This window comes from Serratia sp. TSA_130.1, from assembly GCF_052691795.1.
The window spans coordinates 1-47210 of record NZ_JBQZFS010000012.1; the positions used below are offsets into that span (position 1 = coordinate 1).

The window sequence follows — 47210 nt, forward strand, 5'->3', positions numbered from 1 at the left end:
TTCTGAGATACGGACTCTCCATCGAACTGCGTTCGATTATTCGGCCTAAAGGCCTCACCCTGCGGGCCAGCGCTGAAGCGCTGTTCAACCCGGCGCCAGCGACATAGGGCGAATGTTCCCTTGCCTACTTGGCTCCCTCCCCCCACACAAACGTTGGCTTCAAGGATAACCGGGTTACCGTATTCTCGGCATTAAGCGTGAAAGTGGCGGCACCAGGCGAGTCGTGCCCAATTTCGTTGAGGCGGAACTCACTCTCTGGTAAAAATGCTACGCCATACATTTCCGAAGCGACGTCAATGATGACGTCGTAATGCCAACCACCTGGAAGCATGGCCGTAGCCTTGAATAGACAACTGCCTTTTCTTCATATGCTGCGCATGTTTGTAGAATGAATACATGCTTAAGCAGAATAAAAATATCGCGAAATAAAACAAATTCACTTCACCTTTCCCTTGGTGTAGATAATGCCCAGCGAAAATGACGCAAGCCACCATCACTGCCAACGAAAAAATTCACCGAGCTTATGGTCTTAGTCGAAACAACAGGCCATTTAGTCAATGAGCACAAAAAAAGCAGGGGATACCCCTGCTTGTCATTTAAAATCAATATTACTGGCATATCGGTGAGTATTTTTTCATAAACGGCGATTCGCAGATCGCATTCACGATATCACCTTTATCTTTCTCTTTTGGCTTGGCGCTTGAGTTGGTATTGCCACCACATTGCCCGCCATTTTTCCCCTGGCCATTGATGCATTGGCCAAAGTCGCTATTGCCGGCACCGCTGGCGTTGCCATTATTGCCCTGCACATTCTGATTACCGTTAAAACCGGCGTGCGCGTAAGACGCCATCATGATGCAGGCGCCGAGAAGCAAAGTTGCTGTCTTTTTCATACTTTTCCCTTTGTGTTATTTAGCAATTGAATAAAACAAGATTTAATATTCCCTTGGGGAATATTAATCATAATCCATTATCTTTTAGCATTATAAAGATAGCAGATGAGAACAACTAAAATTATTCCCCATCACGGTTAGGAATACTCTGCCTCTGGGGATAGCAGCCAATAAATAAAATCATGGCTGCGGTTTAGCATCAGCTTACCCATTACCGAACGTTTATGGCTGTGCACCGTTTTAACGCTCACCCCCATTACCCTGGCGGTTTGCGATTGGTCAAACCCTCTTCTAAGATAGTTCACTACCTGACGCTCGCGACGGGTTAGAGGCTGATATACAAATCGCGTTGTGGCTCGGCTATCACTCAGTATTTTTGCCAACAGTACGAACAATTTATCAATGCTATCCGTTCGATACAGCACGCGGGAAACTTCATCAGAAATAATCGGCCTTTCCTTTATCATGACGACAGGCGTGCACCCATTTTCATGCGCCGCGCTTCGCCAACGATGAGCAATTCGTCTTGATGAAACGAATATCACATCAGGTCGGGTTACTGCATCCTGATTTAAAAAACAAAGCACCTTATTATTGGCTTGAGCATACTGATTTAAACTGCTTTTCAGACCAGCAGAAAAATAACGATTGTCATCATCGATGATAATATTGATAACCTTCATCTTTGCCTCAAAAAATCATATGCCGATATGCCCTACAAAAATTGCAGGGCACTTTCGCTTGTCGTTATTAATGCCTAATCAATTAATTAAAGGATAATCGGCCGTCTTACTTTAGCCAATTACGCAAAAACCATATAATTAATATGAATTAATGATAAGTATGGCATTACCACTGAATGGCCCTTCCTCAACATTTCCGGTGGTGTGCAAGGTCGATTCCAGATCAATAGCGACCCCACCAGTAGGAATGTTGATTTTCTTGCCAGTGATGCCGGGAACACCATCGATAGTGACGGTCGAGAAAAGACTCCCGTCAGCTTTTAGCTCTATTTTCTCACTGGCATTATTGCTCACCACAGAAATATCCGCGTTAGCCGGATAAGTACAAGAAAGCCTCACGCTCTCTTTTTTCTTATGGCCATTAACTTCGTCAGTACTTAACTGACCGTGATCCAGTGTTACCGCCCCTGCATCGATGTTGCATTCATTATTTGGCGGCGTGGGACCAATGCAGCTTTGCCCAGGGAAAGCATTATAATATACAGATGACGAAAACTGATAAACAAGCGCATAGCACAGTTTTGAGTAGGCCTCCCATTTTTTTTTAATAATACAAAATGAGGGGCTATAATCAGGATCGCAATAATAACTAAAATTAGGGTACCCACGTGCATTAAACCCAACATCTATGGGTTTTTTAACTTTTTTAGTTATAATTTTATATAGCTCCCCCATTGTCCAGGCGGTGTTCATCTCAGGGTAAAGAGTTGCTTGCCATGTAGGAGATAAGGATGTCCCTACATAAGGGGCTAGGAATTGATTGAAATTGGTAAAGACCCCAATAGTGACTATACAAGAGCGCTGAAAACAAGGGTTCTGCGTCTGATCATTAACATCAATGCTCACAAGCCGGCCTGAGGCGCCTGCACCAGCATAATTCCCGGAGTTAATAAGCCCATTCACAATAGGCGCATTGGTGGTTTCCCACACCATACCTGCATTTGCTTTGCAGATATAAATAAAAACCAAAAGGGAAGACAAAATAGCACGTCTCGCCCATGGGAATTTATTTTTAAAAAAAACCGCTTTATAATTAACCATAAATTCTCTTTGCACTCATGGACGTATTAAAAATAATAAAAAAATGACATTAGTTCACACGAAAAAAGCGCTTGCTATCTTCGGTTAAGCACAGAAATAAAAAACATTACCCATCAACGGCATACCGATTTTACAATGAAGTAACGTATTGGCTTCTTGTTAGTTTAACGCTGCTGCCTTTGTTTCCTGCAACCGGGCTTTGCCCACCCAGTTGCAGAAACCCTTATTATTCATACTCCGCCGTTAACGTCGCGGTTCCAGTAAAATCTGCCCCCACCAGCATGGTTCCTGGCCGCGCAATAGGCACCGCGTAAAGCTTAGTAGGGTTGGCAGCGTCAATAATTAATTTGGTATCGCTGACGTAAGTGGTGTCGCCTGTACCTTGTGTAATACGCAAGCCAAGGTTACCCACGCTTGACTGCAGCGGTTTGCTGTCCCCCCAGGACACCGGTGCAAACCCCAGTTTGACTTTCAGATCGCCGTATCCCGCAGAACCGCCGTTACAAGATACGCTATACGGAATTTCCATTTTTTTGTACGCGACGCCGTCTATTTTATTGATGGCTACGTTGGCAAAATCCACGCTAATATCTTTACCCTCATTCAGCGTACACGTGGGTTGCTCAACCAACTTTCCGGTAAACTTTACATTTACCGCTTGCGCAGCCCCCATGGTTAGTAACCCCACGCAGATCATGGCGGCCAAGCCTGAGCCACGCACCATATTCATTTTTTCCATATTCATTATCTTCATTTGCATCTCCTTTATTGAACCTCTACGAGCAATGTGGCGGAACTGGAAAAGTCCCCTCCTCTCAGCGTGGCGCCGCTGCGCTTCACCGGTACTGCGTATAACTTTGGCGTAAGCGGATAAGTAAAATTCATCCAGGCATTCAACCTCAGCTGTTGACCATTCTCTTGCAGTAGCTTAATCGCCAAATCGTTATTGTTGGTGTGCAGCAAACCATCCCCAAAGTCCGGCGATAATCCTTGCAGGCTCACTTTCAACAACCCGGCGTTGCCGGACATATTGCCGCTACAGCTAACCTCGTAGGGGATAAGCCTTTTACCGTATTTTTCGCCATCAATTTTTGTGGTGATCAGTTCATTGAAGGACACAAAAATATCCTGGCCGCCGTTAATTTCACACTTGGGCTTGGCAACCACGGCACCTTTGACTGTAACCGTCGCCGTCGCTGCCCAACCAACCTGGCTCACCAACAACACTCCCGATAAGGTTAAGGCCGAGGTTACCGTCATAGTGGCCGCTAAGGAGAGAGAGAGCAGTAGGCTTGTCCCCACCTTTCGCCACATACAGCGCCATAACTTGCCCATTGCTTTCGCCTCAGTCATAGTTCATCCGAAAATCAATTGCGGCCTGATAGGCTCCTGCCACCATAGGCGCACGCGTGCGTTCCGCCATCACGTAAAAATTCAACGCGTCGCTTCCTATCGCCAACAACTGAGGCCGGCTACGGTGCCCCAGACGTACATCTTTTTTGTCACTGTCCAATAATCGCAACGCTATCCCGCCAGCGCCTCGTACCTTCACCAAGCGCGGATTGTCCGCATCCGCAGGGGCGTTGAAACTCACGCTCACTGCTGGCTGATAAGCATCCCAAACTTTATTGCCCCTGCGTTCGTCCTGCATGGCTGCCCCAGTACGCAAGCAATCTCGTAGGCGAAGCTGGAAGGCGACCGGTTCTGTACGCTCCCCCACTTTGGCCAGGTTGCCGGTCGCCGTTTCCCCCAACCAAACGTCCTGGCGCGCCGACACCATATCCAGCCGGCAAGCCCCCTCGGTCAATGCACCATGAACAAACAACACACCGTGATTTCCGTCTTCTGCTTTCGCAGAATTGGCCGCCAGCAAGACCAACAACAGCATGGAGACCATGCCTGCTTGACACGCCAAAGATCTGCCCTTCAGATTGCTGTAACCGTTGTCCATTTTTTGCATGACTTCTTCCCCGCTCGCTTCAACCGGTAAAACGTACCGCCGGTTTCTGTTATCCTTTTGCGTCAGGCACGACCTGGCAATCACTGGCGCCGCATTTGAATGTCAGCTCTGGGCGGCCACCGTAATCATTGATGTAGGTCAGCACCGGTGCATTGCCTAACCCAGAGGCACCCAGCGCAATGCTTCCCTTAGGCGGCACCATTAACGGTTCAAAACCCTGTGCCGTTTTTCCCTTCTTGCTGTTGCTGGCATCAACCAGCGTGATGTAATAAGGCGTTGGATTATTCACCTGGAAGCCCATCCCCTGACGAGTCAGCGTTAACTGCTCCTGCCACGGAGTAAAAGCACTGCCTTTGCCTGGCGTAATCGCCGCCGGGCGATAGAACAGCTTGATGCGCGTCTGCAACGCTATTTGTAATGTGTTGGCTTTCTCGCTTTTAGGCGGTATTTCTCGCAGGTTGAAATAGAACAGCGTCTCCCTATCCTGCGCCAACAAATTCACTGCCGGCGTCGACTGCACTTTTATTTGGCTCTGTGTTCCAGGTTCCAGCCGCTGTACCGGCGGCAATACCACTAGCGGGCTGTTAATCTTCTTGCCTTCGGCATCTTCCAGCCATCCCTGCGCCAGATACGGCAGTTGAGTATTTTTATTGCTGATATTCAGACTTACCGATTTCTCGGCGCCGTTAAAAATTACACGAGTACGATCCAGCGCAATAGCGGCTTGGGCCTGGCTGCTCAATACCATTGCCGACAACATACCGGCGACTGAGAATATTTTTACCATGTTCTTTTGCATAAAATTGTTCCGTCTTATAAAGCTTGTTCTTACTAAAATAGTCACGGGCTCGGCGGCTTATTCCGCTCTCGCCTCAGTATTCACTCGGCATGGCAACAGTAAGTTGCTCAACATAATATCCGTACGAATTGTCGGCAATGTGATCCGGCATTGGGCCTTACCGTCCCAATTCACCGTCATCTCTGTATTGGGCTTAATTCCGCTCAGATACACACTCCCGCCATCATTCACCAAGCCGGTCTGTTGCTGCCGACTGTTGTATACCACCGCACCAAACGGCGGGGCGCTGCCATCGGCCAGGCTAATCACCGCCATCGCCTTTTGCCCGGAAATCACATTAAAGCGCCGATAGCCAATCGCTCCCTCGGTTAATGTCGCCTGTACCACCGACTGCGTAGCGTCAACGTTATCCGGCAATGTGTTGAGATCGATACTCGCCTTGCTGCGGTAATAACTGTTGATATCCGCCACCACCGCTTTACCGAACATATTGGTGCGCGCCGTCGCACCAAATCCACGCACCGGCACATCGCCCACGCCTTCGGTATCTAAAAGCAACCGCGTCCCGCCCAAAGTGCTGTTGCGGTGTAGCGCCGCGCCCTTGGCGGTGGCCGTCATCCCACCTTGCAATGAGAACCCCATGGATGAGTAACTTCCCCCTTGGTAACTGGCATTGGCGCCGATGCGCGCGTTATCACCCTCATGGGTATAAAAGCCACTTGCTGAACCGCCCCGGCGTGAAAGCCCGGTGCTCAACTGATAGTTATTGTGTTCGTCCAGCCTTTCGTAATAACCAAGCCGCTGCGTATTTTCATTACGGTTCCACGAACTGCTGTAACTGAAGTTAGAATTAACCCCCCACGGTAAGGTAAAGGATAAATACATGCCATCATCCTTGGCCCCCTGAAATTTATTCCGAAAAGCCGTGAGCGACGCACTGATATTTTTCATGGCTCCCAAATCGAAATACCGCGAAAGAGCCAAACTATAACGTTCGCTAACAGGCTGGTCCCAATAAGTCTGATGACTGTAGTTGAGATAGGTACTTAATCCTAAATCGCGAAACTGCTTATTCAGCGTGACGGTATACATTTCTCGGCTTTTCCCGAGGCGACTTTCATCATAACGAGCGTCGAGGTATTCACTCATCGTCATAAAGTTCTGTTCAGAGAAACGATAACCAGCGAAGGTGATTTGGCTATCATATTCATCAAAACTCTTCGAATAACTTACCCGATAGGAGCCACCGGTTTTGGTGCCGCCCTGTTGGGGTAATTCCGCTCGTGATTGCGTGGAGTCAAAAGACAGCGCGCCAAATGCCAATAGATCGCGGCCTAGCCCCATAGATAACGCTTTATAATCGCCCCCACCCAAAGTGCCGCCATATAATGACCACCCGTTGCTCACCCCCCAGGAAAACTCTCCAGTAGCGAACAGAGGACCACGCACATGATGATTCCAATCAGAAGGTTTACCACCCGCGAATTTGAAACGCACCGTACCAGGGCGTGTCAGATAAGGAATATTTGCGGTATCTACTTTAAACTCCTGCACGCTGCCATCTTGCTCTTCTACCCGAACATCCAGCTGCCCGTTGATGGAATCATTAATATCCTGAATGCGGAATGGACCCGCCGCAACCCGGGTTTCATACAACACACGGCCCATCTGACTAATAACGACCTTGGCATTGCTTTTGGCTATCCCCGTCACTTCTGGCGCATAACCGCGAAGATTGGGCGGCAACATATTGTCATCCGAAGTCACGCTAAAACCGGTATAGCGGAAACTGTCGAAAATATCCGTCGCCAGATAATCCTCACCCATAGTCAAGCGAGCACCCCACTTAGGCAGCGCGCGGAAAGCGTAATATCGACTCCAGTCAAAATCTTGCTGCGTTGGTAAGCCTGTGCCGGTTTGATGATTGATATTCATCTGCCAGTCAGCACGTAAACGCCAAGCCCCCAGATTGGCCCCCGCTGTTCCGTTCCCGCTTAGATTATAGGATTGTTGGCTATTCTGCTGGGTGCGCTGCACCTGTGAATTTAGATTATAATCCAGCAACAACCCTGGAATACCTTCATCCCATCGAGATGGAGGATCCCAATCCGGCGATGAATATTCCAGGTAGGCCTGCGGAATATTCAAATACAAGGTAGATGACGCCAGATCGCCTTTGGCTTCCAGACCATTAAGGCTGCCGAGATCCAAACACTGCCCGTCATGCCACCAACGTAATTTCGCTAAGGCATCTGACTTAAGCCCGAGTTTTTCAACCAGTGTTGGCGAAATACAGGCCACGCTTCCCTTGCCCTCATCTTCCGGCGCATAGAATGCGACAGGTTCTTCAGGCAACACCAGTGTGTTCAGATTAACCGACATGATATATTTCCCAGGCATAATAAAACCGCCGTGCGAAAATTGGCTCAGATCGATATTTTTCCTGTCATTTAAATCTAACACGTCGATGTTAAACTGTACCCCGTCACTTGCCTGCAACTGAGCAGGCAAACTATATATCGCCAAAGAAATGCACATTCCCAGCAGGCTTAACAGAGGCGTTTTCGATTTGTTCGCGTTCGATTTCATGGCTCCGCCAACCTTTAACTTATTTATAATCAGTAGTAATTCAATTTAAATCGAATAGCGGTTCTATAATCCCCGGCACGTAACACTTGGCGATTAGCTACCAGTTGCATGGAATAATTTAAGTAGCTCTCATTGATGATGGTACCGCCTATTGGCATAGCTAAACCTGGGTAAATCACATTACCGAGGCTATCTGAAATACGTAATGCAATTCCTTTTGCCTCCCCCGTCACCCCAAAGAATTCACTATCGACTCGACCATCAAACGTCATTTGAAAATGCTGGCGGCCTGGTTGCACTTTGTCCATGTCTGCCAAACTGCAATTTAAAAGCCGCAGACTGAATGGCTTAGTCAAGCCATGGCCGTCCCGGGCAATTTGTTCTATCGGTAATGTTTGCATATCAATCGTTTGATCACGGCTTGCCGATTCAATGGCACAGGCGGCATTAACAATAGCGCCTTCCATATTGACTCTTCCCCAGCCAATAACCGCCGCCGCTGCCGGCATCGTCTGAGCTATAAAAAGCATGGCCAATAGGGAAGGCGCCACTCTATTTTTTTCAACGGGAGCCATATGCGTTGTCCATTATAATTAAGATTCCATACTGGGAAAAAGCATGCGGGATATCCCGCATGCCGGCATTAATGGAGTAAAACGATTACTGGTAGCTCAGCGCGAAGTTAACCACGCTGGTGAATGCACCAGGAATGATGGTATCCAGAGTGCCGCCGTTCCCTTTCAGGAAGGCTTTGAATGCCAGTTCGGCACCAGTATCACCAATTTCGATCTTCTGCCCGGTGGTCGCTGTGCCCAGCTCTACAACGGCGTTAGAATTAAGGGTATCGGTAATAACAATGCTCGCACCTTTGGCGGTGCTGCCGCTGCCCAGGGCAATCATCTTCTTATCGGTACCGGCGGAACCACCGGCCTCACCGGTAAAGGTCGTCTTGACGGTTTGTGCCGTAGCATTAGTGCAGTCTTCCAACTTAATGCTGAACGGTTCTTTGACTTCAGACTCGCGGCCGTCTTTCAGGCTCAGGTTGGAAATCTGACCCAGTGGAACGGTTTGATCGATGTTGCCCGGTGCAATAGAGCATGGCGCATCAATGATTTCACCCGTGAAAGTGACAGTACCGCTACCCTGATTTGCCGCCTGCGCCATCATGGAAGAAGCACCAAAGGCCAATACCGCTGCAATCATAATTTTATTCAGTTTCATAGAAGTCCCTTACATTCCTTAGTAAGAAGTGGAGTAAATTAAATTCTTAAGTCACGCATGCAATGCAGCAGCTTTATTCCTGAGCGTTGTATCCGTGGCTAATACGCTGCGTTTCCGCGTTCCGTATCAGTGGGAACAAATTTACACTCCCCGAGCTTTGTTTGAAACGTTATGTCGAAAAAAGACAAAAACACAGGATTATTATCGATAAAATAATAATTAAATAGATTTTAAAACCAAAAAATAGAAGTTAATTATCACTATTTATATAAAAAAACTTGTAAGCAGATAAACATTTCATGTCAATTATACGGATAGAGAGAAAAATCCTATTTACACACAGAGTGAAGGATTGAAAAAAGCCGCATCAGGTCTCAGAATAATCCCTCGACAGGAAAGTTGATGGGTAAATGAAATGATTTTTATCATAAATGAAGACATCCTCTTTAATGAGGATGAGGGCACGCTGTCGCATGTCGATAATGCCAGTAATAAAATAGCGTTACTTAAACCGACCAGCAGATTGCTTTCGTTGTTTATTCGCAATAATGATAAGCTGCTGCTGCGAGAGAGGTTGCTTAATGACGTCTGGGTTGAACATGGGCTCAAAGCCTCCAATAACAACCTGAATAATTACGTTTCCGGCCTGCGTAAGTCATTGGCGCAGTTCGGCGTGGAAGATATTATTGTTACCTATCCCCGTCAGGGGTTTAAATTTAATGCTTTAAGCATTCAACGGATGGATATAAATACCGATGAGATTAATAATAGTAATTATAGCAAAACCGAAATAGCGTCAACGCCGCCACCGGTTGCACGAACGCCGAACTTTCGTCGCTCTGTTCAGCGCTTAATTATGATTATGGCCGCTTGTTTAGTGCCGTTTGCCGCGATTGTGCTTTACCAAAACAGCACGCGCATCAGCGTTTATCCGTTGGGCAATGAGCAAAATTGCCAAATTTACACCATGCGGTTAGGCAGCGGTGAGTTGGCAAACATTAAGCGAGAGATACGGCAAGCCGGCTTCAACTGCCAATACCGGGCGGATATCTATTACTATGACAACATTCGCAATGAGGGCGCAGAAAAGGACGAACAGTGGTTGACCTATTGCCCGCGGGCGAGCAATAGCCCCTGCATTAACAATTACATCAATAATAAACAACCATAACATTGCGCCATTTATCCCCAGGGCCAACGAAAAACAATCCCCCGGCGTTGCCGGGGACATTCTCCGCTCAGGAAGCCGTGGTGCACACGAACAGCGGCGCATGGTTACCACTGAACAGATAGTGACGCTCATCAACTTTTTCAATTCGCCAATGGATCAATGGCGCCGACATAGGCAAACGGCGGTTAAGCGCTTCATTATCCAAATTGTCTTGCGACTTTCTGACCGCTTCCTTACGGCGCAGCGTGTAATTACTCCCCTGCCGCTGATAGTCCATGATCATTGCCCGCTCGATGGTATAACGCGTATCGCCGTCAAAAAAGCTGCCGCTCAGCAACAGGGTCACGCTCCGCGCGCCCTCAGGCACGACGCTGACCAGCAACACGCGCTGCATCAATTGGTCAGGCAACTGATCGGTTGAACGCAGTACCGCACGGCACTCCGGGATTTGCGGTTTGAAAAACAAGAAATAGGCGGAAACGCCGCAGCCTGCGATCGCCATCGCGCCTAACAGCGCGTAACGGTAGCGCCAGAGGCGCTTACTTAACCCGGCTTTCATAATAGTTCTCGCATTGCACTTTGCCCGCGGCCATTTCCGCCTGTGGGCAATAGAAGTAATAAGAAGCCCGGGCTCGCCCAACGGCCCCCGACAACACCGATCCGCTATCGTAGTACAGCAGCGTCGCCGGTTCCGTACACCGAACCGACTTATCTTGCGCCAACATATTTTTCAAATGCGCCAGATCGGCCTCACCGGGTCCCACCTTATGGTAAGAAGCCACAAACTTCACCTCACAGCTGCCGATGTTGCCTACGCTTACCGTGCTGATCGGCGCATAGCCGGCGTCCTGCCAGGCCCACAGGCCGCTCCCCGCCGCCAGCAACAACAACGCGGCTAGTCCGAGGCGCTTAAATCGCAACGTTAGCAGCGGCCTGGTCGGCAAGGCGTTGTCTGCAGCCACCGGGAGCGGCATCTCCGGCAAACTCTCCGCCAGGCTGTCCGTCGTTTTCAATGAAGCGGCGGTGAACATGAATCCCTGGCGCGGCAACGTAACGATAATGTCGTCCTCGCCCAGGGCGGCAAACATCTTGCGCAGAATGGAAATGGTGTTATTGAGATTATTGCCGGAGGCCACCTGACCGTGCGCTTCCCACACCTGCGTCAGCAGGGTATCGCGGGAGAGCACCAGGTTATTGTTTCTGACCAAGGCGGACAGCAGGCGGTTCAGGGTAGCGGTGAGCGGTTGAGGCGGCAGCTCAGCGTTGAGATCCACCAACTCTGATCTATCCTCATGATATTTAATCTTATTATTAATTACGTATCTCATTGTTCCCCGCTCAAAAAACTAATTAATAATAATTAGCCCTTGTTAAACATGAGAATAGTAGCACACGGCATGATTTAAGAAAATTCCTAGAAAAACGCATAAAAAGCTAAATAAACATAAATATAGGAAATAACATTGTGCTGTATCACAGCGTGCCAAACATTTAACTGATGATTGCCGCTTTTTATCATGTCGACATTAACCTGCCGCCCGGCAAATACCGGGCGGCACGAGAAAGATCCATTTTCACCAGGCTGAACCACAGCAAGGCTTACTCTTTTAAACGCCGCAGTTGCCGATCCTGCCAGCCACCGAACAGCCACTGGCCGGCTATCGCGCCGAGCAAGGCGCAGAACATGTCGGACTGGGTGTCCCACGGGTCGCCCTGGGTGCCGAGAAACTCATCGGCGCCCTGGCCCAGCGCCAGCGCCGCCCACCACTCGATCAGTTCGTACACCGCGCTGATCGCCAGCGCGATACAGCACACCACGAAGCCCAGCATCTTGCGGCCCTGCACATAGCCGCCGCGCAGCAGGATCTCGCGCGCCACCAGCGCCGGCACCAATCCCTGGAAGAAATGCCCCAGTTTGTCGTACGGGTTGCGGCCAAGATCCAGCCACTGCTGCACCTCAAACCCCAGCGGCACGCGGGCATAGCTGTACATGCCGCCGAAAATCAGGATCAGCGCGTGGAAGAAAATCAGCGTATAGAGCAGCGGCGTCAGCGGATAACGGCGATGGGTCAGCCACAGCAGCGGCAAAACAATCAATACCGGCGCCACTTCCATCAGCCAGGTGGCGCGATCGTAAGGGCTGATGCCGCTGTGGATCAGCGCGGCCAGCAGCAGCAGGGTGATAACGGACAACAACAGCGGTGTGCGTGAGGCAGGCATAACCAACGTTCCTTCGGATCAATAAGGCAATCCACACTTTATACCGCAGATCGCACGGCGAAAAAAAACAGGCGGAGCGTCGCCGCTTCGCCTGTTCGAGGGGGGTTATTCTGCGCGGGATTACTTCAGCGCTACGCGGATCACGTCGTCCGGCGCGGTCGCCTCTTTTTCGCGGCTGGAAGCCTGCTTGACGCTGACGTACAGCGTCTGGCCATCCGGCGACAGCGCCAGGCTGTTCGGATGGGTCGGCGTCTTGATGGTGTTCAGCACCTTGTAGCTCTTGGCGTCAATCACGCTCACTTCGCCCGCCTGGCGGTGGGTGACGTAGACTTCATTGCGCGCCGGGTTGAACAGCACCGCCAGCGATTCCGGCACGTCGATCTTGCTCAGGATGTTGCCGCTGCGGGTATCCACTACCAGCACCTGCGGCTGCTTGGAATCGGTGATGAAGGCGCGATGGGTGGCGGTATCCAGGCTGATGTTCAGGAAGAAGTGCTCTTTAGTCTCATCCAGCTTCTTGCGTGACAGCACCTTGTTGCTCTGGGTATCGATAGTCACCAGCTCGCCGTCGGCGTTGGTGACGTACAGGCGCTTGGCGGCGGCGTCCAGCGCCAGGCCGGTGGCGTACTTGCCGGTGTCGGTTACGGTGGCGCGCAGGGTCAGATCCTTGCCGTCCACCACCCACACCACGCTGGATTCACCCAGCCCGGTGATGTACAGGGTATCGCTGTCGGCATCCGCCACCAGTTCGCGCGGCGCCAGCGGTTTGACGGTCTCGGAGCGCTTGCGCGCGTCCAGCACCAAGCGGCCTTTCACGTCGCCGGTCTTGGCGTCGATGGCGGTCACCGAGTTATTGACCGTGTTGCCGAAGAACAGCGTGCCGGTTTTAGCATTAACGGCGGCGCCGAACGGCTTGATGTCGTTATGGATAATTTGGGTCACGTCCAGCGTGGTCGGATCCAGGCGGTAGACGATGCCGCCCTTATCCAGCTTGCGGCTCTGCGACGTAGCCAGGTAAAGCGCGTTCTCGCTCGGGCTGTAGGCCATTTCATAAGCGCCCTTGCCGACCGGTTTGCGCAGCACGTCCGGCGCGGTCTGTGCCTGCAAGGTGTTGGAGAACAGCAGCGTGGACAGCAGCATCAGCGGAAATGCCGCCCGTTTTCCCTTGGTGATCAAAGCATTCATCGAAATTTCCTTATAGAGCTAACGGGGCGACCGCGCGGCCGCCCTCTTTTCATTATTAAAATCAGGCTTTCTCTTCGGAAAGCAGCGCCCACCAGCTGTCGATGGTCGGGTTGCGCGCCAGCGCGATAAAGTCGATATCGCCGCGGATCTTGCGCCAGCGGGTCGCCAGCTCCATGATGCGCACCGAATCCAGACCGTAATCGATCAGGTTTTCATCGTTGCCCATGTCTTCGCTGTCTTCGTCCAGCAGCGGCAGGATTTGCTGACGCAACGCGTCGATGCTGGCGATGCCGGCCGCCGGCAGCAGAGACGCGGTGGTCACCACCCGGCCGCAGCGGCCGGCGGTGTAGCGCAGCGCCATCAGGTGTTCGTCACGCGAGAAGTCCGCCAGGCCGTCGGCCACCATGAAAGGCTGGATGTTGCGCATGAAGGCGTCGATGGCGGTGGTCAGGCAGCCAATGTGCGCATACACGCCGCAGATGATCAGCTGATCGCGGCCGGACTCCTGCAGGATCTCCTGCAGCGGCGAGCGGTGGAAAGCGCTGTAGCGCCATTTCACCAGCACCGTGTCGTCTTCGTCCGGCGCCAGCGCGGCGGTCACCGCCTGCTGCTCGGGGTGTTTGTTCAGGCCCGGCCCCCACATGTCGTTCAACAGCGCGCGATCTTCATCGCTCTGCTGATTCGGCTGAGCGGTATAGAACACCGGAATGCCCTGCTGTTTGCAGTAGCGACGCAGGTTGGCGATGTTCTCCACCACCTGTTTAATCAGCGCGCTGTCTTCGCCCCAGAAATTGAGGAAATACTGCTGCATGTCGTGGATCAGCAGCGCGGCGCGCTGCGGTTCTACCTGCCAGGTGACTTTATTTTGCGGCAGTTCGTCCGCCGTCGGCAGCGCGTAATCATTAAGTTTTGGAATGGCCATCAATTAATCTCCCTGAGCCTGAGTCTGTAGTTGCGCGTCGAGCTGCTCGCGCAGCCGTTTTTTGTCCACTTTGCCGACCGGGGTCAGCGGCAGGCTGTCCACCTGAATAAAGCGATCCGGCAGTTTGAAGTCCGCCACGCCCTGTTCGCGCAGGTGGCGACGCAGCACCACCGGCTTCAGCGGCGCGTTGGCGATGATATAGGCGCAGCTCTTCTCCCCCATCAGCGCGTCCGGCATCGACACCAGCGCGGCGTTGATCACGTCCGAATGACGCAGCAGCAGGTTCTCGATCTCCTCGGCGGCGATCTTCTCTCCGCCTCGGTTGATCTGGTCTTTCTGCCGCCCCTGCACGGTGATGTAACCGTCTTCGCTAATGCTGATCAGATCGCCGGAGCAGTAGAAACCGTCGGCGTCGAAGGCGTCGGCGTTGTGCGCCGGGCTCTGGTAGTAACCGCGAAAGGTGTAAGGCCCGCGCGTCATCAACCGCCCGATCTCACCCGCCGGCAACGGATTGCCGTCGTCATCCGCCACCCACACTTCGTCGTCCGGCGACATCGGCCGCCCTTGCGTCGTCAGGATGTGGCGTTCGTCGTCGTCCAGCCGGGTGTAGTTCACCAGCCCTTCCGCCATGCCGAACACCTGCTGCAGTTGGCAGCCGATTTCGTTCTGAATGCGCGCCGCCAGCGTTTCGCCCAGCTTGGCGCCACCCACCTGCAGCAGTTTCAGGCTGGCGAGCTGGGCATTACCGCCCCACTCTTCGATCGCCTGCAGCCACAGCGTGACCGCCGGCGGCACCAGCGCCGTCACGTTGATTTGATGCTGTTCGATCAGGCGGAAGCACTGCCCGGCATCAGGATCGGCGGCGAACACTACCCGCCCGGCGCCATAAAATACGCCCAGCACGCCCGGCGAGCTCATCGGGTAGTTGTGCGCCACCGGCAGCGCGCACAGATAACGGGTCTGCGCGTCGAAACGGCAGATCTCCACGCTGCGGCGAATGCTGTAGTAGTAGTCGTTGTGGGTACGCGGGATCAGCTTCGGCGTACCGGTGCTGCCGCCGGAAAGCTGGAAGAACGCCACCTGATCGGCCGCGGAAGGCTGCGCGACGAAACCGTCGCTGGCTTCGTCCAGCCAGGCGGCCAGTGCCAGCTCGCCCTCGGGCTGGCTGCGCAGCGCCACAACCCGCAGCGAAGGATGCGCATCGCGAAAGGCGTTCAGGAATTGATCGTCGGCAAACAGCGCGTGCCGGCGATCGGCGATCAGCAGCGCCGGTTTGATCTGCTCGGCATAGGCGTTCAGCTCGCTGCGCTGATGGCTGAACAGCGCGTTGACCGGCGCCACGCCAATTTTCAGCAGCGCGAAGAACACGATATAAAATTCCGCCACGTTGCCCAACTGCACCAGCGCGGTGTCGCCGGATTTCACGCCGCGGCGCAGCAAAGCGGCCGCCAGGCGATCGGAGCGCTGCTGCAACTCGCGGTAGGTCAGGCTGCCCTGGGCGTCGATAATCGCCGGAGCGTCATTGTTGGCCTGGCGGTCGAGGATCTCGGTCAGCGGCTTGTCAATCCAGTAGCCGCGCTCGCGATAGCGGCTGGCGAACTCCGCCGGCCAGGGGGTAAAGGCAATGCTCATCTTGTCGTTATCCTTGATTCATACCAAAGGCACGCAGAATGGTGCTGAGTTTGGTACCTGTTTCATGCCATTCAGATTCGGGTGAAGAGTCTTCCACAATGCCGGCGCCGGCGAACAGCCGCACCCGGTTGCCGTCAACGGTGCCGCAGCGGATAGTCACAACCCACTCGCCGTTGCCTTCGTCGTCGCACCAGCCGACGATGCCGCCGAACAGGCCGCGATCGAACGGCTCCAGCTTGCCGATCAGGGCGTGCGCCTCGGCCGTCGGCATGCCGCACAGCGCCGGCGTCGGGTGCAACAGGCAGGCCAGCGACAGGGCGTTTTCGTCCGGAGACGCCGCCTCGCCGTCGATCGGCGTGGAGAGATGCCACAGCGTGGTGGTGGTCAGCAGTTCAGGGGTGTGCGGCACGTTCAGGTAGCGGCAGCGGCCAGCCAGCACGTCGCGCATGCTTTCGGTGACGATGCGGTGCTCGTGGCGATCTTTCGCCGAGGCCATCAGCCGCTCCCCCACTTCGCGATCGCGCTGCGGATCGGCCTCGCGCCGGGCGGAACCGGCCAGCGGGTTGGAATAGAAACGGCCACCGTCCTGACGCAGCAGCAGCTCTGGGCTGGCACCCAACAGCGCGCCCTGCTCCAGCGGTACATGGAAGTGGAAACCGTGTGGGTTCTGGGCGATCACGCGCGCCATCAGCGCATGGCGATCCACCGGCTGACGCGTTTCGATCTCCAGCAGGCGCGACAAAACCACTTTATCCAGCTCACCGGCCTTCATCGCGGCAACGGCGTCGCTGACCATGTTCATGAACGTCTGCTGCGGCGGCAGCTCCGTCACCCCGGCCAGTTCAGGGCCGTTCGCCGAAGGCCGAACGCCGGCCATAAAGGCGGCGCGGTCGAACCAGCGGCTCTGCTGGGGAACAAACAGCGCCGAAGGCTGCCGGGTATCGAACGGAATGGCGCCACACAGCAGCGGCTTTTTGATGCCGGCCTGACGGGCCTCGGCAAACGCCTGCCGCACGCGGCGCTGGAACTCGCCGTTCAGATCTGCGCCGTCCGCGGCCGGCAGGCGAATGCGGCTGAAACAACCGGTGGTGGTCAAGCTGCGGTAAGGGGAGGTAAAGAAGAAGCCCGACGCCGGAGAAAAATCAGCGGCGAACCGGTGTTCTTCGCGCTCCTGCATTTCCTTTCGATTGATGTCGTTCACGGCAGTAACCATCGCTTCGCCCTCAAGAATTTGAAGTGATAACCAATATAATAATGATTATCATTTGAGTTGATTCCGCGCTAAATTACTCGCCGATATTTGCTATGTCAATAAACGTAAGCACTTCTTTCATTTCGAAATCATGACATAAACGCTGTGGGTTTTACGCATGCCGATGATAAGCATTGCTATTTGATCCCACAGCGTTGTTTTAACGCGTTCGACTACTTTTCTGTGGCGGGCTGCGGCTCCGGTTTGTGCAGCGTAACCTGGCGCAAACCGGTCATGGCGAACAGCAACAGGATGCCGAGCAGCGCCGCGCCAAAGCCGAAACCGCTGGCGCTCATCGCTGGCAGCATAAAGGCGCCCATCGCCCCCAGCAGCAACGCGCCCAGCGCATCGCCCACCACGTTCTGCGCCGTCCACAGACCGTTAATGCGGCCAAGGAAATTGTCCGGCGTCAGGCCCTGGATCAGGCCGTATTGCAGCAGCGAGTTCAGCGCGCTCAGGTAGCCAAACGCCACCAGGCACAGCAACGCCAGGCTGTACCACGGCATCAGGCCGAACAGGCCAATAGAGGCGAAAGCCGCGATCGCCGTCAGCAGCATCACCCAACCGGGGCGCGCCACGTGTGCCACGCGCCCGCTGGTGAACGCACCAATAGTCGCGCCAAGCGGCACGGCGGCGTACATATAACCGAGGTGGGCTGCGTCGATGCGCCAGCTTTCCGCCATCGCCGGGTACAGCACGCGCACCGCGCTGGCCATGGTCAGCAACGCGCCGATCAGCGCCACCATGCCGATCACCTTGTTCTGGAACAGGAAGGCGAAACCGCCCGCCAGCGCGCGCAGCGGATGTTCACGCGGCTGCGGCGGCGGCATCAGCTGCGGCAGGCTCAGCAGCGGCAGCAACGTCAACAGGGTGCCGAACGCCGCCAGGCCGTAGTTCCAGGCGATGCCCATATGGGCGATCACCAGGCCGCCGATGGCCGGGGAAAGAATCGAGCCGAAGCGCACCGTCAGCATGCTGATGGCGCCCGCCTGCACGATGTTTTCGCGGCCCACCAGCGCCGGCGTGGCCGCCAGCAGCGCCGTCACCCCCACTGCGCCGAAGAAACCGTCCCACACCGCCAGCAGATAAATGGCCGCCAGCGAAGGTGACGGCAACAGGGCGTTGAGGCACAGGCCGACGAACCCGATGCCGCAAGTGGAGCGCGCGAACAGGATCAGCCGGCGCCGCTCATAGCGATCGGCCAATACGCCGCCCATCAGCAGCCCGGCGAACATGCCGCCGCCGGCCAGCGTCACCGCCAACCCGACCTGCAGGGTGGAACCGGTCAGCGCCTGGATCTGCACCGGGATGGCGATCGCCATCAACCCCAGCGCCACAATGGAGATGAAACGCGCGCAGAATACCGCGCGAAAGGCCCGGTGGGTTTTCAGCAGGCTAAAATCAAGCAGGATGGAGGGTTTGCTACTCATCGGTTGTTCACCACATCTTTAAACGGGGATTCTGCAGTTGCGGAGCGCTATGCTAGCACAGATAACGAAATCAATAATGATAATAGAAATCATTGATATTCAATTGTGAGCGGACGCAAGAAATGCCGCCAAACGCGGGGCAATCCCCGTGCCTGGCGGCGAGATGACGGGCGTTATTACAGCGTGCGCAAAATCCGGTTCAGCAGCGGCCCCAGCACTTTGAACGACGCCGGCGAAACGATATCGACATGCGCGCAGTCGAGTTCGTGCGCCTGCAGCGCATCGACGTACTGCGACCAGGTCTGCTGCACGTCCATCCCTGCCTGCAACGTGCGTTTGGCGACGAACAGCGTCGCCTGGCCGTGGAAGCGGGCGGTCCGCGTGTGCGACAGCAACCGCACCGAATCGGCGTAGTTGGCTTCGATGTTGTCGAACATCATGGTGCGCGTCTCGCCCAGCGCCGGATCGAGCGTATCCTGCGACACCGCCAGGAACTGTTCGCGCTCGCGCTGCACTTCCTTCAACACGTTGTCGTCCAGCATCACGTCCCAGTTTTGGGTCTCCGGCGGATAGGTATCCAGCAGGCCGAGGAACGCCACCTGCTCGCCGCTCGCCTGCAGCCGGGCGGCGATGCCCTGGGCCAGCGTGCCGCCCAGCGAGTAGCCGATGAAGTGGTACGGCCCGTGCGGCTGCACCTGCAGCACCGTCTGCAGGTGCGCCTCCACCACCTGGTCCATGTCTTCGCTCAGCGCCAGCGGGCCGTCCGGCCGCGGCGACTGAATGCCGACCAGCGACCAGTGCTGATCGAGATAGCGCGGCAATACGCTGAACTGCCAGGAGAAACCGGACGCCGGATGCAGACAGAACAGCGTCGGCCCCTCGGTGACGCGCAGCGGCAATACGCTGTCGAAGCCACTGCGATCGGCCTCTTCCTGCGTGCGATCTTCCGCCAGCAAGGCGGCCAGTTGCTCGACGCGCGACGCCACCATCACCTGGCCGACGGACACCGCCTTGCCCAGATCGCGGCGCAGCTCGGCCGCCAGACGCATCGCCAGCAGCGAATGGCCGCCCAGCGCGAAGAAATCGTCGTCGGCGAACACCTGCTCGCGCTGCAGCAGGCGGGCGAATACCGCGGCGATCTCGCTTTCCAACCCGGCCTGCGGCGGACGCCCTGCCTTGCGCTCACCGCCCTGCGGCTGCGGCAGAGCCTTGCGATCCAGCTTGCCGTTGGCGCTCAGCGGCAAATCGCGCATTTCCACCAACGCCACCGGCACCATGTGCGGCGGCAGACGGTCGGCCAGCGCCGCGCGCAGGGCTTCCGCATCCCAGCTCGCGCCAGGCTGCATCACCAGATAGCCCACCAGCTGGCGCGCATCGCCGCCGGCGTCCACCGGCGTGCCCTGCAGCACCCGCGCGTGCGTCACCGCCTGGCGCACGCCCGGCAGCGACAGCAGGGCGTGGTCGATTTCACTCAGCTCGATACGCTGCCCGCGGATCTTCAGCTGATCGTCGCTGCGGCCCAAATATTCCACCGCGCCGTCCGGCAGCCAGCGCGCCACGTCGCCAGTGCGGTACATGCGCCCGCCCTCACCGAACGGATCGGCGACAAAGCGGCTGGCGGTCAGATCCGGCCGGCCAAGGTAGCCGTGCGCCAGCTGGACGCCGGTCAGATACAGATCGCCCGCTACGCCCGGCGGCACCGGCCGCAGACGCGCGTCCAGAATGCGCAGCCCGGTGTTCCACACCGGCAGGCCAATCGGCACGTTGGCGCCGGTCACCTTCGCCAATGCCTCGCCGTAGGCCGGATGCCAGGTCACGTCCACCGCCGCTTCGGTCGGGCCGTAGAGGTTGTGCAGCGGCACCGCCGTGCGGCTTTGCCACAGGCGGCACAGCTCCGCCGGCAGCGCTTCGCCGCTGCAGAACACCTGGCGCAGCGCGGCGCAGCTCGCCACCGCCGCGTCGTCGTCCAGGGCGGCAACGAAAGCCGCCAGCATCGACGGTACGAAGTGCATCGTGGTAATGCGGTGTTGAGCGATCAGCTGTTGCAGCTGCTGCGGATCGCGGTGCGCCTCCGGCGGCGCCATCACCAGCCGGGCGCCGACCATCAATGGCCAGAAGAATTCCCACACCGAGACATCGAAACTGCACGGCGTTTTCTGCAGCACCGCGTCGTCCGCCCCCAGCGGATACTGATGTTGCATCCACAGCAGGCGGTTGACGATCGCCTGATGGCCGACCAGCACGCCTTTCGGGCGCCCGGTGGAGCCGGAGGTAAAGATGATATAGGCCGCATGGTCCGACGTCGGGCCCGCGATCGCCACCCCGGCGGCGTGATCGGCCGCCAGCGGCGCGTCATACAGCAACATGTCGCCCTTGTCGGCGAAACGCGCCTGCTGCGCCGGGTGAGTGATGATCAAGCGGGGCGCGGCGTCTTCCAGCATCATCGCCAGCCGCTCGTCCGGATAACCGGTGTCCAGCGGCAGGTAGGCGGCGCCCGCTTCGACGATCGCCATCAACGCCAGCGACAGGAACACCGACCGCGGCAGCGCCACCGCCACGATGTCGCCCGGCCGCACGCCCTGCGCCACCAGTTGGCGCGCCAGCGCCGTGACCTGCTCGCGCGTTTCGCGGTAGGTGAAGCTGAAATGCGCATCCGCCAACGCCGGCGCGTCCGGCGTGGCTTGCGCCTGCTGCGCCAGCAATTGGCTCAGCGTGGTCGCCGGCACCGGATGCGCCGTGTCGTTGATCCGCGCCAGCAGCGCGCGATCGTCGGCGGTCAGCATATCGGCCTCGCCGATCGGCAACGTTGCCTGCGCGGCGAACTGCGCCAGCAGCAGCGGCAACCGTTGCAGGTGCGCCTGCAGCTCCTGGCGGCTGTAACGTTCGGCATTGGCCAGCAGCTCCACCTTCAATTGGTGGTGTTCATCGATAAACAGCGCAATCTCCAGATCGCGCACCGGCCCGGAGGCCAGATCGTGGGTAATGCCCTCGATGCCGGCGAAATCCAGCTGGTAATCGAACATTTTGAAGTTGAAGACCGTGCCGTACAGCGGTTCGCCGTCGCCGATGCGCCCCAGATCGCGCTGCACCTGTTCGGCGTCGTAGCGCTGATGGCGGCGCACCGTTTTCAGCTCGCGGCTGATGCGTGCGGCGGCCTCATACAGCGTGGCCTGCGGCTCGAGATGCATCTCCATCGGCAGCACATTGATCACCGGGCCGGCGGCGCACAGGGCGGCCGAGCCGGTACGGCGCATGAAGATAAAACCGGCGCTGAAGCTCGGTTGGCCGCTCAGGCGCGATACCCACAGCGCCACCAACGCCACCGCCATATCGGCGGCGTTCAGCTTCTGCTGCGCGCCACGCTGCACCAGTTCGGCGAAGGCCTGCGGATCGCAGCGCTGTTCCAGCCGGTGGATGCGCGGCGTGGGCGTTTGCCCGGCCAGCGGCTGCGGGCAGATCGTGGCCGGCGGCGGCAGCTGCCGCGCTTTTTCGCGCCAGAAATCGGCGTCGCGTTGCCAGGCCGGCGCCTGCCGGTAAGCCTGGTATTCCGCCACCACGTCGCTGAACGCCGTGAAAGGCGTCGGCTCCAGCGCGTCGCCGCGGCAAAGATGGGTATAAATCGCCGCCACGCGGCGAGCGATGGCGGTGAAGCTGAAACCGTCCACCAGCAGATGGTGATAACGCTGATACCAGAACCAGCGATCGTCCGCCAGGCGCATCACCACATGGCGATACAGCGGTGCGCCGTTGCCGGCGCGCAGATCGCTCGCCAGATCGATATCCATCAGCGCGCGAGCGGCGGCTTCGGGATCCGACGACGTCGTCAGATCGACAAGTTCCGGCGCATGCACCGCCAGCGAGTCATCCAGCCATTGCACCGGCACGCCGTCGCGTTCCGCAAAACGCAGCCGCAGCATGTCCACCTCGCCGAGACCCCGGGTGATGGCCTGCAGCAGGGGCTCCACGGCGACGGGGCCGTTGAGTTCGATGGCATGCGCCACCGCGTAAGCATTGCGATGCGGAGAGATTTGATCGGCGACCCAAATGCCGGGTTGCGCCGCGACCAGCGGCCATTCGCCCGCAAGCGCCGGGCCGCTGAGAGAGTTAGGGGTGTGTGACACTGCTTATTGCTCCCGTGATTACCAGGCGCCGGTCACGCCTTGCGTGCTGCGACCGGCAGAATATCTTGCCAATGCTGTTCCAGCCACTCGGCGCACTCGGTGCGCGCCGCCGGGCCAAATACGATCGTCCAATCGGGTGGAATGGCGCGGAAATCCGGCCACAAACTGTATTGTTGTTGTACGTTGCGCAGCACCAGGCTGCGCTGCTGTTGATCATCGAACGGATTCAGGCTTTCCATCCTGCGTTCCTTGTGCCGCCGTCGTTACCGATGCCGGATAAGCGGTGGCGAAAGCGGAAGCCCACACCGCCTGCAGCCCGTCGGTCAGGCCGCTGCGCCAGCACAGCGCGTCGTGCCCGCCTTCCACCACCCGGTAGTACACCCGATGGCCGGCTTCGCTCAGGCGCGCCGCCATTTGCCCGCTGACCTGATGCACCAGCTTTTCCTGCGTACCGGCTTCCATAAATACCTTCAGCGCGCCGTGGTTGCCCAGGCCGTGGCGTTCGACCTGTTGCATCAGCCAGCAGGCGTCGTCGGGAATGCTCGGCAGCTGCAGCATGTCGCGCCGCGGCCACCAATAGGAGCCGGACTGGGTGATCACCGCGCCGAAGCGCTGTGGCCAGCGCAGCCCGGCGTACAGAGAGGCCAGGCCGCCAAAGCTTTGCCCCGCCACCACCGTCTCGGCCGGATTGTCGCTGTGCGGCGCCCATTCGGCCAGTTGCGGCATCAGTTCTTCCTGCACCGCCAGCCAGAAATCGTCCTTGCAGGTCAGCTCACGCGCCCGGTGCGGCAGATCGATAATATCGATCAGCACATACACCGCTTCCGGCAACGCCCCCTCGCGGGTCAGTTGCATCAACGGCGCCCAGACCGGCATTTGCTTCGCCCAGAACTGGCCGTCGAGCAGGATCGCGAGCGGGCGTTCGGCCGGCTTGCTGTCGCCGGTGGTGTAGATCCAGACATCGCGGCTGTTGCCCAGACGCTCGCTCTGCCAGGTATGGCGCTGCAAACGCGCCGGCAGCGGCGGCGTGCAGCGCCCGCTGGCGATCTCATACTCATCGAACGAGCGCCACACCGGCTGCGGCGGCGCATCCGGCATGTGCAGACCGGAAACGCTGTGGCCGCTGGCGCTTTGCCAGGAGCGATAGGGGTTGAGCAGATCGGGAGTGGCGCAGGCGAACACCTGGTGCCACCAGTGACGCAGGTTGTGCATGTTGGCGTGCGCGTCGTCGTCGCTGAACGCCGGCGGCCGCTCGTCAAAACAAGGAATAAAGCAGTAGCTGCCGCGCCAGGCGCCGTTCAGCTCGGTCTGCCAGTACCATACGTCGGTACCGGCCAAACGCAGCAGGCTTTGCGGCGGATTCGGCTGATGGTGGTCGGTCAGGCAGTTGATGTTGATCCACACCCGGCGGTAGGCGGAAGTCAATTCGCATCCCTGCGGATCGCGCCAGAAAAAGGTGGTTCGCCACCGGCCGTTACCCGCCGGTTCTACCCATGGCGTACCGCGTCGTGCCACCGTCAACCACCACCCTGGACTGCCCGCATTGCTGCTGGCCAATAATCTGCTGCTTTCTGACTCTAGTTCTGTATTCACAACGCCTACCCATTTTGTAGTTGGCGGCACCGGGAACGTCGACTTTTCCCTATCGCCGGCCACCGCCCGAACACACTGTAGGCCAAATACTATTGATAATAATTTGCATTTGCAATAGTGTGTAAGGCTTGGAGATCGTGCTGGTATTGCGCGCAACGGACAGGGATCGGGGATACATCAATGGCATCCCTTGCCGCAGCCGATTTTCTATTCCGACTACACAAAAACTACAACCGCCTTTCCCCCATTCGGCGAGGGAGGGCAGCAAGGTAGGACACTCAAATGAAAAGCAAGCTATCACGTTATTCTTTGGCCACTCTTATCGGCTTGGGATTGGGCGCGTCCGCGTTCGCCAACGCCGCGCAGCAGACCGACACCCCCACCACGGAAGAAAACAGCGGCACAGCGGATAAAAAGCCGCGCGGCGAAGACACCATCGTCGTGACCGCCGCCCGGCAGAACCTGCAGGCGCCGGGGGTATCCACCATCACCGCCGACGAGATCAAGAAACGCCCGCCGGCGCGCGACATCAGCGAACTGATCCGCACCATGCCCGGGGTTAACCTGACCGGCAACTCCACCAGCGGCCAGCGCGGCAACAACCGCCAGATCGATATCCGCGGCATGGGCCCGGAAAATACCCTGATTCTGATCGACGGCAAACCGGCCTCCAGCCGCAACTCGGTGCGTCAGGGCTGGCGCGGCGAACGTGACTCACGCGGCGATACCGCCTGGGTGCCGCCGGAAATGATCGAACGCATCGAAGTGCTGCGCGGCCCGGCTGCGGCGCGCTATGGCAACGGCGCCGCGGGCGGCGTGGTCAACATCATCACCAAGAAGGCCGGCGATGCGCTGCACGGCTCGCTGAACGGCTACTTCAACGTGCCGCAGCACAAGCAGGAAGGCGCCACCAAGCGTACCGATTTCAGCCTGTCCGGCCCGCTGAGCGATTCCCTGAGCTTCCGCCTGTTCGGCGGCTACAGCAAAACGCAGGCCGACGCCTGGGACATTAACGAATCGCACAAATCCGAACGCGTCGGCGCCTACGCCAACAGCGTGCCCGCCGGGCGCGAAGGGGTGGTCGATAAAAACATCGACGCCTTGCTGCACTGGGATTTCGCCCATCTGCAGTCGCTGGAGTTCGAATACGCCTATGGCCGCCAGGGCAACCTGTACGCCGGCGATACTCAGAACACCAACACCAACGCCCTGGTGCAGAGCAACTACGGCAAAGAGACCAACCGCATCTACCGTGAAACCTTCGGCCTGACCCACCGCGGCGCCTGGGACAACGGCGTGAGCACCAACAACTACGTGCAGTTCGAACGCACCCGCAACACCCGTATAAACGAAGGGTTGGCCGGCGGCACCGAAGGCATCTTCGATACCAAGAACACCGGTTTCGGCACCACCAAGCTGGACGACTTCCTGGCACACAGCGAAGTCAGCGTGCCGTTCGAGCTGGGCGTTTCACAGACCGCTACGCTGGGTACCGAATGGAGCCAGCAACGCATGAAGGACGGCACCTCCACCAGCCAAACGCTGATGGGCGGCACCATTCCCGGCATGACGACCGGTACGCGCAGCCCTTACGCTTCCGCGCATATTTTCTCGCTGTTCGCCGAAGACAACATTGAACTGACCGACACCACCATGCTGACGCCGGGTCTGCGCTACGATCTGCATTCGGAATCCGGCAACAACTGGAGCCCGGCGCTGAACCTGTCGCAGGAACTGGGCGACTACTTCACGCTGAAGATGGGCATCGCGCGTTCCTATAAAGCCCCGACCCTGTTCCAGACCAACGGCAACTATCTGCTGTACAGCAAAGGCCAGGGATGCGCCGGTAGCGATACCAGAAACGGCTGCTACCTGCTCGGCAACGACGATCTGAAGGCGGAAACCAGCGTCAACAAAGAGATCGGGCTGGAGTTCCATAACGACGGCTGGCTGGCCGGCGTGACCTACTTCCGCAACGATTACCACAACAAGATTGAAGCGGGTAACTCCCGCATCGCCACCAGCAGCACCGGCACGGCGGTCTATCAGTGGGAAAACGTGCCGAAGGCGGTGGTGCAAGGGCTGGAAGGCTCGCTGAACGTGCCGGTCAGCGAGACCGTCACCTGGAGCAACAACGCCACCTACATGATCGAGAACAAGAACAAGACCACCGGCGATTACCTGTCGGTGATCCCGAAGTTCACCGTCAACTCGACCCTCAGCTGGCAGGCCACGCAGGATCTGTCGATGCAGTCCACCCTGACCTGGTACGGCCGTCAGAAGCCGAAGAAGTACAACTACCAGGGTAAACCGGCCACCGGCGGCGAAACCCGCGAGGTTAGCCCTTACGCCGTCGTCGGCGCCAGCGCGACCTATGATCTGACCAAAAACGTCAGCCTCACCGCCGGCATCGACAACCTGTTCGATAAACGCCAGTTCCGCGCCGGCAACGCGCAGAACGTCGGCGATCCGAACACCGGTGCGATCAACATCGCCGGTGCGGGCGCGGCCACCTACAACGAACCGGGCCGCACCTACTACATGAGCATCAACACCCACTTCTGATGACATGAACCAACGACAAAGGGGTGCTCAGCACCCCTTGAGGTAAATGACAAAGCGGATGACGTTGCCGGGCTTTCATTAGGCGACAGATAGAAAACAAGGAAAATCAATTCATTGATTTTCGGCTGATAACCACAAAGGAGGAAAAACCACGCTTTTTCCTCCTTTATCAGCCACGAGAAAGGGCGCCGCGGCGCCCTTTTTTTATCTTTCCATTCAGTTATTTGGTGTGTAGCTGAATGCGCACCACGCTTTCGGCTGTGCCGGCCTTGGTGGCAGCGCCGTCGTTTTTCACCGTTACGAACAGCGCATCGCCTTTCGGATCCAACGCCAGGCTGTTAGGGTGCGGCGGCAGGTCTACGGTTTGCAGGCGCTTGAGGGTCTTGGCGTCGAACACCGTCAGCGTCCCGGCACCGTGATCCACGCGCACGCCCTTGCGGTTGGCGACATACAGCCGCTGGCTGCGCTCGTCGAGCAGCAGACCTATCGGCACTTCATCCGTCAGTTCGCTGGCCAGCACCTTGCCGCTGTCCGCATCCAGCGCGAACACCCGGTGGCCGCTGCTGCGCTTCACGTAGCCGCGCCCCAGATGATGGTTGCGGTAGTCGTCGCGGTCGATGCCCTGATCGACGCCCAACAGGCGGTTGCTCGCCGGGTCATACACCAGGTTCAGCAACTGATCGGCCTGCACCTCGTGCGTGGCGGCGATCGCCAACGTGTCGGCGTTCAGGGTGATCACCTGCCCCTGCATGTTGGAGACGAACACTCTGCGGCCCTTCTCATCCAGCGTGATGCCCACCGCGTTGTAACCGAAGCCCGGGATCACTTTCTCCAGCTTGCCGGCCTTGGTATCGACCACGTACAGCACGCTGTCGACGCCGAAGCCCAGCCCCGGCAGGAACAGGCGGCCGCTTTGCGCGTCATATTTAATCTCGCGGATGCGGTACAGGTAGTCCTCAGTGATCTTGAACTTCTTCAGCTCCGCCAGCAGGAAATCCAGGCGCTTGCCGCTGATGCCCGCCTGCTTGTAGGCCTGCTCCAGCACCGCTTTATCCAGCAGCTTGATGCTGTCGAGCGCATGGTTGGTGGTGGTGTCCACCACCCCGACTTCGCCGTTGAAGGCCTGCGTCAGGTACAAACGGTTGCCCGCATCGTTCAGCGCCACGCCGAAGCCTTTCACCTTCAGCGGGATCTCCGCCTTGATCGCCAGGGTGTTGGGATCCAGCCGCAGCACGCGGGAGCGCGCTTCTTCCTTCCAGTCCGGCGCACTGACGAACAGCGCCTGCTGCGAGGTGCTGTAGGCCATCTCCACCACCGCCGACGACAGCGCCTGGCGCTTGATGTCCTGCGGTTTGATGCCGGCATCGTCCGCCTGCGCGGCGCCGGCGACCACCAGAGAGGCCGCCACCAGCAGCGACAGTAACGCGCGCGGGGTTGCTAGGGTTCCAGACATCCTTTTATCTCCTTGAAAATCATGCTTTCGGTTAGAGTGAAACAACGTCATGCCTGCGGCCCGGGAGGCAGCGCCGCCAGAGCGATATCGCCAGCGATGTGCTGTGCAAACTGGGTAAAGACGTGCTGAACGCCGTCGGCGATCAGAGTGGCCTGCTCCCGGCTGTAGTGATCCTGGCGATAGGTCATCATCACCCGCAGGGATTTCTTCCCGGCCAGATCGTCTTCCATCACCTCAAACTGCAGGCCGAGCAGCGATTCGGCTTTCTCCGGCTCCACCTGACGGTAGGCGATCGCACGGCCGTCCTGCAGCCGGAACTCGCCGTTCAGCTTGATGCGGCTGTGGATCTGGATGAACACTTCGAACATGTGGTTTTTGCGGTCGGCATCCACGCCGAACAGCCCTTCTTCCACCAGGTCGATCGGAATGTCGGTGTACGGCAGCGAGCCATTGATGGTGTTTTTCACCTGACTGACCAACCCGGCGACCGTCAGCCCTTCGTCGAAGCGCACGCGGTGCACCACCACGGTGGTGAAGTAGCCGACGGTATCGAAGAACTCGGCGTCGTTACGGCCAGAGGTTGAGGTGCCCACCAGCAGATCCGCCGGGCCGCCCAGCAGACGCAGCGCCGAGGTAATCCCGGCATACACCACGTTGAACAGCGAAGCGTTGTTGCGGCGGGCAAGCTGATACAGGCCTTCCGCCACGGCAGGATCGACCTCGAACTCCAGCCAGCCGCCGTTGACGTCCGCCGGCGCCGGCACCGCCGGGTGGGTGGACGCTTCTTGCCGGAAGATCGGTTGGCCGACCGGCGCGCCGCGCAGCGCATCGAGCCAATAGTCCAGATGTTGCTGCTGCACCCCCGAGGCCCGCTGCTGCCGGGCGAAGGTGTGGAACTGCGGCGGCTGCCCGCTCCACTGCGGCGCCTGGCCGACGACGCGATGGCGATAGGCGACGCCCAGCTCGTCCATCATCAGGTTGAGCGACCATTCATCCAGCACCACATGGTGGAACAGCAGCGACAGCAGCTGCTGGCCGTTGTCCGCATCGCGCAGCAGCGTGGCGCGCAGCGGCAGCTCGGCGGCCAGATCGAACCGGTGCTGGCCGGCGTCGGCCAACAGGGCCGCGGCGTTACCCGCCGGCGTCTCGTGAGAGAAGCGGAACCACTGATAATCCGGCAGTTCTGCGGCCGGCACCACCACCTGCACCACCTCCCCCTGCTGCTCGACGAAGCGTGAACGCAGCACGGTATGGCGAGTCATGACGTCGATAAACGCCTGGTGCAGCGCCGTTTCGTCCACCGCATCGAAGAAGCGCAGAGAGAACGGCAGGTTGAAAATCTCGTCATGGCCGAAGGCTTCATACACCTTCCACAGCGATTCCTGCGCCAGCGACAGCGGCGCCTGCGCCCCCTCATGATCGTCGGCGATGGCTAGCGAGGCATTCGGCTGCGCGACGTTCAGGCGTTTGGCGTAGCCCGCCAGCCCGCGCGCCGTCGGATGGCTGAACAGATCGTTAATGTTGATTTCGATCTGATGCAGGCTCAGCAAGCGGCCAATCACCCGGGTAGCGACCAGTGAATGGCCGCCGCGATCGAAGAAGTCTTCATCCAGGGTCATTTCCGGCGCCGCCAGCGCCTCACGGAACGCCTGCAAAATCAGTGATGCAATGCTTTCGTCCGGGTCGCCGTTCGCCGCCGGCGCGGCCATCGCCGGGGAAACGGCCTCAGCCGCCGGCAATGCGACGGCAATCCGCTGCCCGGCCAGGAACGCGCTGAACTGCTCCAGCAGGAAAGGCGCCGCGTGCGGAGACAGACGCGGATCGGTGACCAGCTCCAGCGTCAGCGTTTCCGCCTCGGGCGAGCTCAACAGCAGCGCCAGTTCAAACGGCGTATGCAGCGGCGGCAGCAACAGGCGTTCGGCGTGAACGCCTTCCAACCGCCACTCTGCAGCCAGATCGTCGCGCCAGGCCACCAGCAGCTGCGCCCGCTGCCGATCCGGCTGTTCAGCCACGGTCTGCGCCAGCAGCCGTTGCCCGGCATCGCCGTCGCCGTGACGTACGGTCAGGCGCATCAGCGGCGCTGCCGTCAGGCCCAACTCCAGGCCGACGCACTCCGCCGTTTCTGCCGCCGGCACGCACAGCTGCACCGCTTGCCCGCCGGCCTGCGTGGCGACGAACTCGGCAAAACGCGCCGCCACCGCCGCCAGCAAGGCCCGCGGCGTGTCGTTGGCGGGCAACAGCGAGCGCGCAATGCGCGTGACCACGCGCGCGCCCACCGGTGGCAACGCTTCAACACGCTGCGCCGGGCTGCGGTAATCCTGCAGCGCGACCGCCTGGCGCGCCCAGGGCAGCTGTGGCTCCGGGGTTTCCGGCGGCTCGACCGGCTCCGCCGCGAAAGGCAGAGGCATCGCATCTCCGTTATAACGGGCGGACAACATCGCCGGCAGGTGGCGCCACGGCAGCGTTTCCGCCAGGATGTCATGCAATACCGCGCCCAACATCACATCACCGCCCGGCGTGAGCAACAGCAAGAAGCGCAGCGGCGCTTCGCCTTCCAGTTCAAACGGCGCCGCCTGCGCCTGCAGCAGGCAATCCATGGCGTGTTGTTCATCCGCCACCTGACGCAGGCTCACCGGCAACGGCGCCGAATCGGCGGCGCGTTTAATCAGACCGTTTTCGTCATCAAAAACGTAATGCACGTTCACGCCCGGCGTTTCCCGCACCAGCGCCTGCAGCGCCGCCGTCAGTTGGGCGATATCCACCTCTCCCGTCAGGCGCCAGGCTAGCGCCCGCTGCCAGCGTGCGTCACCCTGCTGCAGATGGGCAAACCATGCCCGCTCTTCGGCTTCGCTTACCGGCCGCTCGCCGTTCGCCGCCCCCGCGCCCAGCGCCTGAAACGCGCTCTCCAGCCGCTGGGCCTCTTCATCGCTCAGAATGCTGTCAAAATCATCGATCACTGCGTTATCTCCTTTGCCCGGCCGTGCCGGGATAGCGCATAAAACGGGGGACATTCGTCCCCCGTCACCGCGATAGCGTTAGAAAGTCAGCTCAACCGCTGCGCCGACCAGGCGGCCTCGCTGGAGAGTCGCCGTGTAAATGTCATTGCTTCTGACCATCTCGCGGCGGTCGGAATCAAACAGGTTTTTCGCATACAGCGTGGCGCGACCGTAGTCGAAGGTGTAAGCCAGCTGGGCGTTGGCCGTCCAATAGGAGCCGATGCGCCCGCGCGAGTCGTTGTCGTATTGCGAATAGTAGGAGTCGGTAAACGCCACGTTGCTGCTCAGCTCCCACCCTTTCAGGAACTGATATTTGGCGCCCATGTTGGCGGTGTAAGCCGGCGCGCGCGCCAGCTCATGCCCTTCCACGCCGCTGCCCGAGAACTTCTTGATGTCGGTTTTCAACAGGCCGAGGTTGCCGAACAGTTCGAAATCCCAGCGCGGCTGCCAGGTAGCGCCGATTTCCGCGCCGTAGGTTTCCACCTTGTCGGCGTTGCGGATCACGCTGGAGTTCTCGCCCAGCGAGTACGGCAGCTGCATATCCTTGTAATCGTTGTAGAAGATGTTACCCGTCAGCACCACGTTGGCGTCTTTCAGGTGATGGCGGGTGTACAGCTCGTAGTTCCAGACATACTCGGAACCGTAGGTGTAGCTGACCACCGGCGTGCCGATCGTGATGCCGCCGCCGCCGGCGTTATAGCCGCGTGCGATCTTGGCGCCGTAGGTTTGGGTATCCGTCGGTTTCCAGGCCACGTCCAGCTTCGGCAGGAACACGGTGTAGGTTTCATCGAAATCGATGCGCACCGCCTGGCTGCCGCCGTCGCGGCGACGATGTTCGCGCTCCAGACGGCTGGCGGCGGTCACGTCCACCTGCGGCGTCAGCGCATAGGTCAGCTCGGCGAACGCCGAATGGGTATCGGTCTTATCCTTGAAGGTCGAGCCGCCGAAGATGTTGACGAACTCATCCTGCGTGCCGTGGAAGTAACGCAGCCCCGCCAGCCCGTGCAGGCGGCTGTCCGCGCCGCCGAAGCGCACTACCGGCTCCACGTGAACTTCCTGGCCGTCGATCTCGGCGTATTGGATGTTGTAAGCGGTCGGACGGTTGATGTTGAAGTCGGTGTAGATAACGCGGTTTTCCAACGTCAGTGCGTCGGACTGCTCCCAGGCCAGATCCCAGATGGTGCTGTTCATGTTGCTTTTGAACACGGCGCGGCGCGGATCGTGGCGCGGGTTGGTCGGATGCGGCTGAGGGTTGAGGCTTTCGTTCTGCGGCGCGGTGCTGCCGAAGTGGTTGAAGGTCAGCTTGGTGGTCAGATCGCGCAGGCCGGCCGGGTTGAACAACAGCTTGGCGCGGGCGGTGGTGGCTTCCACTTCGCGCGGATCGCCCACCGGCGCATAGGCCGGCAGATCGGCTTCGCTGCGGCGGCGCTGGCGATCGACGCTGACGCGGAACGCCAGCTGATCTTCCACCAGCGGGCCGGACGCCATGGCCGCCAACTGTGAAGAGTGCTGGTTGCCGGCCCCGCCCTTGAAGGCGCTTTCCCACTCGAAGGTCGGATCCTTACTGGCCATGACGATGGCGCCGGCGATGGCGTTGCGCCCCTGGATGTAGCTTTGCGGGCCGAGGAACACTTCGACGCGATCCAGATCCCACAGCGACTGCGGACCGAACGCCTGTTCGTTATAAGTCAGCGAACGGCCGTCCAATGACAGATTGAGGCGCGGGCGGGTGCCGCTAAGGAAAGCGTTGGCGCCGACGTTCGGGCCGGAACCGTCGATGCCGCGCACGGTCGGCAGTTCGTTGCCGATGCCCAGATCCACCACGTTGGGGGTCATGCGCAGCAGATCGGGGATCTGCACCGCATCGGGCATCGAGGCGATGCGGTTGCTGTCGAACACCTGCACGCTGGAGCCGGTGTCGAAAATGGACCGTTTGATCTTCTCACCGGTGACCAGCAGCGTTTCCGCGTCCTGGTAGGTTTCGTTGCTCTTCGTTTCCGCCGCGTTGACGTTACCGATCGCCAGTGAACAAACCCCTAAAAATACGGAGGAAAATGCCCCAATGGCTTTCAACCCCGCCTTTTCCCCGTTTCCTACGCTTTCATGCCGTTGAGCCGCAAAATGCTTGCCCATAGATGTCTTCTCCTTTCATCCCAGAGGTGCACAAAATTTGATTTTTTTTTACACAACCTACATCGACACTCACACAGATCATGACGCTGCGGCCTTCCCGGCCTTGCTGTTGCTTATCCCTGCGGCAAACCCATGTCTTTCGCGGCCGAACGGGCGCGGCCCCGTCCACGGCCAAGCCGCCGGCGGAGCGGCCGGCAGCTTGTATAAAAACGTAAAATAATGTTAAGAATGATAATATTTTGCATTTTCTAATGCAAATCATTATCAATAAAGGTGTGAGGGCTGACAAGATAACTGCCAGAAGCCCTTATGCTTTCGCAGGAAAAACGAGCGCTGCAATAACAAGCAATCATTTCAATGCTAAGAATAATATAGATAAATTACTCACGCCCAACGCCCTCTCTGCTCAGTATTGCTAAAACGCCTTATAGATAGCACCCATGCGCCAAATGGATCAAATAATAATAATTTTCATTCCTATTAACATTTGGATATATTCTTGCAGTCTCGTTGGCTGAATCAAAATGGATACCCGATGAAAGCGTTAACCACGATGCAGGCCGCCTATTGGGTAGGCCGACAGTCCGCTCCCCCTCTGGGCGGCATGGCCGCCCACCTGTATGCGGAGTTCGACGGCGGCGAGCTGGATGCCGCTCGGCTCCGCCAGGCCGTAGAGATGTTGTACCTGCATCATCCGCTGCTGCGCCTGCGCATTACCGACGATGGCCAACAGACGATCGCGCCCCCCAGTCCCCGGCATACCTTGCATCTCGACGACTGGCGACACGCCGATGAAGCGACGCTGGCGGCCGCGCTCGCCGCCAAACGCCAGGCGAAAAGCACCCAGCTGCTGCCGCTGGAACAGGGCGTTCCCTGCGATATCAGCCTGAGCCTGCTGCCGGAAGGGCGCAGCCGCTTGCACGTCGATCTCGACATGATCGCCGGCGATGCCATGAGCTTTCGCCTGCTGATGGAGGATCTGGCGGCGTTTTATCACCAGTGTCCGGCGGCGCCCTCCCATGACGCGCCGCCGGCCTACTTCGATCACCTCGAACGACGCAACGCCGACGAGGCGCTGCGCCAGCGGCGCGAACGCAGCCAGCGTTGGTGGCGTGCTCGCCTGGCGCAGGTGCCGCCGGCGCCGCGCCTGCTGCGCACGCCGGACCGCTGCCGCAGCGATCGTTTGGCCATCCAGTTGAATGCAGAAGAAAGCCGCGCGCTGGAGAGCGTGGCCAAGCGGCACCACACCTCCCTCTCGACGCTATTTCTGGCGCTGTTCGCGCTGGCCGTCGGCCAGGGTTGGAACATGACGCGCTTCCGGCTCAACGTGCCGCTGTTCCACCGCGAGAGCGAACGGGAAGACGCGCATCGCCTCGTCGGCGACTTCTCTAATCTGGTATTGCTCGGCGTGGAATTGAACCCGACGGAAAACCTGAACGCCTTCTGCCAACGCCTGATGGCGCAGCTGGCGGAGCTGATCGAGCATGCAGATTATCCCGGCGTCAGCGTGATGCGCGATCTGTCACGCCTGCACGGCAGCCTGCAGCCTTCGCCGGTGGTGTTTACCGCCGGTTTCGGCATCCGCGGCAAGACGCTGTTTTCCGAACGGGTCGCCAACACCTTCGGCCCTCTCGGCTGGGTCATCTCTCAGGGGCCGCAGGTCGCGCTGGATGCGCAGGTCGCCCACGTCGACGACGGCATTCTGATCAACTGGGACGTGCGGCTGGACGCGTTTCCCGAGCACGTGTTGCCACGTCTGCTGGCCTGTTACCGGGCACTGCTGCACCTGGCCGCGCGGCAAGCGGGGGCGTTCGATCGCCCGCTGTCGCAACTGCTGGCGCAATGCACGCCCGACGCGCTGGCGCAGCAGGCGCCGGTGCGCCAGGTGTTGCACCGGCTGCTGGAGCGGGTGGCTCCCGAGGCCGGCTTGCACGACCACGACGATATCCACCGGTTGCCTCTGCCGGATGCTGGGGTGAACGCGCTGCTAACGGTGCTCAACAAATATCTGGCGGCGGCGCTGACGGCGCAGGATCTGGCGGCGCATCCCTCCCCCGCGGCGCTGGCGGCATTGATCTGCCAACGCTCGCCCGAAGCAGGACGGCATGCGAAAACGCTGCTCGCCGCGCTGGCGCCGCAGCACTGAGATCGGTTTCCGGGCGCGCGACGTCCGGCACGTTTTAATCGGTTAGCGACTATAGGGAAGCACCATGGAGACACCATTAACCGCACTGCAGCAGGCCTATCTTCTCGGCCGCAGCGATCGATGGCCGCTCGGCGGCGTGGCGATGCACGACTTCCGCGAATACCGTGCCCGGCAGCGGGATTTGCCGCGCCTTGAAGCGCGCCTGGCCGAGCTGGTACAGCACTACCCGGCGTTGCGCACCTGCATCGATGTGCAGCGCGGCACGCAGCACGTGCGCCCGGAAATCACGCTGCATCTGGATCGCCACGACCTGCGCTCGCTGGATGACGAAGCGGCGCAGCGCCAGACGGAACAACTGCGCGAGCGTTACTCCCACCAGCGCCACGATCCGAGCCAACCGCTGTGGCGCATCGCCGTGATCCAACTTGCCGAACAGCAGGATCCGACGGGATCGCCGTACGATACGCTGATCTTTACCAGCTTTGATGCCTTGATCCTCGACGGCCAGGGGATCTCCGCCGTGATCGCGCGCCTGTTCGACGATCGCCCTCTGACGCCGACCGCCGCCGCGCTGCCGCCCCCTGCGGCATCGGCGGCGCAACGCCAGGCCGATGCCGCCTATTGGCGCGAGAAGCTGCAGGATGTCACCACCCCGTCGGCGTTGCCGTGGCGCGCCCCGCTCGCCAATCTCACCGCATCACGCTATCGCCGCGCCACCCTGACGCTGCCGCACGACACGGTCAAACAACTGGGCCGCCTGGGATCGCCGCATGCGCTGCTGCGCAACAGCCTGCTCTCGGCGCTGATCCTTGATACGCTGGCCCACTGGACCACCGACGGGGAGCTGTGCGTCGGGGTTCCGGTGGCGTTCCCCGCCGCCGACGGCGCGCTGGGCAACGCCTCCAGCTTCGTGGCGGTGCGCTATTCGCGCTACGGCGAAGACTTTATCCAGCGCGCGCAAGCCTTGCAGGACGATGTGCTCGGCGCGCTCGATCACCTGGCGTTTTCCGGCGTCGATCTGGCGCGTCAGTTGCTCGGCCAAAGCCAGGGCGGCCCGGCGCTGCCGGTGATCCTGACCAACTGTTTGGGTTGGGAAACGCTGCCGGCCGAGGCGCCGGTGCGCTTCCACGATGGCCTGACCCAAACGCCGCAGGTCGCCATTGATATCCGTCTGACGCTGGACAGCGAAAAAAACCTGCAGCTGTGCGTGGATTACGCCGAGCAGGCGCTGCACGGCGAGCAGGTAGCGGCCATACTGGCGGCCTTGCAGCGGCGCATCCTGCACAGTTGCCAACGCGCCGATCTGGCGATCGCCCCGCGAGATTTCATCGATCTGGCGCATTACCGCCACAACGACAGCGAAGCGAATTACGCGCCTTATCCTTATCTGGCGCAGCTGACCGAGCGGCTGTTCGGCGCGCATAACGGCGGCAACGCGCTGATCTGCGGCGAGCAGACGCTGACCTATCGCGAGCTGGGCCAGCGGATCGCCACGGCGATCGCCAACCTGCAAAGCCGCGGCGTACAGCCGGGCAACGTGGTGGCGCTGTATTTGCCGCGCAGCCCGGAACAGATCATCTTCAGCCTCGCCTGCGCCCTGCAGGGGGTGATCTGGGTGCCTATCGACATCAACTCGCCGCCGGAGCGCACCGCCTACCTGCTGGAGAACTGCCGGCCGACGCTGGTGGTGCACGGCGGCGATCTGGAGACGCCGATCGGCGTGACGCCGGCTACCCTGCTGACGCCGACGGATCGCGCGCCCGCGCTGCCGGATGGACAGGCGTTGACGGAACGCAGCGCCAGCCAGGCCGCGAGCTATTACCTGTATACCTCCGGCACCACCGGTAAACCCAAGTGCGTGGTGCTCAACAACCGCGCTACCGCCAACGTCGTGCACCAAACCCAACAGCGCTGGAGAGTCACCGCCGACGACGTCTTTATTTCCGTGACGCCGCCGCACCATGACATGTCGATGTTCGATCTGTTCGGTTCGCTGTGCGCCGGCGCCACGCTGGTACTGCCGGCGCCGCATCAGGAAAAAGACGCCATCAGTTGGAACCAACTGGTGGAAAAACATCGGGTCAGCCTGTGGTGCTCGGTGCCCGCCATTCTGGAGATGCTGCTCACCTGTAAAACGGCCGACAGCCTGCGCTCGCTGCGCCTGGTGGCGCAGGGCGGCGACTACATCAAGCCGGCGACGGTGCAAACCCTGCGCACCTTACGCCCGGATCTCGCGCTGTTCTCACTCGGCGGGCCGACCGAAACCACCATCTGGAGCATCTGGCACCCGATCGCCCCGCAGGAGAGCGGCACCGTGCCTTACGGCCGCCCGCTGCCGGCCAACCGCTATTTCATCTGCCATGACGACGGCAGCCACTGCCCGGCCGGCGTGGTCGGCCGCATCCATACCGCCGGGGTCAACCTGGCGTTAGGCTATCTGGAGCAGGGGGAGCTGAAGCAGCACGACTTCGTCACCCTCGCAGGGCCGGACGGGCAGCCGCTGCGCGCTTTCCGTACCGGCGATCAGGGCTATTACCGTCCGGACGGCAACATCATGTTCGCCACCCGGGTGAACGGCTATGTGAAGATCCGCGGCGTGCGCGTCTCGCTGCCGGAAATCGAAGACGTGCTGCGCCGCCATCCGGCGATCCGGGATATGGTGGTGGTGGATTATCCCAGCGGAGAGAACAACGAGGCGGCGCTCGGCGCCCTGTATCTGACCCGCGACGGCAAGCCGCTGCCGCTGTCCGAGATCCGCGCCTTTGCCACCGGCTATCTGCCCTGTACCCATATTCCCACGCGCTTTATCCACGCCGAGGCGCTGCCGCTGTCTGCCAACGGCAAAACCGACCGCCATCGTATCCGCGCCGACCTGAGCCAGCGGCAAACCGCGCCGGCGCTGAACGCCTGCGCAGCCCCGCCGCCGAACGCGCCTTTGGCGCGCAGCGCAGAGATCCTGACCATCTATTGGCAGGCGATCGGCGTGACGCCGCGCCCGGAATGGGGAGAAGAGACGGCGTTTATCGCCATGGGGCTGAAGCTGCCGCATATCAAACAGGTGGCGGAGCGCCTCAATGACGCTTTCGGCACCCGGCTGGTAAGCAGTGCGCTCTTGCCGTGCAAGAATGCGCGCGAAGTGGCGGCGTTACTGACCAGCTGAAGCCACATCACTCGGGCGGGGATATCCCCCGCCCGCAGGTTATCAGGCGGGCAATGCCGTCAGGGCCGCGAGCGGTTGCTCCCAGGCTTCTCGCTGCAGCGCGCGCAGCAGAAATTCTTGCAGCACCTCGCCATAGTCCAGCGCATCCTCCGTCGGGAACTGTTCCAGATAAATATCGATATCCACCTGCAGATCGCGGGCGTCGGTGCGGCCGCGATACGTCAGGTTGAAACCGTCGCCCGAGCCGCCGGCCAAAACGCGCCGGGCGCCGCGACAGCCGACAAAACGGGGCGCATCGAAGGGTTGCACGTTGATGAAGGGAGAAATAAAGAAGCGCGAGTTCGGATCCACGCCGCGATCGGCGGCCAGTTGGCGCAGACGATAGCCGGCGTGGCTGCGCAGCTCGCGCAGCTGCTGCGTCAGGGTGGTCAGAAAGCTCCCCAGCGTCTCCATTGGCGACGGCGATACCAGCAGCGGCAGTGTATTAACCGCCAGCGAAGGGACGTTGGTGGCGGCTTGCCCGCGGCGATTCATCGCAGGCATCCACATCGGCAACGCATCGCCCTGCCGGGCGTGACGCGGCATGACCTGAAACAGCCAGACCGCCGACAGCGCCACCAGCAAGTCGGGCCAATTGATGCCACTGCGTTCCGACTGCTGCGCCAGACGTTGCGCGACTTCTGTCGGCAACCGACGGTTGACGCTCAGGCGTCGCACGCCATACTCCCCGCCGCCCTTACGCACCGTCGGCAGCGCCTGCGACGGCGGCAGATAGGCCTGCCAAAAGCGCCGATCGCGCTCGCAGCGTTCAGAATCGACGTAGGCCAACTCGGCCTGTTGAAAGGGGGCGAAGGCGCCCAAAGGGATGCCCGCGCTCCCCTGGCCGAGGTAGTGCGCATATAGCGCGGCGCAGCGGTGCTCGATTAGCGCCATGCCGAAACCGTCGACCAGAATATGGTGCGCACGCACGTACCAGAGGTAACGCTCCGGTCCCAGCTTCAGCAGCCAGGCGGCGGCTAACGGTTCGCGGTGCAGCGCCCGGTGCTGCGCGATATCCTCGTGCATCAGGCTTTGCGCCGCCTGCCAGGGATCGCGATGCGTTTGCAGATCGATACGTTGCAATGACGGTATGCGCTGTGGCTCGTGCCGTAGCGGCGGTGGATGGTCGCCACGCCGTTCGCCAAAGCGCAGGGCAAACGCCTGCGTCTCGGCGAGGGTGGCGGCGATCGCCCGGCAGAGCGCCGCTTCCTCTATTGCGCCGCACAGTTCGGTGCAATGGGCGACGGTGGATAAGGTCTGCCCAGGGTGCAAGGTGTATTCTTCCCAGAAATCAAGCTGCGCTGGCGCCAGCGGCAACCATTCAGAGGCCAAAGCGGTGTCCGACATGTTACCTACCTTTGATAAGCCTGAATAAAAGCGCCGAACGGGCGATACCCCGCCGTTCAACGGCTTTTGTGTGTCTCCATACATCATCAAATGAAAATGATAATAACATCTATTATCATTTCCAATAATTTGGTAACACTTTAGATTCTGTTAAGCGGGGATGCAAGCGACGCAGCGGGGGCAGAGAAAAGAAAGTGGCAGGCTGAAAGGGCATAAAAACAAAACGCCCCGGGCACGGATGCCCGGGGCGGTTTTCATATCCCGCTAGCCGGTGATTAGCCTTGATTGGCCGGCTTCACCTTCTGCGCCAGGAACTCCGTTTCGTAGGCCAGCGCCTTCTTGCGATCGAACTGGTGCTCCCACTTGGCGATAACCAGTACCGCCAGCGCGTTGCCCACGACGTTCAGCGCGGTGCGCGCCATATCCAGGATACGGTCCACGCCGGCGATAAACGCCAGGCCTTCCAGCGGAATGCCGACGCTGCCCAACGTCGCCAGCAGCACCACGAACGAGACACCCGGCACGCCGGCGATCCCTTTCGAGGTCACCATCAGCGTCAGCACCAGCACGATCTCCTGCCCCAACGATAGCTCAATGCCGTACAGCTGGGCGATAAAGATGGCGGCGATGCTCTGGTACAGCGTCGAACCATCCAAATTAAAGGAGTAACCGGTCGGCACCACGAAACTGGTGATCGACTTGGGCGCGCCGTAAGCCTCCATCTTTTCGATGATGCGCGGCAGCACCGTTTCCGAACTGGCGGTGGAATAAGCCAGGATCAGTTCGTCTTTCAGGATGCGGATCAGCGTCCAGATGCGCAGGTTGCACAGCCGAGCGACCGCCCCCAGCACCACCAGGGCGAAGAACGCGATGGCGAAGTACACCAGCACCACCAGCTTGGCCAACGGCAGCAGCGAAGCGAAACCGAAGTTCGCCACCGTGACCGAAATCAGACCAAACACCCCGATCGGCGCATAACGCATGATCATGTGGGTGACTTTGAACATGCTCTCGGACACTGCCTTGAAGACCTTCAGCAGCGGCTCTTTGGTCTCTTTCGGCAACGACGACAGCCCCAGACCAAACAGCACCGAGAAGAAGATAATCGGCAGCATGTCGCCCTTGGCCATCGACGAGAAGACGTTCGACGGGATCAGCGACAGAATGGTCGCCACCAGGCTGTGCGAACCGCTTTGCACCTGTTCGGTGGTTTTCTCATACTGCGAAATGTCCACCGTGGTCAGCGTCGACATATCGATGCCGTGACCCGGTTGGAAGACGTTGGCCAAGGTGAGCCCCACCACGATGGCGATCGTGGTGATCACTTCGAAGTAAATAATGGTTTTCAATCCGATGCGGCCCAGCTTTTTCGCATCCCCCACGCCGGCAATACCGACGATCAGCGTGGAAATAACGATCGGCACCACAATCATCTTAATCAGACGAATAAAGATATCACCCGCCGGGCTGAGAATATTGCTCACCAGCCACTCACGAGATTCGGTCTGGTTGTGCAATACCGCGCCAACAATAATACCCAGCACCAACGCGATCAGGATTTGCCAAGCCAGGCTAATTTTTACACTTTTCATACCCAAAAAGTCCTCAAAGACTCTTTGCGCCGTACAAAGTCGCAACACGGCGAAAAGAATACTTAATCATTTATTACAGGCTTATGTTAATTCAGTGGAAGCGTTCACCTGCCCTGGGTGCGACGCAGTATAAATCTGTATCATCCGGGCGGCATGCTCTGCAAGCCTTGATTTGTCAGGGTTGAGCGCTGAATCGAATCACAAAAAATTCGCGCAACTATTTCAAATGGCATAATTGCTTGTTATTAAAAACATAATTTTTCATATAATGAAGCACATAACCGCGCCAGCGACGTTTTTTTGAACGCGATTAAAATGCGTTATTTTTCGTCCATTCTGCATATTTAGTCCGCATCAAATGTTTATATTTTGTTACTCAAAAGTCAAATAAATGGGAATTGACCGAGTGACATTTTCACCCATAAATGCAGCGCCGTTTTATATTCCGATTAAAAATCGAACAATTCGGCATGATGAATGCCACACGGTATTTCCCGAGTTTTCATCAGGAATTAAGCGTTAATAGAACGTTATTTCACGATGTGCCGTCCATCGTTATATCGCGTTAATACCAACTTCGAATATTAATAGCGAAAAATAATCAAAAAAGATTTATAGCGCGAAATAATGTCGGTCTCTCCCCCCCTTATTAAGCGCGAGGCAAACACCCTCGCCTTTGTTTATTCTTTTTTGTTCTTTAGATAAGTGTTTTTGGCTAAAAAAGCGGGTTTATGATGATTTAAACGCCAAATAGATAGATACGTACTGCAAATACGACAGAACTATTACAAATCAATATCTTTGTTGCGTGATCTGCCGCGCAAAAAAGAAACAAAGAATCGTAGCAAACTATACTTAACCTTCAGTTGACATATCATTAACAACTTCAAGGAGAAAAGCTATGAGCCAACTGCATAAACACGCTATTCCTTCTGCAATTGCAGAACGCGCCCTGATTAATCCGGCACAATACCAACAGTATTATCAACAGTCGGTTCAAGACCCAGAAGCTTTTTGGGGTGAGCATGGCAAAATCCTGGACTGGATCAAACCCTATACCAAAGTCAAAAACACCTCGTTCGATCCGGGCCACGTCAGCATCCGTTGGTTTGAAGACGGCACGTTGAACCTGGCGGCCAACTGCCTGGACCGTCATTTGGCTGAGCGCGGCGACCAGACCGCCATTATCTGGGAAGGCGATGACCCGACCCAATCCAAGAAAGTGACCTACAAACAGCTGCACCATGATGTCTGCCAATTCGCCAACGTGCTGAAAAAGCTCGGCGTGAAAAAAGGCGACGTGGTGGCTATCTATATGCCGATGGTGCCGGAAGCGGCGGTCGCGATGCTGGCCTGCGCCCGCATCGGCGCCGTACATTCGGTGATCTTCGGCGGCTTCTCACCGGAAGCGGTCGCCGGGCGCATTATCGACTCCAACGCCAAACTGGTGATCACCGCCGATGAAGGCCTGCGCGCCGGCCGCGCCGTGCCGCTGAAAAAGAACGTCGACGATGCGCTGAAAAACCCCGGCGTGGTCAGCGTGGCCAACGTCGTGGTGTTCCAGCGCACCGGCAAACCGGGTTACTGGCAGGAAGGGCGCGATCTGTGGTGGCATGAGCTGACCCAGGGCGTTTCCGCCGATTGCCCGCCGGAAGAAATGAACGCGGAAGATCCGCTGTTTATCCTGTACACCTCCGGCTCGACCGGCAAGCCAAAAGGCGTGCTGCACACCACTGGCGGCTACCTGGTGTACGCCGCGATGACCTTTAAGTATGTGTTCGACTATCACGACGGCGACATTTACTGGTGCACCGCCGACGTCGGCTGGGTCACCGGTCACAGCTATCTGCTGTACGGCCCGCTGGCCTGCGGCGCCACCACGCTGATGTTCGAAGGCGTACCTAACTATCCGGGCGTCAATCGTCTGTCTCAGGTGATCGACAAACACCAGGTCAACATTCTGTATACCGCGCCGACCGCCATTCGTGCCCTGATGGCCGAAGGCGACAAGGCGATCGAAGGCACCCGACGCGATTCGCTGCGCATCATGGGCTCGGTCGGCGAACCGATCAACCCGGAAGCCTGGGAGTGGTACTACAACAAGATAGGCAACGCCAAATGCCCGATCGTCGACACCTGGTGGCAAACTGAAACCGGCGGCTTCATGATTACCCCGCTGCCGGGCGCCACCGAGCTGAAGGCCGGTTCCGCCACTCGGCCTTTCTTCGGCGTACAGCCGGCGCTGGTTGATAATGTCGGCACGCCGCAGGAAGGCGCCTGCGAAGGCAACCTGGTGATCGTCGATTCCTGGCCGGGCCAGGCGCGCACCCTGTTCGGCGATCATGACCGCTTCGAGCAAACCTACTTCTCGACCTTCAAAGGCATGTATTTCAGCGGCGACGGCGCCCGCCGCGACGAGGACGGTTACTACTGGATCACCGGCCGCGTCGATGACGTGCTGAACGTCTCCGGCCACCGTTTGGGCACCGCCGAGATCGAGTCCGCGCTGGTATCTCACCCGAAAATCGCCGAAGCGGCGGTGGTCGGCATTCCTCATAACATCAAAGGCCAGGCGATCTACGCCTATATCACGCTGAACCACGGCGAAGAACCGACGCCGGAGCTCTATGCCGAAGTGCGCAACTGGGTGCGCAAAGAGATAGGGCCGATCGCCACGCCGGACGTGCTGCACTGGACAGATTCGCTGCCCAAAACGCGCTCCGGCAAGATCATGCGGCGTATCCTGCGCAAAATTGCCGCCGGCGACACCAGCAACCTGGGGGATACCTCCACGCTGGCGGATCCGGCTGTAGTCGACAAGCTGTTGGAAGAAAAACAATCAATGAAAGTGCCGTCATAATTTACGCCGCTTCAGGCCGCTCATTCGGATAACGCGCCGTTGAGCGGCCCTGGCGCGGCGTACTCTATCAATACCTACTGGAGACACTCTGATGAATGACACCATTTATCAAGGGATTGAAGAAAACCCGCGCTTTAAAGAGCTGGTGAGAAAACGCGGCCGGTTCGCCTGGCTGCTTTCGCTGATTACGCTGGCGCTGTACGTCGGCTTTATCTTGTTGATCGCCTTCGATCCCCAATGGCTCGGCACGCCGATCGCCGCCGGATCGACCATTACCCGCGGGATCCCGGTCGGCGTCGGGCTGATCGTGATCTCTTTCGTCTTGACCGGGATCTATGTCTTCCGCGCCAACGGCGAATTCGATCGCCTCACCGCAGAGATTCTGCGCGAGGTGAAACAATGAAGCGCTTATTGTCCGCCGCCGCGCTGCTGTTGCTGCCGGGCCTGGCCTGCGCCGACGCCATTGGCGGCGAGGTGCATCGTCAGCCGCTGAACATCCAGGCGATCGTGATGTTTATCCTGTTTGTCGGCGCCACGCTCTACATCACCTATTGGGCCTCCAAACGCACCCGTTCCCGTCAGGACTACTACACCGCGGGCGGGCGCATCACCGGTCTGCAAAACGGGCTGGCGATCGCCGGCGACTTCATGTCCGCCGCCTCGTTCCTCGGCATCTCCGCACTGGTCTATACCTCGGGCTATGACGGCCTGATCTACTCCATCGGCTTCCTCATCGGCTGGCCGATCATTCTGTTCCTGATCGCGGAACGCCTGCGCAATCTCGGCCGCTATACCTTCGCCGATGTCGCCTCTTACCGTCTGCAGCAGAAACCGATCCGCACCCTCTCGGCCTGCGGCTCGTTGGTGGTGGTGGCGTTGTATCTGATCGCGCAGATGGTCGGCGCCGGCAAGCTGATCCAGCTGCTGTTCGGGCTCAACTACCATGTGGCGGTGATCCTGGTCGGTATCCTGATGGTGCTGTACGTGCTGTTCGGCGGCATGCTGGCCACCACCTGGGTGCAGATCATCAAAGCGGTGCTGCTGCTGGCCGGCGCCAGCTTTATGGCGCTGATGGTGATGAAGTCGGTTAACTTCGACTTCAATACCCTGTTCGCCGAAGCGGTGAAGGTGCATCCGAAAGGCATCGCCATCATGAGCCCCGGCGGGCTGGTGTCCGATCCGATTTCCGCGCTGTCGCTTGGCCTGGCGCTGATGTTCGGCACCGCCGGTCTGCCGCACATCTTGATGCGTTTCTTCACCGTGAGTGACGCCAAGGAAGCGCGCAAGAGCGTGTTCTACGCCACCGGCTTTATCGGTTACTTCTATATTCTGACCTTTATCATCGGCTTCGGCGCCATCCTGCTGGTCAGCGCCAATCCGGCGTTCAAAGACGCCACCGGCGCGCTGCTGGGCGGCACCAACATGGCGGCGGTGCATCTGGCCAATGCCGTTGGCGGCAACTTCTTCCTCGGCTTTATCTCGGCGGTGGCGTTCGCCACCATTCTGGCGGTGGTTGCGGGCCTGACGCTGGCCGGCGCCTCGGCCGTGTCCCACGATCTGTACGCCAGCGTGATTAAAAACGGCAAGGCGACCGAGCGCGATGAGCTGAAGGTCTCCAAGATCACCGTCGTGGTATTAGGCCTGGTCGCCATTGCCCTGGGGATTTTGTTCGAGAAGCAGAATATCGCCTTTATGGTCGGGCTGGCGTTCTCCATCGCCGCCAGCTGTAACTTCCCTATCATCATCCTGTCGATGTACTGGTCGCGTTTGACGACCCGCGGCGCGATGATTGGCGGCTGGTTAGGCCTGCTGACAGCGGTGATTCTGATGATCCTCGGCCCGACGATCTGGGTGCAGATCCTCGGCCATGAGAAACCGATTTACCCGTACGAATACCCGGCGCTGTTCTCGATGATCGTGGCCTTTGTCGGCACCTGGCTGTTCTCGATCACCGACAGCTCGCTGGCCGGGCAGCAAGAGCGGGAACGCTTCCGGGCGCAGTTTGTTCGTTCGCAAACCGGGCTGGGCATTTCTCAGGGCAGCTCGCATTGACCGAATAATAAGTGAAAAAAGCAAACACACCCTAATCAAAGGCCCTTCGGGGCCTTTTCTCTGGCTCGCTGACGGAGAATAAGGAGGGGAAAGCA

33 protein-coding genes are annotated in these 47210 nt (G+C 58.8%); 7 read left to right on the top strand and 26 right to left on the bottom strand.

From position 1 onward, the window contains the following. Positions 1 to 608 precede the first annotated feature (608 nt). The 10 genes from ACUTQY_RS24325 to ACUTQY_RS24370 form a co-directional block, all read right to left on the bottom strand. Positions 609 to 893 carry a hypothetical protein gene (locus tag ACUTQY_RS24325; protein WP_046688092.1) on the bottom strand — a complete coding sequence of 95 codons (285 nt, stop codon included), beginning with the start codon at positions 891 to 893 and terminating at the stop codon, positions 609 to 611. A gap of 137 nt (positions 894 to 1030) precedes the next feature. Next, positions 1031 to 1576, bottom strand: a complete 546-nt coding sequence (locus tag ACUTQY_RS24330) for a helix-turn-helix transcriptional regulator (protein WP_071845104.1) — start codon at positions 1574 to 1576, stop codon at positions 1031 to 1033. Positions 1577 to 1714: 138 nt separating this feature from the next. Continuing rightward, a complete protein-coding gene (locus ACUTQY_RS24335; protein WP_342188442.1) occupies positions 1715 to 2677 on the bottom strand; it encodes an MrpH family fimbial adhesin in 963 nt (320 codons plus the stop codon). A gap of 226 nt (positions 2678 to 2903) precedes the next feature. Further along, complete coding sequence (locus ACUTQY_RS24340) at positions 2904 to 3431, bottom strand: fimbrial protein (RefSeq protein WP_033641600.1); 528 nt, start codon at positions 3429 to 3431, stop codon at positions 2904 to 2906. An 11-nt stretch (positions 3432 to 3442) separates the two neighbouring features. Next, entirely contained in the window at positions 3443 to 4012 is a 570-nt protein-coding gene (locus ACUTQY_RS24345) for a fimbrial protein (protein WP_240480474.1), read from the bottom strand. A gap of 10 nt (positions 4013 to 4022) precedes the next feature. Next, the gene (locus ACUTQY_RS24350) at positions 4023 to 4637 is read right to left on the bottom strand and encodes a fimbrial protein (protein ID WP_033641599.1); all 615 of its coding nucleotides are present in this window, start codon (positions 4635 to 4637) and stop codon (positions 4023 to 4025) included. 49 nt (positions 4638 to 4686) lie between these two features. Continuing rightward, positions 4687 to 5436 carry a fimbria/pilus periplasmic chaperone gene (locus ACUTQY_RS24355; RefSeq protein WP_046688090.1) on the bottom strand — a complete coding sequence of 250 codons (750 nt, stop codon included), beginning with the start codon at positions 5434 to 5436 and terminating at the stop codon, positions 4687 to 4689. A gap of 57 nt (positions 5437 to 5493) precedes the next feature. After that, positions 5494 to 8025, bottom strand: a complete 2532-nt coding sequence (locus ACUTQY_RS24360; protein WP_046688089.1) for an outer membrane usher protein — start codon at positions 8023 to 8025, stop codon at positions 5494 to 5496. 29 nt (positions 8026 to 8054) lie between these two features. After that, positions 8055 to 8600, bottom strand: coding sequence for a fimbrial protein (locus ACUTQY_RS24365; RefSeq protein ID WP_033641596.1), 546 nt, complete (start codon positions 8598 to 8600; stop codon positions 8055 to 8057). Between the two features lie 85 nt (positions 8601 to 8685). Next, the gene (locus tag ACUTQY_RS24370; RefSeq protein WP_033641595.1) at positions 8686 to 9246 is read right to left on the bottom strand and encodes a fimbrial protein; all 561 of its coding nucleotides are present in this window, start codon (positions 9244 to 9246) and stop codon (positions 8686 to 8688) included. Between the two features lie 415 nt (positions 9247 to 9661). On the opposite strand from ACUTQY_RS24370, the gene ACUTQY_RS24375 reads away from it, so the two are divergent. Next, on the top strand, positions 9662 to 10417 hold the full coding sequence (locus ACUTQY_RS24375; protein WP_046688088.1) for a winged helix-turn-helix domain-containing protein: 756 nt from the start codon (positions 9662 to 9664) through the stop codon (positions 10415 to 10417). Between the two features lie 67 nt (positions 10418 to 10484). Here ACUTQY_RS24375 and ACUTQY_RS24380 read toward each other — a convergent pair whose 3' ends face one another. The 11 genes from ACUTQY_RS24380 to fes all read right to left on the bottom strand — a co-directional run bounded on the left by ACUTQY_RS24380 (position 10485) and on the right by fes (position 24772). Further along, entirely contained in the window at positions 10485 to 10976 is a 492-nt protein-coding gene (locus tag ACUTQY_RS24380; protein WP_046688087.1) for a hypothetical protein, read from the bottom strand. Then, entirely contained in the window at positions 10957 to 11691 is a 735-nt protein-coding gene (locus ACUTQY_RS24385) for a winged helix-turn-helix domain-containing protein (RefSeq protein WP_226772930.1), read from the bottom strand. The genes ACUTQY_RS24380 and ACUTQY_RS24385 overlap by 20 nt, the downstream gene beginning before the upstream one ends. 325 nt (positions 11692 to 12016) lie before the next feature. Continuing rightward, a complete protein-coding gene (locus ACUTQY_RS24390) occupies positions 12017 to 12637 on the bottom strand; it encodes a DUF2238 domain-containing protein (RefSeq protein WP_046688085.1) in 621 nt (206 codons plus the stop codon). Positions 12638 to 12757: 120 nt separating this feature from the next. Beyond that, complete coding sequence (gene yncE / locus ACUTQY_RS24395) at positions 12758 to 13777, bottom strand: 7-bladed beta-propeller protein YncE (RefSeq protein ID WP_373866595.1); 1020 nt, start codon at positions 13775 to 13777, stop codon at positions 12758 to 12760. Between the two features lie 106 nt (positions 13778 to 13883). Then, entirely contained in the window at positions 13884 to 14744 is an 861-nt protein-coding gene (locus ACUTQY_RS24400; RefSeq protein ID WP_004930014.1) for an isochorismatase, read from the bottom strand. Positions 14745 to 14747: 3 nt separating this feature from the next. Further along, a complete protein-coding gene (locus ACUTQY_RS24405; protein ID WP_128868665.1) occupies positions 14748 to 16376 on the bottom strand; it encodes a (2,3-dihydroxybenzoyl)adenylate synthase in 1629 nt (542 codons plus the stop codon). Between the two features lie 7 nt (positions 16377 to 16383). Next, on the bottom strand, positions 16384 to 17589 hold the full coding sequence (locus ACUTQY_RS24410; protein ID WP_046688082.1) for an isochorismate synthase: 1206 nt from the start codon (positions 17587 to 17589) through the stop codon (positions 16384 to 16386). A gap of 212 nt (positions 17590 to 17801) precedes the next feature. After that, a complete protein-coding gene (gene entS, locus ACUTQY_RS24415; RefSeq protein ID WP_033641586.1) occupies positions 17802 to 19058 on the bottom strand; it encodes an enterobactin transporter EntS in 1257 nt (418 codons plus the stop codon). A gap of 176 nt (positions 19059 to 19234) precedes the next feature. Beyond that, complete coding sequence (locus ACUTQY_RS24420) at positions 19235 to 23179, bottom strand: enterobactin synthase subunit F (protein WP_046688081.1); 3945 nt, start codon at positions 23177 to 23179, stop codon at positions 19235 to 19237. Positions 23180 to 23211: 32 nt separating this feature from the next. Then, positions 23212 to 23418 (bottom strand): MbtH family protein, encoded by a 207-nt coding sequence (locus ACUTQY_RS24425; RefSeq protein ID WP_033644173.1) that lies wholly within the window; start codon positions 23416 to 23418, stop codon positions 23212 to 23214. Then, positions 23393 to 24772 (bottom strand): enterochelin esterase, encoded by a 1380-nt coding sequence (fes, locus tag ACUTQY_RS24430; protein WP_084710312.1) that lies wholly within the window; start codon positions 24770 to 24772, stop codon positions 23393 to 23395. The genes ACUTQY_RS24425 and fes overlap by 26 nt, the downstream gene beginning before the upstream one ends. Before the next feature lie 282 nt (positions 24773 to 25054). On the opposite strand from fes, the gene ACUTQY_RS24435 reads away from it, so the two are divergent. Beyond that, positions 25055 to 27337 (top strand): TonB-dependent siderophore receptor, encoded by a 2283-nt coding sequence (locus ACUTQY_RS24435; protein WP_046688080.1) that lies wholly within the window; start codon positions 25055 to 25057, stop codon positions 27335 to 27337. Between the two features lie 220 nt (positions 27338 to 27557). Here the strand turns inward: ACUTQY_RS24435 and ACUTQY_RS24440 are convergent, their stop codons facing one another. The 3 genes from ACUTQY_RS24440 to ACUTQY_RS24450 all read right to left on the bottom strand — a co-directional run bounded on the left by ACUTQY_RS24440 (position 27558) and on the right by ACUTQY_RS24450 (position 33919). Then, complete coding sequence (locus ACUTQY_RS24440; RefSeq protein ID WP_046688079.1) at positions 27558 to 28790, bottom strand: YncE family protein; 1233 nt, start codon at positions 28788 to 28790, stop codon at positions 27558 to 27560. Between the two features lie 47 nt (positions 28791 to 28837). Continuing rightward, entirely contained in the window at positions 28838 to 31747 is a 2910-nt protein-coding gene (locus ACUTQY_RS24445; RefSeq protein WP_046688078.1) for a condensation domain-containing protein, read from the bottom strand. 78 nt (positions 31748 to 31825) lie between these two features. Next, complete coding sequence (locus tag ACUTQY_RS24450) at positions 31826 to 33919, bottom strand: TonB-dependent receptor (protein ID WP_033641581.1); 2094 nt, start codon at positions 33917 to 33919, stop codon at positions 31826 to 31828. A 535-nt stretch (positions 33920 to 34454) separates the two neighbouring features. On the opposite strand from ACUTQY_RS24450, the gene ACUTQY_RS24455 reads away from it, so the two are divergent. Together ACUTQY_RS24455 and ACUTQY_RS24460 are read left to right on the top strand one after the other, a co-directional pair. Further along, the gene (locus ACUTQY_RS24455; protein ID WP_046688077.1) at positions 34455 to 36065 is read left to right on the top strand and encodes a condensation domain-containing protein; all 1611 of its coding nucleotides are present in this window, start codon (positions 34455 to 34457) and stop codon (positions 36063 to 36065) included. A 64-nt stretch (positions 36066 to 36129) separates the two neighbouring features. Beyond that, positions 36130 to 39225, top strand: a complete 3096-nt coding sequence (locus ACUTQY_RS24460) for an amino acid adenylation domain-containing protein (RefSeq protein ID WP_164120427.1) — start codon at positions 36130 to 36132, stop codon at positions 39223 to 39225. A 42-nt stretch (positions 39226 to 39267) separates the two neighbouring features. Here the strand turns inward: ACUTQY_RS24460 and ACUTQY_RS24465 are convergent, their stop codons facing one another. Both ACUTQY_RS24465 and gltP read right to left on the bottom strand, forming a co-directional pair. After that, the gene (locus ACUTQY_RS24465) at positions 39268 to 40611 is read right to left on the bottom strand and encodes a condensation domain-containing protein (protein WP_046688075.1); all 1344 of its coding nucleotides are present in this window, start codon (positions 40609 to 40611) and stop codon (positions 39268 to 39270) included. Positions 40612 to 40886: 275 nt separating this feature from the next. Continuing rightward, positions 40887 to 42203, bottom strand: a complete 1317-nt coding sequence (gene gltP / locus ACUTQY_RS24470; RefSeq protein WP_033641576.1) for a glutamate/aspartate:proton symporter GltP — start codon at positions 42201 to 42203, stop codon at positions 40887 to 40889. Between the two features lie 901 nt (positions 42204 to 43104). On the opposite strand from gltP, the gene acs reads away from it, so the two are divergent. From acs to actP, 3 genes are all read left to right on the top strand, one after another. Further along, positions 43105 to 45063 (top strand): acetate--CoA ligase, encoded by a 1959-nt coding sequence (gene acs, locus ACUTQY_RS24475; protein ID WP_033641574.1) that lies wholly within the window; start codon positions 43105 to 43107, stop codon positions 45061 to 45063. A 91-nt stretch (positions 45064 to 45154) separates the two neighbouring features. Then, positions 45155 to 45466 carry a DUF485 domain-containing protein gene (locus tag ACUTQY_RS24480; protein WP_004930047.1) on the top strand — a complete coding sequence of 104 codons (312 nt, stop codon included), beginning with the start codon at positions 45155 to 45157 and terminating at the stop codon, positions 45464 to 45466. Next, the gene (actP, locus tag ACUTQY_RS24485; protein WP_004930048.1) at positions 45463 to 47115 is read left to right on the top strand and encodes a cation/acetate symporter ActP; all 1653 of its coding nucleotides are present in this window, start codon (positions 45463 to 45465) and stop codon (positions 47113 to 47115) included. The genes ACUTQY_RS24480 and actP overlap by 4 nt, the downstream gene beginning before the upstream one ends. Positions 47116 to 47210: the final 95 nt, after the last annotated feature.

Coding starts and splice junctions, on each gene's coding strand:
- ACUTQY_RS24325 (WP_046688092.1), bottom strand. CDS start 893: ATGAAAAAGACAGCAACTTTGCTTCTCGGCGCCTGCATCATGATGGCG.
- ACUTQY_RS24330 (WP_071845104.1), bottom strand. CDS start 1,576: ATGAAGGTTATCAATATTATCATCGATGATGACAATCGTTATTTTTCT.
- ACUTQY_RS24335 (WP_342188442.1), bottom strand. CDS start 2,677: ATGGTTAATTATAAAGCGGTTTTTTTTAAAAATAAATTCCCATGGGCG.
- ACUTQY_RS24340 (WP_033641600.1), bottom strand. CDS start 3,431: ATGAAGATAATGAATATGGAAAAAATGAATATGGTGCGTGGCTCAGGC.
- ACUTQY_RS24345 (WP_240480474.1), bottom strand. CDS start 4,012: ATGGGCAAGTTATGGCGCTGTATGTGGCGAAAGGTGGGGACAAGCCTA.
- ACUTQY_RS24350 (WP_033641599.1), bottom strand. CDS start 4,637: ATGCAAAAAATGGACAACGGTTACAGCAATCTGAAGGGCAGATCTTTG.
- ACUTQY_RS24355 (WP_046688090.1), bottom strand. CDS start 5,436: ATGCAAAAGAACATGGTAAAAATATTCTCAGTCGCCGGTATGTTGTCG.
- ACUTQY_RS24360 (WP_046688089.1), bottom strand. CDS start 8,025: ATGAAATCGAACGCGAACAAATCGAAAACGCCTCTGTTAAGCCTGCTG.
- ACUTQY_RS24365 (WP_033641596.1), bottom strand. CDS start 8,600: ATGGCTCCCGTTGAAAAAAATAGAGTGGCGCCTTCCCTATTGGCCATG.
- ACUTQY_RS24370 (WP_033641595.1), bottom strand. CDS start 9,246: ATGAAACTGAATAAAATTATGATTGCAGCGGTATTGGCCTTTGGTGCT.
- ACUTQY_RS24375 (WP_046688088.1), top strand. CDS start 9,662: ATGATTTTTATCATAAATGAAGACATCCTCTTTAATGAGGATGAGGGC.
- ACUTQY_RS24380 (WP_046688087.1), bottom strand. CDS start 10,976: ATGAAAGCCGGGTTAAGTAAGCGCCTCTGGCGCTACCGTTACGCGCTG.
- ACUTQY_RS24390 (WP_046688085.1), bottom strand. CDS start 12,637: ATGCCTGCCTCACGCACACCGCTGTTGTTGTCCGTTATCACCCTGCTG.
- yncE (WP_373866595.1), bottom strand. CDS start 13,777: ATGCTGCTGTCCACGCTGCTGTTCTCCAACACCTTGCAGGCACAGACC.
- ACUTQY_RS24400 (WP_004930014.1), bottom strand. CDS start 14,744: ATGGCCATTCCAAAACTTAATGATTACGCGCTGCCGACGGCGGACGAA.
- ACUTQY_RS24405 (WP_128868665.1), bottom strand. CDS start 16,376: ATGAGCATTGCCTTTACCCCCTGGCCGGCGGAGTTCGCCAGCCGCTAT.
- ACUTQY_RS24410 (WP_046688082.1), bottom strand. CDS start 17,589: ATGGTTACTGCCGTGAACGACATCAATCGAAAGGAAATGCAGGAGCGC.
- entS (WP_033641586.1), bottom strand. CDS start 19,058: ATGAGTAGCAAACCCTCCATCCTGCTTGATTTTAGCCTGCTGAAAACC.
- ACUTQY_RS24425 (WP_033644173.1), bottom strand. CDS start 23,418: ATGGAAAGCCTGAATCCGTTCGATGATCAACAGCAGCGCAGCCTGGTG.
- ACUTQY_RS24435 (WP_046688080.1), top strand. CDS start 25,055: ATGAAAAGCAAGCTATCACGTTATTCTTTGGCCACTCTTATCGGCTTG.
- ACUTQY_RS24440 (WP_046688079.1), bottom strand. CDS start 28,790: ATGTCTGGAACCCTAGCAACCCCGCGCGCGTTACTGTCGCTGCTGGTG.
- ACUTQY_RS24450 (WP_033641581.1), bottom strand. CDS start 33,919: ATGGGCAAGCATTTTGCGGCTCAACGGCATGAAAGCGTAGGAAACGGG.
- ACUTQY_RS24455 (WP_046688077.1), top strand. CDS start 34,455: ATGAAAGCGTTAACCACGATGCAGGCCGCCTATTGGGTAGGCCGACAG.
- ACUTQY_RS24460 (WP_164120427.1), top strand. CDS start 36,130: ATGGAGACACCATTAACCGCACTGCAGCAGGCCTATCTTCTCGGCCGC.
- ACUTQY_RS24465 (WP_046688075.1), bottom strand. CDS start 40,611: ATGTCGGACACCGCTTTGGCCTCTGAATGGTTGCCGCTGGCGCCAGCG.
- gltP (WP_033641576.1), bottom strand. CDS start 42,203: ATGAAAAGTGTAAAAATTAGCCTGGCTTGGCAAATCCTGATCGCGTTG.
- acs (WP_033641574.1), top strand. CDS start 43,105: ATGAGCCAACTGCATAAACACGCTATTCCTTCTGCAATTGCAGAACGC.
- ACUTQY_RS24480 (WP_004930047.1), top strand. CDS start 45,155: ATGAATGACACCATTTATCAAGGGATTGAAGAAAACCCGCGCTTTAAA.
- actP (WP_004930048.1), top strand. CDS start 45,463: ATGAAGCGCTTATTGTCCGCCGCCGCGCTGCTGTTGCTGCCGGGCCTG.